55 protein-coding genes and 1 pseudogene (1 of these 56 cut by a window edge) are annotated in these 55,720 nt (G+C 67.0%); 38 read left to right on the forward strand and 18 right to left on the reverse strand.

Annotated features, from left to right (window positions below; all coding sequences use genetic code 11):
* Positions 1–104: 104 nt before the first annotated feature.
* The 7 genes from EJK91_RS09100 (at position 105) to EJK91_RS09130 (ending at position 5,077) form a co-directional block, all read left to right on the forward strand.
* Positions 105–812 (forward strand): hypothetical protein, encoded by a 708-nt coding sequence (locus tag EJK91_RS09100; RefSeq protein ID WP_125078769.1) that lies wholly within the window; start codon positions 105–107, stop codon positions 810–812.
* Positions 809–1,630, forward strand: coding sequence for a hypothetical protein (locus EJK91_RS09105; RefSeq protein WP_206430404.1), 822 nt, complete (start codon positions 809–811; stop codon positions 1,628–1,630). The genes EJK91_RS09100 and EJK91_RS09105 overlap by 4 nt, the downstream gene beginning before the upstream one ends.
* 342 nt (positions 1,631–1,972) lie before the next feature.
* Positions 1,973–2,554 (forward strand): hypothetical protein, encoded by a 582-nt coding sequence (locus EJK91_RS09110; RefSeq protein WP_125078770.1) that lies wholly within the window; start codon positions 1,973–1,975, stop codon positions 2,552–2,554.
* A gap of 90 nt (positions 2,555–2,644) precedes the next feature.
* On the forward strand, positions 2,645–2,920 hold the full coding sequence (locus tag EJK91_RS09115; protein WP_125078771.1) for a hypothetical protein: 276 nt from the start codon (positions 2,645–2,647) through the stop codon (positions 2,918–2,920).
* Entirely contained in the window at positions 2,917–4,434 is a 1,518-nt protein-coding gene (locus tag EJK91_RS09120; RefSeq protein WP_241178663.1) for a terminase large subunit domain-containing protein, read from the forward strand. The genes EJK91_RS09115 and EJK91_RS09120 overlap by 4 nt, the downstream gene beginning before the upstream one ends.
* Positions 4,431–4,787, forward strand: a complete 357-nt coding sequence (locus EJK91_RS09125; RefSeq protein ID WP_125078773.1) for a hypothetical protein — start codon at positions 4,431–4,433, stop codon at positions 4,785–4,787. The genes EJK91_RS09120 and EJK91_RS09125 overlap by 4 nt, the downstream gene beginning before the upstream one ends.
* Entirely contained in the window at positions 4,784–5,077 is a 294-nt protein-coding gene (locus EJK91_RS09130) for a hypothetical protein (RefSeq protein WP_125078774.1), read from the forward strand. The genes EJK91_RS09125 and EJK91_RS09130 overlap by 4 nt, the downstream gene beginning before the upstream one ends.
* 193 nt (positions 5,078–5,270) lie before the next feature.
* Here EJK91_RS09130 and EJK91_RS09135 read toward each other — a convergent pair whose 3' ends face one another.
* Positions 5,271–6,122: an NAD-dependent protein deacetylase gene (locus tag EJK91_RS09135; protein WP_024440765.1), complete on the reverse strand. Its 852-nt coding sequence runs from the start codon at positions 6,120–6,122 to the stop codon at positions 5,271–5,273.
* Between the two features lie 4 nt (positions 6,123–6,126).
* The gene (locus EJK91_RS09140; protein WP_024440764.1) at positions 6,127–6,666 is read right to left on the reverse strand and encodes a cysteine hydrolase family protein; all 540 of its coding nucleotides are present in this window, start codon (positions 6,664–6,666) and stop codon (positions 6,127–6,129) included.
* Between the two features lie 57 nt (positions 6,667–6,723).
* Here EJK91_RS09140 and EJK91_RS09145 point away from each other — a divergent pair, with 57 nt between their 5' ends.
* Genes EJK91_RS09145 through EJK91_RS09155 form a run of 3 tightly spaced genes read left to right on the forward strand, consistent with a single transcriptional unit; the run spans position 6,724 to position 9,954 of the window.
* Complete coding sequence (locus EJK91_RS09145; RefSeq protein WP_125078775.1) at positions 6,724–8,778, forward strand: NAD(+) synthase; 2,055 nt, start codon at positions 6,724–6,726, stop codon at positions 8,776–8,778.
* A 15-nt stretch (positions 8,779–8,793) separates the two neighbouring features.
* Positions 8,794–9,537 carry a class I SAM-dependent methyltransferase gene (locus EJK91_RS09150; protein WP_125078776.1) on the forward strand — a complete coding sequence of 248 codons (744 nt, stop codon included), beginning with the start codon at positions 8,794–8,796 and terminating at the stop codon, positions 9,535–9,537.
* Between the two features lie 21 nt (positions 9,538–9,558).
* Positions 9,559–9,954: a tautomerase family protein gene (locus EJK91_RS09155; RefSeq protein ID WP_125078777.1), complete on the forward strand. Its 396-nt coding sequence runs from the start codon at positions 9,559–9,561 to the stop codon at positions 9,952–9,954.
* An 18-nt stretch (positions 9,955–9,972) separates the two neighbouring features.
* Here the strand turns inward: EJK91_RS09155 and EJK91_RS22150 are convergent, their stop codons facing one another.
* Together EJK91_RS22150 and EJK91_RS09165 are read right to left on the reverse strand one after the other, a co-directional pair.
* On the reverse strand, positions 9,973–10,698 hold the full coding sequence (locus EJK91_RS22150; RefSeq protein WP_125078778.1) for a hypothetical protein: 726 nt from the start codon (positions 10,696–10,698) through the stop codon (positions 9,973–9,975).
* 371 nt (positions 10,699–11,069) lie between these two features.
* Positions 11,070–11,924, reverse strand: coding sequence for a ribokinase (locus EJK91_RS09165; protein WP_125078779.1), 855 nt, complete (start codon positions 11,922–11,924; stop codon positions 11,070–11,072).
* A gap of 30 nt (positions 11,925–11,954) precedes the next feature.
* Between EJK91_RS09165 and EJK91_RS09170 the strand changes: the two genes are divergently transcribed.
* From EJK91_RS09170 to EJK91_RS09190, 5 genes are all read left to right on the forward strand, one after another.
* Positions 11,955–14,183: an adenylate/guanylate cyclase domain-containing protein gene (locus EJK91_RS09170; RefSeq protein WP_125078780.1), complete on the forward strand. Its 2,229-nt coding sequence runs from the start codon at positions 11,955–11,957 to the stop codon at positions 14,181–14,183.
* Positions 14,180–15,559, forward strand: coding sequence for a mechanosensitive ion channel domain-containing protein (locus tag EJK91_RS09175; protein ID WP_125078781.1), 1,380 nt, complete (start codon positions 14,180–14,182; stop codon positions 15,557–15,559). The genes EJK91_RS09170 and EJK91_RS09175 overlap by 4 nt, the downstream gene beginning before the upstream one ends.
* 145 nt (positions 15,560–15,704) lie before the next feature.
* Entirely contained in the window at positions 15,705–16,958 is a 1,254-nt protein-coding gene (locus EJK91_RS09180) for a glutamate-5-semialdehyde dehydrogenase (protein WP_024440758.1), read from the forward strand.
* Positions 16,959–16,983: 25 nt separating this feature from the next.
* Positions 16,984–17,883 (forward strand): AAA family ATPase, encoded by a 900-nt coding sequence (locus EJK91_RS09185; protein WP_024440757.1) that lies wholly within the window; start codon positions 16,984–16,986, stop codon positions 17,881–17,883.
* Complete coding sequence (locus EJK91_RS09190; RefSeq protein WP_125078782.1) at positions 17,880–19,325, forward strand: vWA domain-containing protein; 1,446 nt, start codon at positions 17,880–17,882, stop codon at positions 19,323–19,325. Before EJK91_RS09185 ends, EJK91_RS09190 begins: the two co-directional genes overlap by 4 nt.
* A gap of 88 nt (positions 19,326–19,413) precedes the next feature.
* Here EJK91_RS09190 and EJK91_RS09195 read toward each other — a convergent pair whose 3' ends face one another.
* Complete coding sequence (locus EJK91_RS09195) at positions 19,414–20,466, reverse strand: class I SAM-dependent methyltransferase (protein ID WP_369797564.1); 1,053 nt, start codon at positions 20,464–20,466, stop codon at positions 19,414–19,416.
* 182 nt (positions 20,467–20,648) lie between these two features.
* Here EJK91_RS09195 and nadD point away from each other — a divergent pair, with 182 nt between their 5' ends.
* The 5 genes from nadD to EJK91_RS09220 are packed head-to-tail and all read left to right on the forward strand — an operon-like array spanning position 20,649 to position 23,917.
* Positions 20,649–21,257, forward strand: coding sequence for a nicotinate-nucleotide adenylyltransferase (nadD, locus tag EJK91_RS09200; protein WP_255341875.1), 609 nt, complete (start codon positions 20,649–20,651; stop codon positions 21,255–21,257).
* Complete coding sequence (gene rsfS, locus EJK91_RS09205; protein ID WP_024440753.1) at positions 21,254–21,649, forward strand: ribosome silencing factor; 396 nt, start codon at positions 21,254–21,256, stop codon at positions 21,647–21,649. The genes nadD and rsfS overlap by 4 nt, the downstream gene beginning before the upstream one ends.
* Positions 21,646–22,329 carry a glucosyl-3-phosphoglycerate phosphatase gene (gene gpgP / locus EJK91_RS09210; RefSeq protein ID WP_125078783.1) on the forward strand — a complete coding sequence of 228 codons (684 nt, stop codon included), beginning with the start codon at positions 21,646–21,648 and terminating at the stop codon, positions 22,327–22,329. Before rsfS ends, gpgP begins: the two co-directional genes overlap by 4 nt.
* Positions 22,319–23,068 carry a diglucosylglycerate octanoyltransferase gene (octT, locus tag EJK91_RS09215; RefSeq protein ID WP_125078784.1) on the forward strand — a complete coding sequence of 250 codons (750 nt, stop codon included), beginning with the start codon at positions 22,319–22,321 and terminating at the stop codon, positions 23,066–23,068. The genes gpgP and octT overlap by 11 nt, the downstream gene beginning before the upstream one ends.
* A 6-nt stretch (positions 23,069–23,074) precedes the next feature.
* Positions 23,075–23,917, forward strand: a complete 843-nt coding sequence (locus EJK91_RS09220) for a DegV family protein (protein ID WP_024440750.1) — start codon at positions 23,075–23,077, stop codon at positions 23,915–23,917.
* Positions 23,918–23,937: 20 nt separating this feature from the next.
* Here the strand turns inward: EJK91_RS09220 and EJK91_RS09225 are convergent, their stop codons facing one another.
* Together EJK91_RS09225 and EJK91_RS09230 are read right to left on the reverse strand one after the other, a co-directional pair.
* The gene (locus tag EJK91_RS09225; RefSeq protein WP_125078785.1) at positions 23,938–26,856 is read right to left on the reverse strand and encodes an MMPL/RND family transporter; all 2,919 of its coding nucleotides are present in this window, start codon (positions 26,854–26,856) and stop codon (positions 23,938–23,940) included.
* Positions 26,853–27,296, reverse strand: a complete 444-nt coding sequence (locus EJK91_RS09230; protein ID WP_024440748.1) for an MmpS family transport accessory protein — start codon at positions 27,294–27,296, stop codon at positions 26,853–26,855. Before EJK91_RS09230 ends, EJK91_RS09225 begins: the two co-directional genes overlap by 4 nt.
* 231 nt (positions 27,297–27,527) lie before the next feature.
* Between EJK91_RS09230 and EJK91_RS09235 the strand changes: the two genes are divergently transcribed.
* The gene (locus tag EJK91_RS09235) at positions 27,528–28,115 is read left to right on the forward strand and encodes a PepSY domain-containing protein (protein WP_024440747.1); all 588 of its coding nucleotides are present in this window, start codon (positions 27,528–27,530) and stop codon (positions 28,113–28,115) included.
* Positions 28,116–28,133: 18 nt separating this feature from the next.
* Here EJK91_RS09235 and EJK91_RS09240 read toward each other — a convergent pair whose 3' ends face one another.
* The gene (locus EJK91_RS09240; RefSeq protein ID WP_024440746.1) at positions 28,134–29,192 is read right to left on the reverse strand and encodes an NAD(P)H-dependent amine dehydrogenase family protein; all 1,059 of its coding nucleotides are present in this window, start codon (positions 29,190–29,192) and stop codon (positions 28,134–28,136) included.
* A gap of 72 nt (positions 29,193–29,264) precedes the next feature.
* On the opposite strand from EJK91_RS09240, the gene EJK91_RS09245 reads away from it, so the two are divergent.
* Complete coding sequence (locus tag EJK91_RS09245) at positions 29,265–30,482, forward strand: enhanced intracellular survival protein Eis (protein ID WP_277424719.1); 1,218 nt, start codon at positions 29,265–29,267, stop codon at positions 30,480–30,482.
* A 4-nt stretch (positions 30,483–30,486) separates the two neighbouring features.
* Here EJK91_RS09245 and EJK91_RS09250 read toward each other — a convergent pair whose 3' ends face one another.
* Both EJK91_RS09250 and EJK91_RS09255 read right to left on the reverse strand, forming a co-directional pair.
* Positions 30,487–31,596 carry an acyl-CoA dehydrogenase family protein gene (locus tag EJK91_RS09250; RefSeq protein ID WP_024440744.1) on the reverse strand — a complete coding sequence of 370 codons (1,110 nt, stop codon included), beginning with the start codon at positions 31,594–31,596 and terminating at the stop codon, positions 30,487–30,489.
* Between the two features lie 14 nt (positions 31,597–31,610).
* Complete coding sequence (locus EJK91_RS09255; protein WP_024440743.1) at positions 31,611–32,771, reverse strand: acyl-CoA dehydrogenase family protein; 1,161 nt, start codon at positions 32,769–32,771, stop codon at positions 31,611–31,613.
* A gap of 109 nt (positions 32,772–32,880) precedes the next feature.
* Here EJK91_RS09255 and EJK91_RS09260 point away from each other — a divergent pair, with 109 nt between their 5' ends.
* From EJK91_RS09260 to holA, 4 genes are all read left to right on the forward strand, one after another.
* Positions 32,881–33,417, forward strand: coding sequence for a DUF4352 domain-containing protein (locus tag EJK91_RS09260; protein WP_036457069.1), 537 nt, complete (start codon positions 32,881–32,883; stop codon positions 33,415–33,417).
* A gap of 101 nt (positions 33,418–33,518) precedes the next feature.
* Complete coding sequence (locus EJK91_RS09265) at positions 33,519–34,370, forward strand: ComEA family DNA-binding protein (RefSeq protein WP_024440741.1); 852 nt, start codon at positions 33,519–33,521, stop codon at positions 34,368–34,370.
* A 2-nt stretch (positions 34,371–34,372) separates the two neighbouring features.
* Positions 34,373–35,935 carry a ComEC/Rec2 family competence protein gene (locus tag EJK91_RS09270; protein ID WP_046302084.1) on the forward strand — a complete coding sequence of 521 codons (1,563 nt, stop codon included), beginning with the start codon at positions 34,373–34,375 and terminating at the stop codon, positions 35,933–35,935.
* Between the two features lie 12 nt (positions 35,936–35,947).
* On the forward strand, positions 35,948–36,910 hold the full coding sequence (holA, locus tag EJK91_RS09275; protein WP_024440739.1) for a DNA polymerase III subunit delta: 963 nt from the start codon (positions 35,948–35,950) through the stop codon (positions 36,908–36,910).
* Positions 36,911–36,978: 68 nt separating this feature from the next.
* Here holA and rpsT read toward each other — a convergent pair whose 3' ends face one another.
* Positions 36,979–37,239 carry a 30S ribosomal protein S20 gene (gene rpsT, locus EJK91_RS09280; RefSeq protein WP_024440738.1) on the reverse strand — a complete coding sequence of 87 codons (261 nt, stop codon included), beginning with the start codon at positions 37,237–37,239 and terminating at the stop codon, positions 36,979–36,981.
* 100 nt (positions 37,240–37,339) lie between these two features.
* Entirely contained in the window at positions 37,340–38,197 is an 858-nt protein-coding gene (locus tag EJK91_RS09285) for a ribonuclease Z (protein WP_024440737.1), read from the reverse strand.
* Between the two features lie 126 nt (positions 38,198–38,323).
* Between EJK91_RS09285 and EJK91_RS09290 the strand changes: the two genes are divergently transcribed.
* Entirely contained in the window at positions 38,324–38,752 is a 429-nt protein-coding gene (locus EJK91_RS09290; RefSeq protein ID WP_024440736.1) for a CBS domain-containing protein, read from the forward strand.
* Between the two features lie 12 nt (positions 38,753–38,764).
* On the opposite strand, the gene EJK91_RS09295 is transcribed toward EJK91_RS09290, so the two are convergent.
* A complete protein-coding gene (locus EJK91_RS09295; protein ID WP_125078786.1) occupies positions 38,765–39,391 on the reverse strand; it encodes a type II toxin-antitoxin system PemK/MazF family toxin in 627 nt (208 codons plus the stop codon).
* A gap of 660 nt (positions 39,392–40,051) precedes the next feature.
* Between EJK91_RS09295 and EJK91_RS09300 the strand changes: the two genes are divergently transcribed.
* The gene (locus EJK91_RS09300; protein WP_125078787.1) at positions 40,052–40,267 is read left to right on the forward strand and encodes a hypothetical protein; all 216 of its coding nucleotides are present in this window, start codon (positions 40,052–40,054) and stop codon (positions 40,265–40,267) included.
* A gap of 349 nt (positions 40,268–40,616) precedes the next feature.
* A complete protein-coding gene (locus EJK91_RS09305; protein ID WP_231383968.1) occupies positions 40,617–41,186 on the forward strand; it encodes a hypothetical protein in 570 nt (189 codons plus the stop codon).
* Positions 41,187–41,258: 72 nt separating this feature from the next.
* Here the strand turns inward: EJK91_RS09305 and EJK91_RS09310 are convergent, their stop codons facing one another.
* The gene (locus EJK91_RS09310; RefSeq protein ID WP_444850807.1) at positions 41,259–42,458 is read right to left on the reverse strand and encodes an IS30 family transposase; all 1,200 of its coding nucleotides are present in this window, start codon (positions 42,456–42,458) and stop codon (positions 41,259–41,261) included.
* Between the two features lie 548 nt (positions 42,459–43,006).
* On the opposite strand from EJK91_RS09310, the pseudogene lepA reads away from it, so the two are divergent.
* Together lepA and EJK91_RS09320 are read left to right on the forward strand one after the other, a co-directional pair.
* Positions 43,007–44,960: pseudogene (lepA, locus tag EJK91_RS09315) on the forward strand (translation elongation factor 4).
* Complete coding sequence (locus EJK91_RS09320; RefSeq protein WP_024440731.1) at positions 44,960–45,724, forward strand: sensor domain-containing protein; 765 nt, start codon at positions 44,960–44,962, stop codon at positions 45,722–45,724. The pseudogene lepA and the gene EJK91_RS09320 overlap by 1 nt, the downstream one beginning before the upstream one ends.
* 25 nt (positions 45,725–45,749) lie before the next feature.
* On the opposite strand, the gene EJK91_RS09325 is transcribed toward EJK91_RS09320, so the two are convergent.
* The gene (locus tag EJK91_RS09325; protein ID WP_024440730.1) at positions 45,750–47,801 is read right to left on the reverse strand and encodes a glycoside hydrolase family 15 protein; all 2,052 of its coding nucleotides are present in this window, start codon (positions 47,799–47,801) and stop codon (positions 45,750–45,752) included.
* A gap of 131 nt (positions 47,802–47,932) precedes the next feature.
* Between EJK91_RS09325 and EJK91_RS09330 the strand changes: the two genes are divergently transcribed.
* The 7 genes from EJK91_RS09330 (at position 47,933) to EJK91_RS09355 (ending at position 53,253) form a co-directional block, all read left to right on the forward strand.
* A complete protein-coding gene (locus tag EJK91_RS09330; RefSeq protein WP_369797563.1) occupies positions 47,933–48,130 on the forward strand; it encodes a hypothetical protein in 198 nt (65 codons plus the stop codon).
* Between the two features lie 132 nt (positions 48,131–48,262).
* Complete coding sequence (locus EJK91_RS23115) at positions 48,263–48,361, forward strand: Ms4533A family Cys-rich leader peptide (protein WP_346773465.1); 99 nt, start codon at positions 48,263–48,265, stop codon at positions 48,359–48,361.
* A 174-nt stretch (positions 48,362–48,535) separates the two neighbouring features.
* The gene (locus EJK91_RS09335; protein WP_036457166.1) at positions 48,536–49,519 is read left to right on the forward strand and encodes an extracellular solute-binding protein; all 984 of its coding nucleotides are present in this window, start codon (positions 48,536–48,538) and stop codon (positions 49,517–49,519) included.
* Positions 49,516–50,367, forward strand: a complete 852-nt coding sequence (gene cysT / locus EJK91_RS09340; protein WP_024440727.1) for a sulfate ABC transporter permease subunit CysT — start codon at positions 49,516–49,518, stop codon at positions 50,365–50,367. Before EJK91_RS09335 ends, cysT begins: the two co-directional genes overlap by 4 nt.
* A gap of 1 nt (position 50,368) precedes the next feature.
* Positions 50,369–51,181, forward strand: a complete 813-nt coding sequence (gene cysW / locus EJK91_RS09345; protein WP_024440726.1) for a sulfate ABC transporter permease subunit CysW — start codon at positions 50,369–50,371, stop codon at positions 51,179–51,181.
* Positions 51,178–52,215 (forward strand): sulfate/molybdate ABC transporter ATP-binding protein, encoded by a 1,038-nt coding sequence (locus EJK91_RS09350; RefSeq protein WP_046301782.1) that lies wholly within the window; start codon positions 51,178–51,180, stop codon positions 52,213–52,215. The genes cysW and EJK91_RS09350 overlap by 4 nt, the downstream gene beginning before the upstream one ends.
* A gap of 258 nt (positions 52,216–52,473) precedes the next feature.
* Positions 52,474–53,253 (forward strand): hypothetical protein, encoded by a 780-nt coding sequence (locus tag EJK91_RS09355; protein WP_125078788.1) that lies wholly within the window; start codon positions 52,474–52,476, stop codon positions 53,251–53,253.
* Between the two features lie 12 nt (positions 53,254–53,265).
* On the opposite strand, the gene EJK91_RS09360 is transcribed toward EJK91_RS09355, so the two are convergent.
* The 3 genes in view from EJK91_RS09360 to EJK91_RS09370 are tightly spaced (each overlapping or abutting the next) and all read right to left on the reverse strand, a layout consistent with a single transcriptional unit that may run on beyond the window.
* Entirely contained in the window at positions 53,266–54,006 is a 741-nt protein-coding gene (locus tag EJK91_RS09360; protein ID WP_046301780.1) for a sirohydrochlorin chelatase, read from the reverse strand.
* Entirely contained in the window at positions 53,985–54,728 is a 744-nt protein-coding gene (locus EJK91_RS09365; protein ID WP_125078789.1) for a phosphoadenylyl-sulfate reductase, read from the reverse strand. Before EJK91_RS09365 ends, EJK91_RS09360 begins: the two co-directional genes overlap by 22 nt.
* Positions 54,725–55,720 carry the 3' portion of a nitrite/sulfite reductase gene (locus EJK91_RS09370; RefSeq protein WP_125078790.1) on the reverse strand. 684 nt of this gene lie beyond the right edge of the window, so only the last 996 of its 1,680 coding nucleotides appear in the window; the start codon falls outside the window, past its right edge; it ends in the stop codon at positions 54,725–54,727. The genes EJK91_RS09365 and EJK91_RS09370 overlap by 4 nt, the downstream gene beginning before the upstream one ends.

Genomic DNA, 55,720 nt, shown 5'->3' on the forward strand with positions numbered 1-55,720 from the left:
TTTCTGATCCGCGAGGGCAGCACCCCCGAGCAGGCCGACGAACTGCTCGACCTCATCGACCGGTACGCCGCCGACGCCGCCACCGACGACCAGGCGGTGGCCCGATGATCGCGCAGCGTGCCGTGCGCCGGTTCGGGACGCCCGCCCACCTGGCCAGCCTGCCCGGTGCGCCCATGCGTCCACCGCGGCGGTACTCCCAGACCGAGCTGCGGCAGCGGCGGCGCACCGGACTGACCGTCGGCCACTACGCCGGGGACTGGAGCCTTGCCCGCGAGATCGCCGACGTGGTTCGGCCACTGGCCGAACGGATTGCCGCCGCGCCGAGGCCAGCCCGGTTCCGGTTGCCGGTGGCTTGGCTGGCTGAAGCGACCCACGAGCTGGTCAGCGTCATCGTCGGGTGGATCGCTGAGGCTGACGCCCACGCCAAGACCGAACACCTCAAGGGTGAGCCCGGCAAGCGCAAGTACGCGATGACAACGCTGATCGACCTCGCGCCGCGACCGGCTCTGCCCGAGATCAGCCGCGAGGCCCTGGACACGGGTAGCTGCGCGGCGGTGCTGACGGCGATGGCCGACGACATCGATGGGCCGCTGTCGGCGTTGCTGGGCCGGGCGTACCCGCCCAACGCCAACGAACTGCGCGGCCAGACCAGCCGATCAGAACGGCTGGCACGACTGCTGCGCCAGACGCTCGACCGCGCCGCGCTGGAGCTGGAGCGCCGCCTGGACAGCGCCCAGGACCACCCCGAGCCCACCGCCAGCACCCCGACCGACCCGCGAGCAGTGCTTGCGCAGATGGGAGTAACCCCGTGACCACCGGCCTGCCTGACTTCCCTGTCCAGACCTACGACCACCCGTTGCCGCTGGACTTCGTGGCACCGCCGGTCAATCCCACCGCATTCGGGCTGTACTCCTCCACGGCCTGGACCGGGATCGGCGCGGACCAACCGTCGCGGCACTTGCACGGTGTGGAGGTCCGCGGCAACAGCTACCCCAACGGCCAGAGCGCCGGTGTCTGGAATGCGCCGTGGTGCGGTGACCCCGTACCCGGCCAGCTCAAGGAAGGCCACCGGCCCGACATCCTGGACGCATTTGAGCCGATGGTGTTGTGGGCCGCCGACGAGTGTGATCTGACCGCACCGTCGCGGGCCGAGGTCACCGCCAACGCGGCCCAGATCCTCCGCCTGGAGGAACAGGTCATGGCCGAGCGGGAGTTCGCCGAACGCCTGAAGCTCGATGCCGCCGACCTGGGTACACCCCAGACCGCGGCGAGCTTCAAGCAGGCGGTGGGGTATCTGGAGGCCGCGGCGGCGCTGACCAACACGCTGACGTTCTTCCACGCCGGGGCGCAGTGGGCCAGCCAGGAGTTCGGCCTCGTGCTCAAGTCCGGCACCCGCTGGGTATCACCGCTGGGCCACGTCTGGATTTTCGGCGGCGGTTACGTCGAGGGCCTGGAGAACACGATCATCGCCACCAGCCAGCCCTACGGCTGGCGCGATGAACCGCAGATCAGAACGACGATGGACACCGGCGGCAACCTGTTCGTCGCCATTGCCGAGCGCACCGTCGTCATCGGCTACGAGGCCCTGGTGGCGGCGGTGGAGATCACCGCGCCGGAGCCGCAACCGTGATGACGATGATGACCGAGACCGGTTGCGAGGCCACCTACGGAGGTCCGACCTGCTGGGAGTGCGGTGGGCCGGTGCTCCAGTACGCGGGCAGCGTCCATGGGTGGCGGTGCCGCGGCTGCCTTGCCCGCTACGTCGATGCCGGCCAGGCGCGCTGGGAGGCCAGAGCGGACAGGACCAGGGAACGTGTCAACCGAAATCTATTGTCCGGCAACGATATTCAATCTCCTGTCACTGCGAAGGTCGACGCCGGGAGGACGGGTCCGTAGCTATGTGCCGCCGCCCTCCCGGCGCTGACCCAACAGGGCAGCCCATCGACCAACTAACCCCCGAGAGGAACACCCGATGACCGGAACCAGACAACCTCGGCGGCGGCTCACCCTGGCCGACCTGACCGCCCGCGAGCGTGGGCACTTGGAGCTGTGTGTTCACGAGTCTGCCCATGCCGTCGCCGGAGTAGTGCTCGGCGCGCAACTCCGCAGCGCGGTGGCCTCAGACAGCCGTGTGTGGGGCCGGGAAGGGGCGACCACGTTCGCTGACCGCCCCCACGGACGCGACCCCGAGATCGCGTACGCCGGGCCGTGGGCAGTGGCCCGTTGGCGTGCCGGTCGCCGCCCGACGCAGGCCGAGACGTATGCCGTCCTGTCGCGTGGCGGCTACAAGGACGCCCGGGTGCTGATCGCCTCCGGTGGAACGCATCTGGGCACCGGGATTACGCCCTTGCTAGAGCGGTGCTGGCCCGCAGTCATCCGCACCGCCCAGCAACTCCACCGGGACGGCGAGGTGTTCGAGGCCGACGTTCTGGCGGCGCTGGGGGTCGATGACGGCGGTGGGCGCACCAGCACACAGCTGGCCAACCTGCGCGCCGGTCTGCGCTCGGTGCCACCGCTGGCCCACGACACCGCCAAGCACGCCGCGCCCGCCTGATACAGCCGGTTTCACTGCGCCCCTTGGCCTCGGGGGCGCGGTGTACCGGCCAACGACACCGGCCCAACGAAAACACCGAGGGAGAACACCATGCCCGGCACCACCAGCACCACACCGAACGTCGATCCGTTCTACGACACCTGGATGGGCGACTACTGCCCGGCGTGCTGCCCGCCAGGAGACCAGGCCGACCGTTGCACCCGCCTGGCCGCAATGGCCGAGCCGGACGCCGTGATTTGGAACGGCGGTAAGCGGCTGATCTGCGAATACTGCTGTGCCCGATGCGGCCATCAGTGGCGGCGGTCGGACCTCTGGGACGCCGCGAGCGCCGGTTTCGACTCCAGCGCACGGCGAAGCGTCGCGTGACCACCGCTGCCAACCCGGTAGCCGCGTTGGCCGCCGTCCGCGCCCTCCAGGCCGCACGGGGGCGACAGCGCCCCGATTCACCGGCCGAGCTGGCCCGCCGGTTGATCCCCGGCTATCACGTGACCCCGACCATCCGGCTGATCAGCGACGAGCTGGTGCGCGCCGTACAGACGCCGGACTCGCGGCTCATCCTGTGCTGTCCACCGCGTACCGGCAAGAGCGTGCTGGTCAGCCAGGTGTTCCCGGTCTGGCTGCTGGCGCGCAACCCCGACACCGAGATCATCGTCAAGAGCTACGCCGACGCCCTGGCCGAGGAGCATTCACGGGAGGCGCGGCGGCTGATCGCCGAGCACCGCGACCAGCTGGGCATCGAGCTGGCCGAGGACAAGCAGGCGGTGGGCCGCTGGCGGGTGGCCGGTCACCGTGGTGGCATGTTGGCAGGCGGAATCCTGAGCGCAACAACCGGTTTCGGGGCCGGTGTGCTGTGCGTGGACGATCCCGTCAAGGGCACGGCTGACGCCGACTCGCCCGCCTACCGGCGGCGGCTGCTGGCCGAGTTCCGCTCCAGCCTGATGACCCGGTTAATGCCCGGCGGGTCGGCGGTGATCGTGATGACCAGGTGGAGCGAGTTCGACCTGGCCGGTGAACTGCTGGCCGAACCGGGTAGCCGCTGGCAGCACGTCAACGTCCCTGCCATCAGCGCAGCGGGCGTGCCCGATGCCCTGGGCCGCCCGCCGGGCGTGGCGATGACCTCGGCCATCGGGCGCACCGCCGAGCAGTTCGCCGAGATCAAGCGCGCCGTCGGCGGCCGGGCCTGGGCCGCGCTGTATCTCGGCGTGCCCTCGGAGCCGGAAGGCGGGCTGATCAGGCGGCAATGGCTTGACGACTGGCGGCTACCGGCTGCACCGCGTGGACCCGTCAAGGTGGTCATAGGCGTCGACCCGGCGGACTCCGGCGAGGGCGACGAGACCGGCATCATCGCCGCCAGCCTCAGCGCCGATGGCTCCATTGCACTGATCGCCGACACGTCGGGGCACTTCACCAGCGACCAGTGGGCGCGCCGCGCCGTGGACCTGGCCATGGACACCGGAGCCAGCGAGATCGCGGTCGAGGCGTTCGCCGCCGGGACCACCTACGTCCGGCTTGTCACCGAGGCACTGCGGCGTTCCAAGCTGGACCGGCCCGTCCGCGTCACCGGCTGGCCTCCGAAGGGCTCTGGCCGTGGCAAAGGCGATGCGGTGGCCCGCTCGGCGGAGCTGCTGGCCGCGCTGGAGACCGGCCGGTGCCGGGTCGCTGGCTTCTTGCCCACGCTGGAGGACCAGGCCGTGACGTGGGAGGCAGGCAAGCACCAGCCCGACAGGGTGGCCGCGGCGGTGGTGGCCTTCGATGTCCTTGCCCGCTCCGCCGGGCAGCAGTGCGGATTCGTGACTCCCATCGACGCCATGCGCCGCGCCCGCGAGGGCAAGATGCCACCGCCGCCGAGCTGGATGACGCGCCGGATCGGCGGGCGGTGACCGTGGAGCCATTCATCACCGACGTTGGCGGCGTGCTGTTGGAGAACGTGCACCCGATGGACAACTGCGCCGGTCGTCGGTGCGTGGTGCACAACCCCAGCGACCACCACATGCGGGATTGGCCGCTGGTGTGGCGCAATGACCGAGGCATCTTCGAGCGCCGGTGCCCGCACGGCATCGGGCACCCCGACCCCGATCAATTCGAGTTCTGGGCGCAGGCGCGCAAGCGGTGGCGTCCGGCCCTGAGCGCTGATGTCATTGACGGCCCGTACCCGCCGCAGAACCCGTACGACGGCATCGGGATTCACGGCTGCGATGGCTGCTGCCACCCCCTGCGCGGTGGTGGCCGATGACCGCCGCCGCTACGTGCCACCGCCCCAGCAGGCCAGGCGGTGGGCTGGCCAGGGCGGGCCGGGCCAAGCTGCGCGCGGACCTCACCACGCCCGCCGAGCCGGTCGGCTGCGATTGCGCCCGCTGCTGCCCACCGCCACTGACCGACATCGAGGCCCAGGCTGCCCTGCGCCATGTGTCGAACCAGGACGCTGTCGCCTACGCGCGGGGCGAGCTATCGCTGGTCAGCCAGTACGGCTGCGAGAGCTGCGGTGGATGGGTGCCCGCGTTTCACCAGACGGCGGCGCGCTGACCCCCGCGAAAACCACGCTGACCTGCCCTGACGTTCTAAACGCCTATTAACGACGCTAAAACTAGTCGAAGGCATCCATCGACCAGCCCAATACGGCAGCGAGGAACGAGTTGCGCTGGTCGGCCGTGAGCCGCTGCTTCGTCACCCGAGCATCCTGCCGGATTTTGCCGCGATTGTGTGTCGCTACCGAGGATTACCGCGACGAAATTTCGCAGGGCAGCTCTGCGGCCAGCAGCGCCAGTGCCGGTGAACAACCGCCGTCGATCTTGACGTCGGCCAAGTCATCGCCGCGGGTGGGGCCGCGGTTGATGATCGCGACCGGGACACCGCGCGCGGCGGCATGGCGAACAAACCGGTAGCCGGAGAACACCGTCAGCGACGAACCCGCCACCAGCAATGCCTCGGCGTCCTCGACCATCGAATAAGATTGGGCGACGCGCTCTTTGGGGACGCTTTCGCCGAAGTAGACGATGTCGGGCTTGAGTATCCCGCCGCAGTGCCGGCAGTCGACGAAACGGAATGACGCGGTATCGGTGACGACGGCGTCCGCGTCGGGCGCCACGGCGATACCGCCGAGCTTTCCCGCCCGGTCGATGAACCCGGGGTTGAGCTGCTCGAGCTGCTCGTGCAACGCGCCTCGGCTCAAGGATTGCCCGCAGGTCAAGCAGATCACCGTGGCGTAGCTGCCGTGCAGATCCACCACGCGCCGGCTCCCGGCTTTGGTGTGCAGCAGATCGACGTTCTGGGTGATCACCCCGCTCACCACGCCGGCCTCTTCCAGCGCGGCCACTGCCAAGTGCCCGATGTTGGGTGCGGTGTCGGCCATGTGGCGCCAGCCGATGTGGTTGCGAGCCCAGTACCGCTGACGAAACACCTGGTCGCCGGTGAACTGGGCGATGGTCATCGGGTTGCTCGGCGGGGAGTCCGGGCCGCGATAGTCCGGAATGCCCGAATCGGTGGAGATGCCGGCGCCGGTGAGCACCGCGACCCGCCGGCCCGCAAGCAGCGTCAGCAGGTCGCAGACCGTCGGCTCGGTTCCGCCCATCCGGCTAGCGTAGGCACTTCGCGGCGGTCGACTGCTCGGCAGCCATGTTGCGGCACATCATCTCCAGTGCGGCGGCACCCAGTGCGGCGTCGATGTGGGCGACCGCGTCGACCGGTATCACCACCGGAAGGTGCCGGACATAGGCGTCCAGAGCGGTGTAGAGGATGCATTGCTCGGTGACCTGCCCGGTCAGGATCAACCGCTGGGTGCCGAGCCGGCCCAGCAGATACTCCAGCGGAGTGGAGTAGAAGGCGCTGTGTCGCACCTTGGTCATCAACCGGTCGCCGGCTACCGGGGCGATGGGCCGCACCAGTTCGGGTCTGGAGCCATCCAGCGCCGACGCGGCGATCTGGGCGAATCCAGCGGTGAAGTCGCCGTAGTTGTCGTTGACGTAGATCAGGTCGACATCATCGGCGGCCCGGCTGCGTTCCACCAGGTCGGCCAGCGGTTCGACGATCTGTGCGACGTTGTCGGCCAGTTGTTCGGCGTCGGCATGGCGGTAGGAGTTGAGCATGTCGACGACGATTACCGCGGTATCGGTCATGCCCCTGGTGATACCCGAAAGCTGCACGTTGACACAGTCCGGGCGACAATGGGGGCAATGGAGCATTCTGGGGACTTCTACAACGCCTACCGGCACGGGTTCGCGCGGGTTGCCGCCTGCACGCACCGCACCACGCTCGCCGACCCGGCCGCCAACGCCGAGTCGGTGCTACAGCTGGCGCGCGACTGCCACGACGACGGCGTCGCGCTGGCTGTGTTTCCCGAACTCACCCTGTCGGGATACTCCATCGACGACATCGTGCAGCAGGACAGCCTGCTCAGCGCCGTCGAGGCGGCACTGCTCGACGTGGTCGCGGCCTCGGCGGAGCTACTGCCGGTCCTGGTGGTGGGAGCGCCACTGCGCTACGCGCATCGCGTGTACAACACCGCGGTCGTCATTCACCGCGGGCGCATCCTCGGGGTCGCGCCGAAGTCCTACCTGCCCACCTATCGGGAGTTCTACGAAGGCCGCCAACTGGCGGCCGGCGCCGACGAACGCGGACTCATCCGGCTGGGCGACGCAGAGATCCCGTTCGGGCCGGACCTGCTGTTCGCCGCGACCGACCTGCCCGGGTTCGTGCTGCACGCCGAGGTGTGCGAGGACATGTTCGTGCCGGTGCCGCCCAGCGCCCAGGCTGCCCTGGCCGGCGCGACGGTGCTGGCCAACCTGTCCGGCAGCCCGATCACCGTCGGGCGTGCCGACGACCGCTGCCTGTTGGCCCGGTCGGCCTCGGCGCGCTGCCTGGCCGCCTATGTCTATGCCGCCGCGGGAGAAGGCGAGTCGACCACCGATCTCGCCTGGGACGGCCAGACCATGATCTGGGAGAACGGCACGCTGCTCGGCGAAAGCGAACGGTTCCCCAACGGTCCCCGCCGATCGGTCGCCGACGTCGACCTCGGGCTGCTGCGCTCGGAGCGGCTGCGGATGGGCACCTTTGACGACAACCGCCGCCACCACCGGGATGCGGTGCAGGCGTTCCGGCGGGTGGAGTTCATGCTGGATCCGCCGGCCGGGGACATCGGGCTGCGGCGGGTGGTCGAACGATTCCCGTTCGTGCCGTCGAATCCGCAGCGACTGCAACAGGACTGCTACGAGGCCTACAACATCCAGGTTTCCGGTCTGGAGCAGCGGCTGCGCGCGCTGAACTGTCCCAAGGTGGTCATCGGGGTCTCCGGCGGACTGGATTCGACCCACGCCCTGATTGTCGCCGCCCGGGCGATGGACCGGGAAAACCGGCCGCGCAGCGACATTCTCGCGTTCACCATGCCCGGCTTTGCCACCGGTGAGCGCACCAAGGCCAACGCCGCCGCGCTGAGCAAGGCGCTGGGGGTGACGTTCGCGGAGATCGACATCCGCGAAACCGCGAAGTTGATGCTGTCCGAGCTCGGGCACCCGTTCGCGCGCGGCGAAGCCGTCTACGACGTCACGTTCGAGAACGTGCAGGCGGGCCTGCGCACCGACTACCTGTTCCGAATCGCCAACCAGCACGGCGGCATTGTGCTGGGCACCGGCGACCTGTCCGAGCTGGCGCTGGGCTGGTCCACCTACGGGGTAGGCGATCAGATGTCGCACTACAACGTCAACGGCGGCGTGCCCAAAACCCTGATCCAGCACCTGATCCGGTGGGTGATCAACTCCGGGGAGTTCGACTCCGATGTGTGCGCGGTACTGGCCTCGGTGCTCAATACCGAGATCAGCCCCGAACTGGTGCCGGCGACCGACGGCGAAGAGATTCAGCGCAGCGAGGACAAGGTGGGCCCGTACTCGCTGCAGGACTTCGCGCTGTTTCAGGCGCTGCGGTACGGATTCACCCCGGCCAAGACCGCGTTCTTGGCCTGGCATGCCTGGCATGACGTGGAGTCGGGTTCCTGGCCGCCCGGATATCCGGCGGACAAGCGGCAGGCCTATTCCTTGGCGGATATTCGACACTGGCTCAAAGTGTTTGTGCAGCGGTTCTATTCGTTCAGCCAATTCAAGCGCTCGGCGCTGCCGAACGGGCCCAAGGTGTCCCACGGCGGTTCGCTGTCGCCGCGCGGAGAATGGCGGGCACCCTCGGACATGTCGGCGCGGATCTGGCTCGACGAGATCGAACGGGAGATTCCGCAGGCGTAAGAAGGAGCAGCGAGGATGGCCGACATTCGAAGGTTTCCGTTGTCACCGGCGTTGCAGCGGGCCCTGACCCTGCTCAGCGATCCACCGTCGGACCCGCAGGTGAGCCGCGGCTATCTCGACCTGCTCGACGAGGCAGGGGAGGCGGGTGCGCAGCAGAACACCGGCGCCATCCAGCGGCTGTGGGCCTCGTCGTTCGGGTCGATGTTCTACGACAATGCCCAAGCGGTGGCCCGCCGGCTGCTCGAGGCTTGGCAGCACCCGATCGACTGGCTGGCGATCCCCGCCGGCGGGGTGGCGCTGGATGTCGGCTGCGGGCCGGGAAGCATCACCACCTCGCTGGCCCGGGCAGTCGGCCCCGACGGTCTGGCCCTGGGCGTCGACGTCTCAGCACCGATGCTGGCCCGGGCGGTACGGGTGCAGGCCGGCTCCCAGACCGGCTTCCTGCGTGCCGATGCACAGCACCTGCCGCTGCGCGACCAGACCGTCGATGCGGTCGTGTCGATCGCTGTCCTGCAACTGATCCCCGATCCGGTGGCGGCGCTGGGTGAGATGGCGAGGGTGCTCAAGCCCGGTGGGCGCCTCGCACTGATGGTGCCCACCGCGGGATCGGCCTCGCGACTGTGGCAGGTGCTGCCCAAGGCCGGTGCGCGGGTGTTCGACGACGACGAGATCGCCGATACCCTGGAACACCACGGCCTGACCAGTGTTCGGGTCAAGAACTTCGGCACCATCCAGTGGGTGCGGGCCAAACGGGACTGATCGTCTGGCAGGGTGTGAATCATGCCCACCGTCCTGATCGAGGTCCGCCGCCACTACGAGCCGGCCGAGGAAGTCGCGATCATCGATGCCGTCCATGGCGCGCTGGTGACCGCGTTCCAGATCCCGGCCAAAGACAAGAACGTGCGGCTGATCGTGCACGAGCCGCACCGGTTTGCCGTTCCGGCGCAGCTCACCAACCCCGAGTACCGCACCCTGGTATCCATCGACTGCTTCTCCGGCCGGTCGCTTGAGGCCAAGCGGCTGCTTTACGCCGAGATCGTCGAACGCCTTGCCGCGCTGGGCATTCCCTGCGACCACGTGATGATCACCCTGCACGAGGTGGATCGGGACAACTGGGGGATCCGGGGCGGGAAGGCCGCATCCGACGTCGACCTGGGTTTCAACGTTCGGGTGTGAACAGGGCGAATCGCCTGGTCACAGCCATCCCATCATGATGCTGCGGCTGAATTGGTCCGCAGCGATATCGGATAGCTGCACCTTTGTTGGTTGACTCGCTCCGTCCGCTGCGACGATATAGAGCTCAAAGGACTCCGTATCTTGGTACTTGAACGCAACCCGAGATCCATCCGGAGCTGCTACCGGTTCGTGTACGGGCGAGGTATTCGTGTCCGGTAATAGGCCAATTGGCGGTCCGAACGTAGGGCACCCGTGGTCGTCGGCTCCGGTTACAGCAGATTTGCCGATTTGAACTAGGCTCATCTTTACCGCGACGGCATTCTGACCCAGCCACTGAGGCTGTCCCGAGCACCCGAACAGCATTGTTCCATCATAGTTCAGAGGCGGCGTAATAGTGCCCGTCGGTGCGTCGATCTTCTGTGCGTCCGTTGTCGAGCCGGCAGGCAATCTATACAGTTCACTAGAACCCTGCGGAGTTGGCGTCGAACGGAAGTAGAAGTTTCCGGCGCCGTCGAAACCAACGGATTCGAACGATGGAGCGGTCCCACCGAATGGACCCAACTCCACGCTGGGACTGGCGGCGGTAAAATGGCCATTATTGTTAATCCATCCGGCTCGCGTACTAGTCGGCCCGTCGATCATCATGAATGTCAACTTCGTGAGATCTGGCGAGAAGGCCGAACGATTGATGGGCGGAACCGGCGCGCCCATAATGCTTGGGAGTTTCTCTGGAAACGTCGACACTTTTGTGTAACTCCCTGAGTCTGGATCGATTAGGCCGACAGTCCACCCAGCATTGTCACTTCTAATAATGAGAAGTCCTGTCGTCGGGAGTGCCTGAGGCGCTGGCGTGTTGGAGGGGCTGGCGACCGCGGCAGTCGCATTCGACGCGATCTCGGACTCCGCGACAGTCGGCGTACGCGGGGACGAGCATGCCGACGCTGTGATGACCATGGCTGCCGAAGCGGCGAGGACCAATAGCTGGAACCCATTGTTCTGACTGTTCATGCATCCTCACTTCGTTCCGGTCCACCCGGGTCCGGAGCAGTCGAATATCAACAAAACTGGATCATTATCTAGGAAGGTGGACGAACGTCGCAACGTTTTGATGGTTGTCAGGTGCTCAGTTGCTTCATCGCCTGGCTGATCGACTCAGCGCTCGGGGCGCAGTCCCCGGCACCGACCACCAGTGTCGCCAAAGCCCCTGCCGCACAGGCGTATTGCAGTGCGCCTTCGACGCCGCCAGCCCATTCGGTCGCCAACACGCCGGCAAAGACATCGCCCGCGCCCGCGCTGTCCAGGGCTTGTACCGCCGGAGCCGGAACGGTAAGGATGCCGCCGGGCCCGCGGTAGCGCGCGCCGCGCGACCCCAGCGTGACGACCAGGTGCGGAACCTCGTGGCGGAATCGCGCGGATTCTGATTCGTTCACCACGGCCACGTCAATCTGGTCGATGAGCCCCGCCACGTCCGCCGCGGGTGGGGACACGTTGAGGATCACCGTCGCCCCGTGCGCGTGGGCGAGCCCGGCGGCCGCGGCGGCCACCGGGATCGGGATCTCCAACTGCATCAGCAGCACGTCGCAGTCGGCGATCAGGTCGCGCTGGCTGGAAGTCAGCGCCCACGCACCGTTGGCGCCCGGGTCCACCACGATGGTGTTCTCCCCGGACGGGTCCACCATGATGACCGCCGAGCCACTGGGCCCGGGCGCCGTCATGAGGCCGGCGGTTCCGACGCCGTTGCTCTGCAGGTGCCGGCGCAGCAGTAGCCCGGCGTCATCGTCGCCGACCGCGCCCACGAACTGCACGCGGGCTCCCGCGCGTGCCGCGGCCACCGCCTGGTTGGCGCCCTTCCCGCCGGGGTGGGTGCTGCGCGCCGTGGCCAGCACCGTCTCGCCTGCGGCCGGAAGCGCGGCGACGGCGAAGACGGTGTCGGCGTTCACGCTGCCCACTACGCACACCCGCGTCGCCATGGGTTTCAGCTTCGCATTTGCAACCGTGGAATGTGGTGCATCCCCTACTGTGAAAATCCACCGACAACCGGAGAAGGGAGCCGCCGAGTGGACTCGGCACCGTCGACAGTGACCAAGGCGAGCGATGAACGCCTGTACCGGCGGCTGGCGGCCCGGCTCAGTATCAAGACCAAGCTGATGATCATCCTGCTGCTGACCAGCGTCGCCTCGGTCGCAGTGGTCGGGTTTGTCGAGTTCCAGTATGGCGCAGAGGAATTGCAGCACGCGGCGACCAACAAACTGGTGCAGGCTCGCGAGTTGCAGCGTCGCGCAGTCGCCGGCTTGTTCGCCGATATGTCCAACGCCCTGGTGATCGTCAGCGGGGGAGTGACCGCGGCTTCCGCAGTCAAGGCGTTCAGCGCCGGATTCGACCAACTCGCGAATGCTCCGGTCACGCCCGAGCAGCAGCGGACGATCGTGGGCTACTACCGCGACCACTTCACCACGGCGCTGACCGAACGCACCGGCGAGAAGGCGGACGTCGCCGCGTTCCTGCCCACTTCGAACGCCCAGCGCTACCTGCAGGCGCACTACACCGCAGGCTTCGCCGGAGACTCCAAGAAACTCGACGACGCGGGTGACGGCAGTGCTTGGTCAGCGGCAAATGCCCAGTTCAACGATGTCTTCACCGAGGTTGTTCAGCTCAACGAGTACCGGGATGCGTTGCTGCTGGACACCCAAGGCAACGTGGTCTATTCGGTCAACAAGGGTGTGGACCTGGGCACCAACCTGCTCACCGGCCCCTACCGCGAATCCGGCCTGCGGGACGCCTACCGCAAAGCACTGGCGGCCAACGCGGTCAACTTCGTCTGGATCACCGATTTCCAGCCCTACCAGCCCCAACTGGACGCGCCGACCGCCTGGCTGGTCTCACCGGTGGGCACCAAGGGCGAGGTCGAGGGTGTGTTGGCCTTGGCGCTGCCCAGTGCCAAGATCACCCGGATCATGACCGTCGACCGCGACTGGGATGCGGCCGGGCTGGGCCACACCGCCGAGACCTACCTGGCCGGTCCGGACGACCTGATGCGTTCCGATTCGCGGCTGTTCCTGGAGGATCCCGAGCGCTATCGCCGCGAAGCGGTGGAGGCGGGAACCTCTGAGGCGACGGTGGACCGCGCGGTGCGGTTGGGGACCACCACCTTGGTGCAGCCGGTCGGCGGACCGGGCCTGCAGGCCGCGCAGCGCGGCCAGTCCGGAACGCTCACCACCGGGTACGACTATCTGGGCAAACGCGAACTGACGGCGTACGCGCCGTTGACCGTGCCCAACTCGGACCTGCAGTGGTCGATCCTGGCGACCAGGGAGTACTCCGACGCCTTTTCCGGCGTCACCTCCTTCAGTAGGAGAGTGGTGCTGGCCACCACCGGGGTGATCTTCGCGATCTGTGTGCTGGCGATGTTGCTTGCCCGGCTGTTCCTGCAACCGATCCGGCGGCTGCAGGCCGCCGCCCAACGGATCAGTGCCGGCGACTACAGCGCCGTGGTACCGGCTCGAACGGCTGACGAGATCGGCGATCTGACCAAGGCGTTCAACGACATGAGCTACAGCCTTCGCACCAAGGAGGAGTTGCTCAGCCAGCAGCGCAAGCAGAACGACGAGCTGATGTTGTCGCTGATGCCGGAATCGCTGGTGCGGCGCTATCGCGGGGGCGAGCAGGCTATCTCAGACGTGCACCACAACGTCACTGTCATCTACGCAGAGCTGCAGGGCATCGATCAATTGTCCTCCGAAATCTCCGCGAGCGAATTGGTGACAATCGTCGACGACTTGGTCAGGCAGTTCGACGCGGCAGCCGAAGCCGTTGGCGTGGAACGAATCCGGACGATGTACAACGGCTATCTGGCCGGCTGCGGCTTGACCACACCACGCCTGGACGGAGTGCACCGAATCGTCGAATTCGCCTCCGAGTTGCAACGGATCGTCGAGCGGTTCGCCATCAAATCCGGGTACCGGCTGAGCCTGTGGGCCGGAGTCAACACCGGCGAAGTCATCAGCGGTCTGGTGGGCCGATCCGGTGTCACCTACGACCTCTGGGGCTCGGCGGTCAACCTCGCCTACCAGTTGCGCAGGCACACACCGGAATCTGGCATCTACGTCACCGCGGCGGTGCGCGACATGCTCGACGACGCGGCGGAGTTCGCTCCGGCCGGCACCATGACCGTCGGTGACGCCCAGGAACAGACCTGGAAATTGGCCCCGAGACTGTCCGAGGCGCCGTGAACGTCTTCGGGTCGTGGCTCTACTGGGCGATCGGGGTCGCCATCGGATTCCCCGCGGGCCTGGTCGCGCTGACCGAAGGGCATGGGGTGCTGGCGCGCCGAGGCAGCTACCTGGCCCGGCCGGTGGCATTGGCTCGTAATTACCTATTGCCGCTGGGCGCCTTGCTGGTGCTGCTGGCAAAGGTGGCCGGCGTGCCCGGCGAGGATCCGACTCTGCGCGTCATTTACACCGCGTTCGGCTTCGTGTTGCTGGTGTTGTTGCTGGCGGTGCTCGACGTCACCTTCTTCCAGAGCGCCCCCCAAGGGTCCTGGCGGGGCCGCATTCCGACCATCTTCATCGATGTCGCCCGGTTCCTGCTGATCGGTGTGGGCCTGGCCCTGACGCTGTCCCTCGTGTGGGACGCCAAGATCGGCGGCCTGTTCACCGCGCTGGGTGTGACGTCGGTGGTTATCGGCCTGATGCTGCAGAACTCGGTCGGTCAGATCGTTTCGGGTCTGTTCATGCTCTTCGAGCAGCCGTTCCGGATTGGCGACTGGCTGTCCACCCCGACCGCCCACGGCCGGGTCGTGGAAGTGAACTGGCGCGCGGTACACATCAGCACCGCCGACGGGCTGCAGGTCACGCCCAACTCGGTGCTGGCCGGCACCTCGTTCACCAACATCAGCCGATCCAGCGGTGCGCACCGGGTGTCGATCACCACCTCGTTCGCCGTCGGCGATCCGCCGGACCGGGTGTGCGCGTTGTTGTCGCGCGTTGCCACCGCTCTGCCGATGCGGACCACCGGCGCGGCACCGGAATCGGCGGCGCTGGGTGGCGGCCAGTACCGCACCGCCATCGCGGTCGACACACCCAGCGACGACGGCGCTGCGCAGGCAACCTTCCAGCGGTGGCTCTGGTACGCCTCGCGGCGGGAGGGACTGCACCTTGACGGCGCCACCGACGATTTCTGCACGCCGGAACGGGTGGCCGAGGCGCTGCGGACCGTGGTGGCGCCCGCCCTGCGACTGACCGAGGCAGACCAGCAGGCCCTGGTGCCCTACGCCAGGGTCGTCCGGTATGGCGCCGACGAACCACTGCAGCAAGCCGGTCAGGTACCGACGGCCATGACATTTCTGACCGACGGCAGTGTCCGGATCAGCAGCGAGGATCCGGACCAGCCGGGTGCCACGTTGCGCCATGGGGCGTTTCTCGGGATCACCACACTGACCCGCCAAGCCAGCCCGTTCGACGCTCAGGCATTGGAGGAGGTGACCGCGGTGGTCATCGATCGCGAACACATCGAGGAGCTGGTGATGGCCAAGCCGCTGTTGCTGCAGGAACTGGGCCGGATCATCGATCAGCGGCCTCGCACGGCTGTTGCGCAGCGGCGATCGTGAGGGCGGCGGAGCCGGTCGAAGCGGGTCGCCGTAAGTCAACACAGCGGCGATCGTGAGGGCGGCGGAGCCGGTCGAAGCGGGTCGCCGCACGTCAACACAGCGGGGCCGTTTTACCTGATCGGGCGTTCGCCGATACGCTGGCACGATGAGCGTCCCCGTGCTTCCCGACCTGCGCCAAGAGGTCCATGACGCCGCCCGCCGCGCCAGGGTCGCCTCGCGTTCCCTGACGGCGTTGTCCACGGCGGCCAAGAACAGTGCGCTGAACGCCGCCGCCGACGCGCTGCTGGCCCACGCCGACGACATCCTGGCCGCCAATGACCGCGACGTCGCCGCCGCCCGTGACGCCGGCACTCCCGAGGCCATCCTGGACCGGCTGGCGCTGACCAAGTCTCGGGTCGACGGGATCGCCGCGGGACTGCGTCAGGTCGCCGGCCTGCCCGACCCGGTCGGCGAGGTGCTGCGCGGCTACACCCTGCCCAACGGACTACTGCTGCGTCAGCAGCGCGTCCCGCTGGGCGTGGTGGGCATGGTCTATGAGGGCCGGCCCAACGTGACCGTCGACGCATTCGGGCTGACCCTGAAGTCCGGCAACGCCGCACTGCTGCGCGGCAGTTCGTCGGCGGCCCACTCCAACCAGGCTTTGGTGGACGTGCTGCGTGGCGCTCTGGAGGCCGAGGACCTGCCCGCCGACGCGGTGCAGTTGCTCTCGTCGGTGGATCGCGCCACGGTCACTCATCTGATCCAGGCGCGCGGACTGGTCGACGTGGTGATCCCGCGCGGCGGAGCCGGATTGATCGAAGCCGTGGTGCGTGACGCGTTGGTGCCCACCATCGAGACCGGTGTCGGCAACTGCCACGTCTACATCCATGAGGCCGCCGATCTCGACATCGCCGAACAGGTGCTGTTGAACTCCAAGACCCGTCGGCCCAGTGTCTGCAATGCCGCCGAGACGCTGCTGATCGACAGGGCGATCGCCGCATCCGCATTGCCGCGGCTGGTGGACGCGTTGACCGCCGCCGGAGTCGCGGTGCACGGTGATGCCGAGGATGCCGCCGCCGAGGATCATCTGCGTCGTGAATACCTGGCGATGGACATCGCCCTTTCGGTGGTCGACGGGCTCGAGGACGCCATCGACCACATCAACGAGTACGGCACCGGCCACACCGAGGCCATCGTCACCACCAACATGGCGGCCGCCCAGCGGTTCAGCGAGCAGGTCGACGCGGCCGCGGTCATGGTCAACGCCTCCACGGCCTTCACCGACGGCGAGCAGTTCGGGTTCGGCGCCGAGATCGGCATCTCCACCCAGAAGCTGCATGCCCGGGGCCCCATGGGTCTACCGGAGCTGACGTCGACCAAATGGATCGTGTGGGGTGACGGCCACACCCGTCCCGTCTAAGGCGCCTCGAAGGAGCTACATCCACATGGACAAACCCGCCATCCCCGCCACCCCGGCCCGCCAGGCGCCGCTGTTCGCCGACATCGACGACGTGGCCCGCCGGCTGGCCGAAACCGGGTATCTGGCCGACACCGCCACCACCACCGCGGTGTTCCTGGCCGACCGGCTGGGCAAACCCCTGCTGGTGGAGGGTCCGGCCGGGGTCGGCAAGACCGAGCTGGCCCGCGCGGTGGCCGCGGCCACCGGGTCAGGGCTGGTGCGGTTGCAGTGTTACGAGGGCGTCGACGAGGCCCGGGCGCTCTATGAGTGGAATCACGCCAAGCAGATTCTGCGCATCCAGTCGGGATCCAACGGCGGTGACTGGGACGCCACCAAGATGGATGTGTTCTCCGAGGAGTTCCTGCTGTCGCGGCCGCTGCTGACCGCGATCCGGCGCACCGATCCGACCGTGCTGCTGATCGACGAGACCGACAAGGCCGACATCGAGATCGAGGGTCTGCTGCTGGAGGTGCTGTCCGACTTCGCGGTCACCGTTCCGGAACTGGGCACGATCACCGCGGCGCGCACCCCGTTCACGGTGTTGACCTCCAACGCCACCCGGGAACTGTCCGAAGCGCTCAAGCGCCGCTGCCTGTTCTTGCACATCGACTTCCCCGATCCGGACCTGGAACGCCGGATTCTGCTGTCGCGGGTGCCTGAACTGCCCGAGCATCTGGCCGCCGAGCTGGTGCGCATCATCGCGGTGCTGCGCGGCATGCAGCTCAAGAAGCTGCCGTCGGTGGCCGAGACCATCGACTGGGGCCGCACCATCTTGGCCCTGGGCATGGACACCATCGACGACGCCACCGTCGCTGCCACCCTGGGAGTGGTGCTCAAGCACCAGTCCGATCAGGTGCGGGCATCCGGAGAGCTGCGACTGAACTGATGGTCCGCCGCACCCGCCCGTCGCAACCTCTTGCCCCGCATGGAATTCCGGGGCATCTGGTGGGGTTCGTGGAAGCGCTGCGCGGGCAAGGGATTTCGGTGGGCCCCTCCGAGACCGTTGACGCCGGGCGGGTGTTGACCGCGATCGGGCTCGATGACCGGGAAGTGCTGCGAGAAGGGCTGGCCTGCGCGGTGCTGCGCCGGCCCGATCACCGCGACACCTACGACGCCATGTTCGATCTGTGGTTCCCCGCCGCGCTGGGCGGACGCGCGGTGGTGGTCGACGGGGACGAGGCTGATCCGTCGGATTCCGCGCCGCTGCCGGAGGACGCCGAGGACATGCGGGCCATGCTGCTCGACCTGCTGACCGCGAATCCCGATCTCGCCGACACCGATCCCCGGTTGTCGGCGATGATCGCCGCGATCGTCGGCGCCTACGGGCAATACCGCTCCAGCCGGGGCCCGTCCTACTCCGCCTACCAGGCGCTCAAAGCACTGGCGCTCGACGAGTTGGAGGGCAAACTGCTGGCCGGACTGCTCGCGCCCTACGGCGACGAGCCCAGTCCCACTCAGGAGCAGATCGCCAAGGCGATGGCGGCGCAGCGGATCGCGGCACTGCGCAAGCTCGTTGACGCCGAGACGAAGCGGCGCACCGCCGAGCAGTTGGGGCGCGAACACGTCCAGATGTACGGCATCCCGCAGCTGAGCGAGAACGTCGAGTTCCTGCGTGCCTCCGGCGAACAGTTGCGCCAGATGCGCCGGGTGGTGGCGCCGCTGGCCCGCACCCTGGCGACCCGGCTGGCCGCGCGCCGGCGACGCTCCCGGGCCGGCACCATCGACCTGCGCAAGACGCTGCGCAAGTCGATGTCCACCGGCGGGGTGCCGATCGACGTAGTCCTGCGCAAGCCGCGTCCCGCGCGACCCGAGCTGGTGGTGCTGTGCGATGTCTCCGGCTCGGTCGCCGGCTTCAGCCATTTCACCTTGCTATTGGTTCATGCGCTGCGGCAACAGTTTTCGAGAGTTCGCGTGTTTGCGTTCATCGACACGACCGACGAAGTGACGCACCTGTTCGGGCCGGAGGCCGACCTGGCCGTGGCGATCCAGCGGATTACCCGGGAGTCCGGGGTCTACACCCGCGACGGCCATTCCGACTACGGCAATGCGTTCGTCTCGTTCGCCGAGAACTATCCGAACGTGGTGTCGCCGCGCAGCGCGCTGCTGGTCCTTGGTGACGGTCGCACAAATTACCGAAACCCAGGTGTGGAGGTGCTGTCGCACCTGGTGACCGCCAGCCGCCATGCGCACTGGCTCAACCCCGAGCCGGCGCATCTGTGGGGCAGTGGCGATTCCGCGGTGCCGCGGTACAGCGACGTGATCGCGATGCACGAATGCCGCTCGGCCAAGCAACTGGCCGGAGTCATCGACGCCCTGCTGCCGGTCTAGCCCGCGTCGCGCTTGCGGCGGCACTTGGGCGCCCGGGGGACCTTCTGGACCCGGGAGCTGGCCCAGGTCCAGGGGCCAGCCCGGTCGCTCAGTGCGTCCGCTGGTAGATCAGCCAGCGCAACTCCATCGGGCTTTCCTCCCGCGTGGTGCGGAACGCGTCCTGCCCGCTGATCCATTCGATGTACCAGCTGGTGGGTGGCCAGCCGCCCTCGGGCAGGTGCGTTTTCTCGTAGTCATGCACGGACTCGTCGGAGAGCAGCTGCAGGGGTAGGCCGGCCGACGCGGCCGACATCTCGGCGCGGGTGTACAGACCCGAGTACACCTGCTGGCAGAATTCCCGGGCGGCACTGTCGGGTTCGTAGCCGTCGTGCGCCAGGAAGCTGTTGAACACCAGGCGCCCGCCGGGAGCCAGGCATCGGGCGGCGAGCTCGAACAGGCTGCGTAGCTCCGCGGTGGACCGGAAATCGGTCAACACCTCAGAAAGCACCATCATCTGGTAGTCGTCGCGCAGGTCATCGGCGTCTTCGAAGACGTCGCGCACGATGACGCGCACGTCCAAGGATTCCGCCGCCGCGTCGGTCGTGAGCATCTCGGCGAACTTCGGGGTCATTTCGACGACGTCGACCGGATGACCGCGACGCGCCAGCGCCAGGGCGTTACGCCCGGTGCCCCCGCCGATCTCGAGCACCCGATGGGAGGCCGGATCGTCGGCCTCGCAGGCGAGGTGCCAGACCCGTGCGTCGGGTTCGGTGCCGAACAGCGGTGGCTTCCGCGTGTCCAGCCAGGCGGCGTACGCGTCCGCGACGCTGTTCCACTGGGCACGGACCGTGTAGTCCAGAGTGGGGCCGATCGGGGCGTTGTAGGAGATGACGATGTGCGAGCGCAGTGAGTGCGAGTAGGCCTCAGCCAGTTGGCCCGCCAGGACTTCTCGGAGGCGGGCGAGTTCGTCGTCGCTGAAGGGTTTGCCCAGGCCGGCGAACACGGCAGAGCACATCGTGACGTATTCCTCGAGCATGCTCGGCACCGCCGGCAGCCGGATTTCGCCGCTGGTCTGGGCACGCGTGTAAAAACGCCTGACCATGGCGTTCTTGGCCGCCTGGGCGCGATCTATTGAGCTCACCGGAAAATCTTCCACAGACATCTTCTACACGATTGGCATTGGCTTCGGGGTAGCAACGGGGGGTTGCGTCCTTCGGTGAGCGTACGCCGAAGCGGAAAGCCGTTTGGCGCATCGGCCGCCTGGGCCGGGGCCGAGCGGTGCGACCAGTGCGCTCAGGTCGACGAGGACCCCAAGTAAGCTGGCCTATCGTGCGAAAACGGCGGCTGGGAGTCATGGGTGGGACGTTCGATCCCATCCATCATGGCCACCTGGTCGCCGCCAGTGAGGTCGCCGACCTGTTCGAGCTCGACGAGGTGGTCTTCGTGCCGACGGGCCAGCCGTGGCTCAAGGACCGTCGGGTCACCGCCGCGGAGGACCGTTACCTGATGACGGTGATCGCCACCGCGTCCAACCCGCGGTTCTCGGTGAGCCGCGCCGACATCGATCGCGGCGGTCCGACCTACACCAAAGACACCTTGCGTGACCTGCAGGAACAGAACCCGGACGCCGAGCTCTATTTCATCACCGGTGCGGACGCGCTGGCCACCATTCTGTCCTGGCAGGATTGGCCGGAGATGTTCGAGATGGCGCGGTTTGTGGGGGTGAGCCGGCCCGGTTACGAGCTCAACGGCGATCATCTCGCTGATGCGCTCGGCTCCCTGCCGCCGCACGCTTTGACGCTGGTCGAGGTGCCGGCGCTGGCGATCTCGTCTACCGATTGCCGCCGGCGCGCGGCAGAATCCCGCCCGATCTGGTACCTGGTACCAGACGGGGTGGTCCAGTACGTGTCCAAGCGCCGCCTCTACCAACCGACCCCCGGAGACCAACAATGACCGCGACACCCGAGGCCGTGCGGATGGCCACCGTGGCGGCCGGCGCCGCCTCCAACAAGCTGGCCGATGACGTCGTCGTGATCGATGTCTCAGCGCAACTGGTCATCACCGACTGCTTCGTCATCGCCTCGGCCTCCAACGAGCGCCAGGTCAACGCGATCGTCGACGAGGTCGAGGACAAGATGCGCCTGGCCGGCTATAAGCCGGCGCGCCGCGAGGGCACTCGGGAGGGGCGCTGGACTCTGCTGGACTACGTCGACATCGTGGTGCACATCCAGCACCAGGACGAGCGGGACTTCTACGCGCTGGACCGGCTGTGGAAGGACTGCCCGCTGGTGCCGGTGGACTTAGCGGACTCGGCCGCTGAGCCGACCCCCGAGGACGCGTCGTGAGGGTCCGCAGGCTGATCCTGCTGCGGCACGGCCAGACCGAGTTCAACGCCGGCAGCCGGATGCAGGGTCAGCTGGACACCGTTCTCAGCGACCTAGGTCGGGCGCAGGCGGAGGCGGCGGCAGAGGTGCTGCGCAAACGACACCCGCTGCTGATCGTGTCCTCGGATCTGTGGCGGGCCTACGACACCGCCACCGTGCTGGCCGAGCACAACGGGCTGCAGGTCCGAGTGGACACCAGGTTGCGGGAAACGCATCTGGGTGACTGGCAGGGGCTGACCCATGAAGAGGTCGACGCCGCCGCACCGGGCGCCCGGCTGGCTTGGCGTGACGACGCCCGATGGGCACCCCACGGCGGGGAGAGCCGCATCGATGTGGCCGAGCGCAGCGTTCCGTTGGTGCGCGAGTTGGTGTCAGGGGAGCCGGACTGGGGCAGAGCAGAGCACGCCGATCAGCCGGTGGTGCTGGTCGCCCACGGCGGGCTGATCGCCGCTCTGACAGCGGCGTTGCTGCGGCTGCCGGTGGAGAACTGGCCGGCACTGGGCGGGATGGCCAACGCCAGCTGGACCCAGCTCAGCGGATACTCCGAGGGAACCGATTCAGACCAGGACGACTTCGCCGATGTGCGATGGCGTCTCGACGTCTGGAACGCCTCAGCACAGGTGGCCAGCGATGTCCTCTGAACCGCGGAAGCCCGCGCAAGCCCGTCCCACCCTGCTGGTCTTCGCCGACTCGCTGTCCTATTACGGGCCCACCGGCGGGCTGCCCGCCGATGATCCGCGGATCTGGCCGAATATCGTTGCCAGCCAGCTGGACTGGGATGTCGAACTGATCGGTCGGATCGGCTGGACCAGCCGAGACGTCTGGTGGGCGTCCACCCAGGACCCGCGGGCGTGGGCGGCACTGCCGCGGGCCGGGGCGGTCATCTTCGCCACCAGCGGGATGGACTCACTGCCCTCGGTGTGGCCGACGGCTATGCGTGAATTGATCCGCTATGTGCGGCCGGCCTGGCTGCGGCGTTGGGTCCGCGACGGCTACGGCTGGCTGCAGCCCCGGTTTTCGCCGGTGGCGCGGGCGGCCCTACCGCCGCATCTCACCGTGGAATATCTCGAGATGACCAGGGGTGCAATAGATTTCAACAGGCCAGGCATTCCCATTGTGGCTTCGCTGCCGTCGGTGCACATCGCGGACACCTACGGCCGCGCCCACCAGGGACGGGAACCCACGGTGCGGGCAATCACGGCCTGGTCGCGGGAACATGATGTACCCCTGGTGGACCTGAAGGCCGCGGTGGGCGACGAGGTCATGAGCGGCCGCGCCAATCCGGACGGCATCCATTGGAATTTCGAGGCGCACCGGGCTGTCGCGGACCTGATGCTCAAGGCCCTGGGTGAGGCCGGCGTGCCCGGCCCGTTGGGGTGACCCCCGATGAGCGTCGTCGTCATCACCGACTCGTCGGCCTGCCTGCCTCTCGAGGTGCGTGACCGCTGGGGGATTCGCACGGTACCGCTGCACATCCTGCTCGACGGAGCCGATCTGCGCGACGGCGTCGACGACGTGCCCGCGGACATCTATGCGCGCGAGCGCGTCACCACATCCGGGGCGGGCCCGCAGGAGCTGGCGGAGGTCTACCGCACTGCGCTGGACTACAGCGCGGGCTCCGGGGTGGTGGCGGTGCACATTTCCTCGGCGCTGTCCGGGACGTTCGGCACCGCCGAGCAGGTAGCCGGCCAGATCGGTCCCGCCGTGCGGGTGATCGACTCGAAATCGGCCGCGATGGGCACCGGATTCGCGGTGTTGGCCGCGGCTCGAGCGGCCGCCGGCGGCGCCGACCTGCAAGGCGTCGCGGAAGCGGCGGACGCCGCCGTGCAGCGTGCTCACGCCTACATGGTGGTGCAGCGGCTGGACAACCTGCGGCGCAGCGGCCGGATCGGCAGCGCGGCGGCGTGGCTGGGAACCGCCCTGTCGCTCAAACCGCTGCTGGCGGTCGAGGATGGCAAGCTCGTTCTGGCGCAACGCATCCGCACCGTCAGCAAGGCCGTCGCGTCGATGATCGACCGGGTCTGTGATGTGGTCGGGGATCGCTCAGCGGCACTGGCGGTGCATCACGTCGCCAATCCGCAGGGGGCCCAGGAGGTCGCCGGTGCGCTGGCGGAGCGGTTGCCGGTCTGTGCGCCCGCGGTGATCACCAGCCTGTGCCCGACGTTGGCCCTGCACGTGGGCGCCGGTGCCGTCGCGGTGTGTGTCGATGTCGATCCGGGCGGGGCCTGAGCGCGTCGACCCCGGCCTGCCTACTGCGCGGGCGCCGCGAGTCTGTCTGTGTCGGTGGACTCTTCACGCGGGGTGTGTGCCGCGATCCCGCGAACGTTCTGGTTGGGCCCCCACGGCCGGACCACCTGCGGCCACCAGAACCACTTGCCCAACAACGTGGCGATCGACGGCATGAAGAACGCCCGGACCACGAAGGTATCCAGCAGCAAACCGATTGCCACGGTGGTGCCATACATGCCGATGGCCTTGAGATCACTGAAAAACATGATGCCCATGGTGGCGGCGAACACCATGCCCGCCGAGGTCACCACGCCGCCGCTGCCCGCCATCGCCCGTATGTAGCCGGTCTTGAGCCCCGCGTGTATCTCCTCCTCGAAGCGGGAGACCAGCAGCAGGTTGTAATCCGAGCCGACGGCCAGCAACACGATCACCGCCAGCACCAGTGTCACCCAATAGATGTGCTGGCCGAAAATGTGCTGCCAGATCAACACCGAGATGCCGAAGGACGCGGCGATAGAACTGGATGCGGTGCCGAGAATGACCGCTGCGGCCACCAGGCTTCGGGTGATCATCATCATGATCAAGAAGATCAGCGTGAGCGACGCCACGACCGCGATCATCAGGTCGTACTTGGCGCCGTTCTGCATGTCTTCATAGAGAGCGGCCATCCCGCCGATGTAGACCTTGGCGTCCGCCAACGACGACTGCTTCAGGGCTTCTTGGGCAGCGATCCGCTCCGGCTCGACCCGTTTGATGCCCTCCGCGGTCGCCGGATAGGTCTGGTGCGTGACGAAAAACCGTGCCGACTTGCCGTCCGGTGACATGAACAGCCGGAGACCGGTCTGGAAGTCCTTGTTGTCGAACGCCTCTGCGGGCAGGTAGAAGAAGTCGTCGTTCTTGGAGTCGTCGAAGCTCTGACCCATCATGATCTGGGTGTTGCTCAGGTCCTCCATCTGATCGATGAACGCCGAGAACGTCGAGTGCACCGTCAGCACCAGTCCGCGCATGATCCGCATGGTGTCGACCACGGCCGGCAGCAGTTCGACCGCCTGCGGCAGCAGGCGTGCCGTCTTGGTGATGTCGTCGGACAGGTAGTGCAACTGCTCGGCGAGTTGGTCGATGCCGTCGGTGGCGTCGAAGGTGTTGCGCAGCGCGTTGCACATCGGGATGTCGAAACAGTGCGGCTCCCAGTAGAAGTAGGAGCGCAGCGGGCGAAACTGATCGTCGAACTCCGCGATGTGGTCGCGGATCCGGTCGGAGACGTCCACCGTGTTTCGGGTGACCTCGGCCGTGTCGTCGAACGTGCGGTCGACCTCCTGGAGGTACCCGTACATCTGGATCAGCAACTCGATGTCCTTGTCGAGTTGCTGGGAGATGGTGTCGATGTCCTTGATCCGGTCCTTGAGCGTCTTCATGTTCTGGATCATCAGCTGGTTGGAGACGCTGAGTTGGAACGGTATCGAGCTGTGCTGCAGCGGAATCCCCAGCGGTCGGGTGATGTCCTGGATCATCCCGATCCCGACCACCCGCATGATGTTCTTGGCGACCCGGTCCAGCACCAGCATGTCGGCCGGATTGCGCATGTCGTGGTCGGATTCGACCATGGTGATGTCCGGCGCCATCCGGGCCGCCGAGAAGTGTTTCTCCGCAGCGGCATAGGCCACGTTTACCGGGGTGCCCTGGGGCAGATACTTGCGGTCGTCGTAACCGGGTTTGAACCCCGGCAGGGCGACCAGACCGATCAGGATGATGGCCAGGCTGGCCACCGCGATCGGCCCCGGCCAGCGCACCACCGACACGCCGGCCCGGCGCCAGAACCCGCCCGGCCTGGCTCTTTTGGGGTCAAGCAGGCCAAAGCTGGTGACCACCACCAGCATGGCCGGCCCCAGGGTGAGGGCGGCCGCGACCACCACGAGCATGCCTACCGAGACCGGAATGCCCATGGTGTGGAAGTAGGGCAGCCGGGTGAAATACAGCATCGCCGACGCCCCGGCGATGGTCAGACCCGAACCCAACACCACCGGCGTGACACTGCGCACGGTGGTGTAGTACGCATCGATCCGGTCCTCGCCGGCCAGCCGGGCTTCCCGGTACCGGCCGATGAGAAAGATGCCGTAGTCCGTGCCTGCGGCGATCGCGAGCATCACCATGATGTTGACCGCGAACGTGGTCAGGCCCATGACGTCGTTGTAGCCGAGGACCGCGACGACGCCGCGAGCACAGATCAGCTCGAGCAGGGTCAGAAACAGCTGGGTCAGCATCGCCGACACCGATCGGAAGACGATCAGCAGCATGATCGCGATCGCGCCGATGGTGAACAGGGTGATCTTGACCAGACTGGAGTCGCCGATCTGCCGCAGATCAGCAGTCAGCGCGGCCGGCCCGGCGACGTAGGCCTGAACCCCGGGCGGAGCTGGGGTGTCGTCGATGGCCTGCCGGACCGCGACGACCGAATCATTGGCCTCGGTCATGCCCTGGTTGCCGACCAGGTTGAGCATGATGTAGGCGGCCTTGGCGTCGGAGCTCTGCACGCCTGCCGCGGTCAGTCGGTCCCGCCAGAAGTCCTGGGCGTGTTCGACATGGGCTGTGTCGGCAACCAGCTTCGCGACGATCTCGTCGTAGTAATGGTGAGCGGCATCGCCGAGTTCTTCCTCGCCCACCACCACCATCATCACGGTGCTGTTGGATTTGTATTCCTGAAAGTTCTCACCGACCAGCTTGCTGGCGATCATCGACGGCGCATCGACGGGCGCGAGCGGCGCGGAGTGTTCCTCGGAGATGACTTCCAGCTGGGGCACAAGGACATTCACCAGCACCGTGAGGACGATCCAGATGATGATGATCGGCACCGCGAATATTCGCAGCATGTGCGCGAAGAACGGCCGCTTGACGTGCGGATCCTGCCGGCTGTCCAGCTGATCTTTGATCTTTTTGATCATCCGGACTTCACCAGGCAGAAGGTCTGGGCATTGAGGCCGGTGGCACGACGTTCGTCAAGCAGCCGTTCGTCGATCTTGATACGGCAGCCGATCTCACCGGTGTTGCCCTGCACGATCATGTTGGCCATCACGGCGGGCAGTACGGTGACCACCGTGTAGGTCCACGGCAGGGGCACGCCGGTGAGTTGATGGACGTTGGCCTCGGCGTCCCAGTAGTTGATGTCGGCGGTGGTACCCGGCGGCCCGAAGGCCTCGTAGGCCACGTATTTCGGGTTGAACTGGACGATTTCGATGCCGGCACCGGCGTGGGGATTGAGGTCTTCTGAGGCGAACACCTTGTGCAGTCGGCTGACGATCACACTCGAGATCGCGATGACCACGATGAAGACCAGTGGAATCCAATACCGTTTAAGCATGCCGGCGGCCGAGATTTTCGCCATCTCACCGCCTTCCGCCTGTCGATAATGCGGTTGAACGTCGGCGCTGGACGGTCTGTTCCCCCCGGCTTCGGCGGAAGCATCGATGGTTCCGCGAATCGTGCCCTTCGGCAGCATAACCTTCGCTTGGCTAAGGAACGCAAGATCCGCTGACTCGGCCCGGGCTGGCGCGCGGGCACCGACGTCCGCCTCGAGTTCAGCGCCAACGCTCAGACTTCAGTAGCATGGCCGCTGATGCACGCTCTGGGGAAAGTCGTCCGATTCGGTGCCGTGGTCATCGTGGCAGTGCTGATGCTGTCCGGGTGCAGCGGCAGGGGCGCGTCCGGCGCGTCCTCGCAGGAGGCATCGGCCCCTGAGGCGTCGTGGACTCGCCCCGACGCGCCGCCCGATCCGCAGACCCTGCTTCGCGCCGGTGACCTCGCGATCGCGCAAGTACCCAACAGCGTGTTGATCTTCATCGAGAGTCAGACCAGCGACGCCGGTACCTGGAAGGCCGGGGTGGTCACTCCAGACGGCACCGAACACCAGGTCAAGGTCGACTCTGATGGGGTGTCCGTGCTGGTCGGCCCCGACGCGACTGACGACAGCAACGCCGACAAGGCCAAGCGGCGCGCCAATGTGGCCGGCACCCATCTGGACTACCGCAGCGCCGTGGAGCGCGTACTGCGGGCAGTGCCCAACAGTTCGATCACCGAGCTGAGCCTGCTCGACATGAACGGCACGGTCATCTGGGAAGCCGACGTGTGGGACGACAACCTGGCCGAACGAGACGTCAACGTCGACGCAGCGACGGGGGCGGTCACCGCCAACCGGCAGGTGTAGATTCGGCGCTCCGGCCGCTTAGAGCACGCCGGCGCGGCCCGTGATCGGGGGCAGATCGGCCAGCGTGACGATGCCCGGTTCCGCCGCGACCACCGCCGGCACCGCGTTGGTCACCGGCATCGCCGTGTAGATCGAGCCCAAACCGTTGAAATTCGGCTCGTTCCACTCCTTCGGCGGCAGGCAGTTGATGACGGTGCGCATATTGGGCAGCCCAAACACCTGGATGACGTGGCCGTGCGCCACCGGCTTGGGCGGGATGACCTGGTCGCCCATGATCCAGTTGAAGCCGACGCTGACCACGTTGTGATCGCCGACCCAGCCGCGGTGATAACCGAACACGCTGCCGACGGTGCCCGCCGGGATCTTCATAAAGCCCAGATCGCTGTCGCCGGTCGCGGCAGTGAACTGCACATCGAAGGTGATGCGGTCCAACCGCGCGCCGATCGCATGGGCCATCATCGCCGCCGACTCGGCGAAAACTTCGCTTTCGCGACGGACGCTTTCGGCCAACCCGGGGGTGGCGGGATCCTGCGCGAAGCCCATCGCCGCCATGGTGGCCGCCGACTCGTAGGTCGAGCAGTCCACCGATTCGGTGATCCGGATTTCATCGACCCGCTCGCACGCCCCGGACAGCACCATTCCGACCATGTTGGTCAGCCCCGGGTGCGCGCCGCTGCCGAACATCGTCGAGTTGCCGGCCCGGCAGGCGTCCTCGATGCGTCTGCGGTCTTGCGCGCTCTGTTTGCCCCCGGTGATCCAGGCCGCCGTCGAGCACACGTTCACCCCGGCTTCCAGCAGCCGGACCAGTTCGTCGATGCTCGGCCACAGCGGGTTGTAACAGCACGCATCGGGCTTCAGTGCGATCAGGGCGTCGATGTCGTTGGTGGCGGTGATGCCGGTGGGTTCCGGCCAGCCGGCCAGCTCGGCGGCATCCACCCCGATCTTGTCCTTGCCGTGGGCGTAGACGCCGACCAGCTCCATGTCGGGCCTACCGATGATGGCGTGCAACGAGCGTTGCCCGATGTTTCCGGTGGTCCATTGAATGACGCGAAGCGGGCGGGTGGCAGCGGGCATCATGCTCCTCGGTGACGGGTGTATCCCACATTATTGGGGTGCGGTCCCCGAGCGTTTGTGGCAGCCTCGATCGACGTGACCGGCAAGGTATCGCCACCATTGACCCTGCGGACCGCCACCGATGACGATTGGGCTGCGATGGCAGTGCTGGGCGCTGTCGGCTTCGGTGAGGACTGGGACGCCGAGTCGATGGCCGCCTGGCGGACCCTGACCTCGCCCGACAGTTCCCTGGTAGTTTGCGACGGCGATGCGGTGGTCGGCATGTCGGGCTATTTGGATCTGGAGCTGACCGTGCCCGGCGGGGCGGTGCTGCCGGCGGCGGGGGTCAGCTACGTCGTGGTGGCTCCGACTCACCGCCGCCGCGGCGTGCTGCGAATGATGTATACCGAATTGCACAGGCGCATAGCCGATTCGGGTTATCCGATTGCGGCGTTGACGGCCAGCGAAGGCGGAATCTACGGGCGGTTCGGCTACGGTCCGGCGACGGTGGACCACGAGCTGACCATCGACCGGCGCTTCGCCCAGCTGCATCCCGACGCGCCCGACCCCGGCGGGGTACGGCTGGTCAAAGCGGCCGACAGCCGCGACGAGTTCGCGGTGATCTACCAGCGCTGGCGCCAGCGAGTCCCGGGCGGTTTGGCGCGCCCACTGGTGCTCTGGGATGACCTGCTCGCCGACCGGGAGAACACCCGCGAGGGCGGCACCGAATGGCTCGCGATGCTGCATCCCGACGGCTATGTGCTCTACCGCGTGCACGCCGGTGAGCCAAAGACGGTGCGAGTCGAGGAGTTCCGGGCCGTGACCCCGGAGGCACACGCCGCACTGTGGCGGGCGCTGCTCGGGTTGGACCTGATGGGGAAGGTCGTCGTCGAGACCTACCCCGACGACTCCATGCCTTACCTGCTGACCGATACCCGGCTGGCCACCACCACTGGGCGTTCGGACGGTCTATGGCTGCGGATGATGGACATCCCCGCTGTGCTCATGGCCCGCCGCTACACCGTGGACCTGCCCGAGCTGTCCTTCGTGGTGGCGGTGCGTGACGGTTTCCGCAGCGATGGTGGGCGATTCGCGCTCACGATACGCGAGGGGGTCGCCGAGTGCGCCCCGACCGAGGCGGACGCCGAGGTGGAGCTGGACCTGGATGTGCTGGGCAGCCTGTATTTCGGCGCGCACCGGGCATCGTCGCTTGCCAGAGCCGGCAGGCTACGGTGTCGCGACGATGCCCTGGTGCGTCGTCTGGATGCGGCGTTCGCCCACGACGTCGCCGCCCAAATCGGTTTCGGCTTTTAGGCTGCTACAGCTTCGCCAGGTCGTAGCTGCTCAGGTTGTCGATGAGCACGTGCAGCTGATCCTGCGACGAACCCAGGGTGTGGTCGATCGCGGTGAGCCGGGCCGCGTAGTGCCCGACCGGGTATTCCCAGGTCACCCCGATCCCGCCGTGCAACTGGATGGCCTCCTGAGCGATGTGGCGCCCGGACCGGCCGACCTGCAGCTTGGCGCGCGCCGCGATCACCGGGTCGTAGTTGCCGTCGGCGAGCGACATCGCCGCGTACATGCTCATGCTGCGGGCCAACTCCAGCGACACGTACATGTCGGCGGCACGCTGGGTCAGCGTCTGGAAGGTGTTGAGGGTGACCCCGAACTGCTTGCGTGTCTTGAGGTAGTCGGTGGTCAGCCGCAAGGCCTCTTCCATCGCGCCGACCGCCTCGGCGCACAGTGCCGAGGAGATGCGGATGACGGCGCGCTCGATGGCGGCCGAGGCATCGGTCGCCTCACCCAGCGCAGTGGCCGGGGCATCGGCGAAGTCGAGCTGGGCGCCGCGCTGGCCGTCGAAGGTCCGGTAGGGCTGACGGGCCACGCCGTCGGCGCTTGCCTCGACCAGGAACAGTCCGGTCCCGCCATCGGGCAATGCAGCGCTGACGACGAATGTGTCGGCGCGATCCCCGGTCAGCACCGGGTTCTTACGTCCGCTCAGCTGCCACGAATCACCTTGCGGCACCGCTGTGGTGGTCACCTTGCCTGCGGTTCCCCGCATACCCGGTTCGGTGTGGGCGAACGCCAGAATCCGCTCGCCTTCGGCGACGGTGTCGAGCAGCGCGCGCTGCTCGGCGGTGCCGCGCTCGGCGATCAGCGCGCCCGGCCCGAGTGCCCCGTGTACGACGGGCTCCGGCGCCACCCGCCGGCCGATCTCGGTGAGCACCACCATGATCTCCAGCGGGCCGGATTCCTGCGGGTCGAAACCCAGACCGAGAATCCCGGTGTCCGCCAGTTGCTTCCACACCTCCGGGTTGAATCCGGGATCGGCCTCGATGACCTTGTTACGGGTCTCAGTGTCATAGCCCGACAACATCGAACGGGTGGTGTCGCGCAGCAGAACCTGCTCGTCGCTGAGTTGGAAGTCCATAGCTGTCATACCTCCTAAAGGCCGAGAATGGTCGACGCGATGATGGTGCGCTGTACCTCGTTGCTGCCGCCGTAGATCGAGGTCTTGCGGTAGTTCAGGTACGTCGGTGCCGCATCCTGTGCCCAGGCGGGCGTGGCAATGCCGTCGCCTGCCTCGAAGGGCAGAACATCGGGACCGGCCAGCTCCACGAACAGCTCGGTGGCGGCCTGCTGCAGCTGGCTGCCCCGCAGCTTGAGCACCGATGACGCCGGGTTCGGCTTGCCGTCGGCGGAGTCGCTCGACACTCGCATCTGGGTGAGCTCGAGCGCCAGCAGATCGTTCTCGAGTTCGGCGACCCGGGCGGCGAACAACGGGTCGTCGAGCGCCCCCAACGCCTCGGCGCGCTGCTTGAGTTCGGCGACACGGACCTTGGTGCGGGTCACCCCGGCGATACCGGTCCGCTCGTTGCCCAGCAGGAACTTCGCGTAGGTCCAGCCGTGGTTCTCCTCACCGACCAGCTGATCGGCGGGCACCCGCACGTCGGAGAAGAACACCTCGTTGACCTCGTAGCCGCCGTCGATCAGCTTGATCGGCCGCATGGTCACACCCGGTGTGTCGACCCGGAACAGCAAAAAGGAGATGCCAGCCTGTTTCTTGGGTGCCTGCGGGTCGGTTCGCACCAGGCAGAAGATCCAGTCCGCGTACTGGCCGAGCGTGGTCCAGGTCTTCTGCCCGTTGACGATGTAGCTGTCGCCGTCACGCACCGCTGTGGTGCGCAGGCTTGCCAGGTCGGAGCCGGCTTCTGGCTCGGAGAAGCCTTGGCACCACCAGATGTCCAGGTTGGCGGTGGCGGGCAGGAAGCGTTCCTTGATCTCCTGGGAGCCGAATTCCGCGATGACCGGGCCGACCATCTTGGCGTTGAAGGTCAGCGGTTCGGGCACCGACGCCAGCTGCATCTCGTCGTGCCAGATCTGGTGCTGGGTCAGCGTCCAGTCCTTGCCGCCCCACTCGACCGGCCAGTTCGGTACCGCCAGGCCGTTGGCGTTGAGGATGCGCTGGGTGGTGACGATGTCGTCGGGAAAGTTCGAATGACCCAACCGGCTGCGTTCGCGAATGTCAGCCGGGATCTCGGTGGTGAAGAAGGTCCGCATTTCGTCGCGGAACGCTGCCTCCTCCGCGCTCAGTGCCAGTCTCACGTCGACCTCCCGGTTGGTTGGGTGAACTCACGGTTGGTATGCACCCTAATCGCCACTTCCGCGGCGGTTCGGGGGAGGGCGTAGCGTGCGCTTTTGTAGGCTGGACCGCATGAGACGGTGGCTCGTCGCGCTCTGTGTCCTGGTCTTGTCTCTCGTGTCGTGCTCGGCGGGGACCGCGGAGAAGCCCCAGTCGGACTCATCGCCGGGGGCCCGGCAGACACCGGCCCCGCGACCGCCCGCGCACATCGGCCAAACGCTGGACTTGATGCGCATCGGCGGGCAGAAGATCGCCGTGACGTTGACGGAGGTGATCGCACCGGCGACCGTCCCGAACGGCTGGGGCACGGCGGGCAAGACCTATCTCGCGACCAAGCTGCGGATCGAGAACGCCGGGACGACGACCATCGTCGGCAACAGCAACAGCGACGTCACGGTGGTGGGTTCTGACGACCAGAACTACCACGCCGATTTCGCCACCGTGACCGAGTGCAAGGACTTCGCCTACGGCTGGTTCCTGATCCCCGCCGGCTCGTCGAACACCGGTTGCGTGGTCTTCGCGCTGCCCACCGGGGTTACCGCGGCCAAGGTCCGCTATGCGCCGTCGTCGGGTATCTCCCAAGACGTCGGGGAGTGGCTGAATTCCTAGCGCCACCGCTGGTTGCGCACAGTCTGCGGTTGATCCACAGATCAGTGTGGATCGAGCACTGAGCGAGCCGGAGGGACCGTGCCGGCGCCTACCGTCGGCGCATGGCACCAGAACCACCCGCAGAGCGGCTGCAGCGTCGGCTCGGACTGCTTCCGGAACCCGACTGTGGTGAGCGCACCGCCGACACCGACGACGACCATGACCAGAATTCGTTGCTGCCGCATTGGCTTCCGGACGGCGCGGCCGACGCGGGCTGGCTTGGCAAAGTGCGGGCCGACCCAGGCAAAGCTGCGGCGATCGCCTTGGCGGTGATCGCCGCGGTGGCGGTGCTCATCACGGTGTTTACCGTGCTGCGTGATCAGCCGGCGCCGGTGCTGAGCGCGAAACTGCCTCCGGTGGAGATGGTTTCGACAGCCGGCCCGCGCACCGACGAAGCGGCCGCCGGCGCCGCGGCACCGACCGCCGAGCAGGTCGTGGTCAGCGTGGTCGGTCTGGTGCAGAAGCCGGGCCTGGCGACGTTGTCGCCCGGATCGCGCATCGCCGATGCCCTGACCGCGGCCGGCGGGGCCCTCGACGGTGCGGATACGGTCGGACTGAATCTGGCCCGGCCCTTAGTCGATGGCGAACAGATCGTGGTCGGTCTGGCGCCGCCGGCGGGACTGCCGGTGCTGGGCAGTTCGGTGCGTGCCGGCTCGCCGGGACCGGCAGCACCCCGCACCAGCACGGTCCCCACCGGTCCAGAGCCCCACCAGGAACCGGGCGAGCCGGTCAACCTCAATACCGCGACGGTCGAGCAACTCGACGCCCTGCCCGGGGTGGGGCCGGTGACCGCGGCGGCGATCGTGGCCTGGCGCGACAGTCACGGGAAGTTCACCCGCGTCGATCAGCTCGGCGACGTTGACGGAATCGGCCCGGCGCGCCTGGAGAAGCTGCGTGCCCTGGTTCGTGTCTGAGTGTGACGTCGCCAGCGACCGAACCGGCGCCGACGGCTCGCCTCGACGTTCGGCTGGTGCCGGCGGCGGTGGTGGGCTGGCTGATCACCGCGGCCGGCATCCAGTGGCAGATCGGCGGCGTGCTGGCCGTGCTGTGTGCCCTGCTGGCTGTGGCCGCGGGCGTGCTGGGTCGGTCCGCCGGACGGCGGGGGCACCCGGGCCGGCGGTTGGTGGGTGCGGCGATTGCCGCGGCATCGATGGCGGGTGCGGGCTTCGGATGGGCTGTTGCCTTGCGTACCGCCGCCGTCGAGCACCACCCGATCGCGGCGTTGTTCGGCACCACCGCGGCGGTGACGGTCACCCCGAATGAGAGTCCACTGCCCGCCGGCGCCCGGCGAGTGATGTTCCGGGCCACCTTGCAGCGCCTCGACGACGCCGTCGCTTCGGGCCGGGTGCTGGTATTCGCCTCCGGCGTCGAATTCGGCGAGGTGATGGTCGGCCAGTCGATGACGTTCCGCGCCAAGGTCGCCCGCCCAGCTCGGCGGGATCTGTCGGTGGCGATGCTCACCGCCAGCGGCGCTCCGGTGCGCGGGCAGCCCGGGCCCGTGGCGCGGGCAGCGCATCGGGTTCGGGCCCGGTTCGCGGCCGCCGCCACGCGAGTGCTGCCCGCCGAGCAGGCCCGGATGCTGCCCGCGTTGGTGCTCGGCGACACCACCGCGATCACGGCCGCCACCGGCCGGGACTTTCGGGCCGCGGGGTTGACGCATCTGATGGCGGTCTCCGGGGCCAACGTGACGATCGTGTGCGGTGCGGTGCTGTTTTCAGCGCGGCTGGTCGGGCCGCGGGCCGCCGCGGTACTGGCCGGGGGCGCCTTGGTCGCATTCGTGATCGTCGTGCAGCCCACCGCCAGCGTGTTGCGGGCGGCGGTGATGGGCGCCATTGCGCTGTTGGGCGTGCTGTCAGCTCGCAACCGTCAGGCGGTGCCGAGTCTGGCAGCCAGTGTGCTGGTGCTGCTGGCGTTGGCCCCGCACCTGGCGGTCGACGTCGGTTTCGCGCTGTCGGTGGTGGCCACCGCGGCGCTGGTGCTCCTCGCGCCGGTCTGGACGGCCCGGCTGGAGGCGCATGGCTGGCCTCGACCGCTGGCCGCCGCGGTCTGCGTGGCGTGGGCGGCCAACCTGGTCACCGCGCCGTTGATCGCCGGTATCTCCGGCCGGCTCAGCCTGGTCAGTACAGTGGCCAACCTTGCGGTTGCGGCGCTGGTCGCGCCGATCACCGTGCTCGGCAGCGCGGCCGCGGTGCTGTGCGGGTGGTGGCCGGCAGGCGCCTACCTGTTGATCCGTTTCACCGGACCGGAGTTGTGGTGGGTGTGCCGTGTCGCACGCTGGGCGGGCGGACTCCCCGCCGCCACCGTGCCGGTGCCGCAGGGCGCAGCGGGCGTCGTCGGGGTCGGCGCAGCAGCAGTCCTGGTGGTGATCTGTTGGCGATGGCGGTGGTGCCGCCGGGTGCTGGCCGCATTGGGGCTGTGCCTGCTGGCGTGGTCGGCCGCGCAGGTGTTGACCGGCTGGGCGGGAGTCGGTGCAGCGTGACACGATTGGCGGGTGAGCCAATCGGTTTCGCCACTGCATCTGATCCTTGGGGACGAGGAACTGCTGGTCGAACGGGCCGTTGGCCAGGTGCTTGCCGGGGTGCGGGCGCAGGCCGGCAGCACCGATATCCCGGTTGACCGGTTGCGTGCCGGTGAGGTCGAGGCGGGCGAACTCGCCGAGCTGCTGAGCCCCTCGCTGTTCGCGGACGAACGGGTGGTGGTGCTCGAGGCCGCGGCCGAAGCAGGCAAGGAGGCGGTGGCGCTGATCGCTGCCACGGCCGAGGATGTCCCGCCGGGCACCGTGCTGGTGGTGGTGCATTCGGGTGCGGGTCGGGCCAAGGCGCTGGCCGGGCAGTTGCGGGAACTCGGCGCCGAAGTGCACACCTGTGCGCGCATCACTAAGGCCGCTGAGCGTGCTGACTTTGTGCGTGCCGAGTTCCGCGGGCTCAAGGTCCGGGTCGACGACGCATGCGTGACGGCGCTGCTCGATGCGGTGGGTTCGGACATCCGCGAACTGGCCTCGGCCTGCTCGCAGCTGGTCGCGGACACCGGCGGGCACGTCGACGCCATCGCCGTGCGCCGCTATCACAGCGGCAAAGCCGAGGTGAAAGGGTTCGACGTCGCCGATCGGGCGGTCGTGGGCGACCTCGCCGGTGCCACCGAGGCTCTGCGCTGGGCGATGATCCGTGGCGAACCGCATGTGGTGCTGGCCGACGCGCTGGCCGAAGCGATTCACACCATCGCGCGGGTGCGGGCCAAGTCCGGTGACCCCTACCGGCTGGCCGGTGACTTGGGCATGCCGCCCTGGCGGGTGCAGAAGGCGCAGAAGCAGGCCCGGTTTTGGTCGCCGGGAACGATAGCGGCAGCGGTGCGGCTGGTGGCCGCCCTCAACGCCGACGTCAAGGGCGCCGCTGCCGACGCCGACTACGCCTTGGAGGCCGCGGTACGCGGCGTCGCCGAGTTGGCCGACCGCTGATCCAGGCAACACGAAGGCCCCTGTTCCGGGTGGAATCAGGGGCCTGCGCTTGCGGGCTATCCGCTAGGTCAGAGCTGGTTGAGCGCCTTCGCCAGCGCCGACTTCTTGTTGGCGGCCTGGTTCTTGTGGATGACGCCCTTGCTGGCGGCCTTGTCCAGCTTGCGGCTGGTCGAGACCAGCAGCACGCCGGCCTTGTCCTTGTCGCCGGCGGCGGCGGCCTCGCGGAAGGCACGGATCGCGGTGCGCACCGCCGACTTCACCGACTGGTTGCGCAGCCGGGCTTGCTCGTTGGTCCGGTTGCGCTTCACCTGCGACTTGATGTTGGCCACGGAGTAATTCCTTCGCAAAAGCTTGAGTTGGGTTTGCCTCCCGAGGCGGGAGCAACAGCTGTTCAGGGTACCAGCTGGTTCGGTAACTCCCCAACTCGCCTCAGCTGCGGGCGGTCACCTCGACTCGGTGCAGGTCGTCGCCGAGTTCGATCGGCCCGTCGAACTCCGCGGCGGCCAGCGCCCGCCACTGCTCTTCCTGCCCGGGCGCGATGGCGGGCACATAGTGGGTCAGCACCAGAATGCCCGCCCCGGCCCGTTTGGCGGTCGCGGCAGCCTGGGCCACCGAGGAGTGGTAGTCGCAGATATCGCGGATGCGCTGCTGGGGCAGCAACGCGATCAGGTCGCTGCGGATGACGGTGTGCACCAACGCACCGGCTCCGGCCGCCAGCTCGTCGAGGCTGTCGCAGGGCACGGTGTCGCCGGCCATCACCACCGAGGCGGTCCCGGTGTCGTCGGAGTGCTCGATTCGGAAGCCGATGGTAGGTGTCACCGGCCGGTGGTCGGTGGGCGCCACGGTGATCCGCACCTGGTCGCGGTCCCAGACCAGTCCGGTGGTGTATTCCTGCACGTCGACCGGGGGAGGGGCGGTCAGATCGTCGTGGTGAGCAATGCGGTAGCCGATGTCGTGACCGAAGGCGCGCAGAGTCGCCTCAACGACCTCTGCGGTGCCCGGTGGTCCGATGACTGGCAGCGGCGGAGCGTCGGGCGTGAAGGTGGTGACCCAGCGGGTGATCAGTAGGTCGCCCAGGTCGGCGATGTGGTCACTGTGCAGGTGGGTGAGCAGCAGCGCCGACAGACTGCTGGCCGAGGCCCCAGCCGCGGCCAGACGCTGCAGAACACCGCGTCCGCAGTCGACCAGCAGTTGCTGGCCCCCGGCTCGGATCAGGGTCGACGGGCCGGCGCGGTTCGGGTCGGGGATCGGACTTCCGGTGCCCAGCAGGGTGATCTCGATCGTCATGACGTCACATATGCCACAGATGCCGCCCGCGCGCCACGGGATCGGCCGAGTTTTGCTTTCGGCGCCCCCTGTTCGGCCAAATGGCCTAGCCTGGTGTGAAGCAGATCACTGCGGCGGGAGGCTTCGATGCGGATCGCGGACGTATTACGGAACAAGGGTGCGGCGGTAGTGACCATCCACCCCGATGCCACGGTCATGGAGTTGCTGGCGGGCTTGGCTGAGCACAACATCGGGGCGATGGTGGTGATCGGACATGAGGGCCTGGAGGGGGTGGCCTCCGAGCGTGACGTGGTACGCCAGCTGCACGTCCACGGCGCCAGTCTGTTGGCTCGGCCGGTGTCGGCCATCATGACCCGCCTGGTGGCGACCTGCGCCAAGACCGACACCGCCGACGAGGTCAGCATGTTGATGACCGAGCACCGTGCGCGTCACATACCGGTGCTCGAAAACGGCCGGTTGGCCGGGATCGTCAGCATCGGCGACGTCGTCAAGTCTCGAATGGAAGAGTTGCAAGCCGAGCACGAGCAACTGCGCGACTACATCGCCCAGGGCTAGCCGGTTGCAGCGTCAGCTCCACGCGTAGTCGCTGCGCAGTCGAGCTGCCACCACATCGAACGCCGAACGCTCCAGAATGGCGCCTTCGCGCCGGATCGACTCCTCGGGCACGTCTAGCACCCGGTCAAGCCGCACCCAGCTGACCCGGTGAGCGTCATCCCAGCTGCCCGCGCCGATGCCGACCCAGTTCGGGTCCTCGGCATGCCGTTGCCTGCTGGACAGCATCAGGCCCAGCAGCATGTTGCGGTCGCGGCCGACGACCAACACCGGCCGGTCTTCTCCTTGTAAGGGCCCCTGGCCCGCAATGTCCTCGTAGGCCACCCAGGTCCAGACGATCTCGCCGGGGTCCGCGCGACCGTTGAGGTCGGGGGCGTAGACGAGCCGGCGTGCCCGGTGCGCGGTGGGAACACTGCTGTCGGTCACTGGACGGCCGGCGGCGATCTCCGTAGCCGGCTCCGAGGTCGCGCCGCTGAGGATGTCCAGACCGATCCTGATGCCCTGCTCGATACCGCGCTGGATGCGCTGCTGTACCTGCGGTGCCTGCTCGAGTTGGCGGATGAACCGTGGGGCTTCGTTGAACACCAGGTTCTCTGCGAATCGCTGCACCGACTGCCATGGGGTCTTCCGCGGGGAAGCCATGCTCGCAGCATAGGCGAAACCCGTTTCTGGCACTGGTTTCCGGCCGCCGCGACGCCGTCTCAGCGGCGGCGTTTCCTTGACGCCAACGTAACCAAAAGGCACAGGAATCTGTACGAAAACTGAAGCGCCACTTGTGTTGTCCGCAGAGACCCATCGGCGTACGGTACGGGAATATTGATTAACCGGGGGCTTCTTTTCACCGGGCCGGCGCAGCTACATCCGGGGCGTCAGCCGGACGGAAGATCTCAATCGGGGAGTGGAAGTCGCCGAAAACTGCAGTCTGGGGAGGGTCTTGGCCTTCCTCCGGGGGTGCTTGAGCTGGGGTAAGTCACCGCCCGGAACGGCATGTACGGCAACGCGTTCGCCGGCAGCTGATGCCTTTGGCTGAGTCGGGGGGTGATCGCCCGGGTCTTCTTATGCACCGAGGGGCTATCAGGAGGTATATGGATTTGCGCAACTATCACGCAGCGTCTACATCGCAACCGGAGTAGTGAAACTGACAGAGTCCCTGTGGCTTTCAGTGAGGGGGCCGGGGGGCTCCTGGGGCGGACTACGGCCCAAAGAGACATCGCGAAAGGCATTGAACATGAACATTCGCAAAATCGTCGTCGTCGGTGGCTTCGCCGCCGGCGCGGTGCCTACAGCGTCTTCAACGGTGCGATGGTCCCGTTGGACGACGGCATCAACTCGCTGCTGTACGCGATGATGAACAACGGCGCCGTGCTCGACTGGGACGGCGGCACCGGCGACCTGTTCGGCGGGAGCAGCATGGAGGCCATCGCCAACGGCGCCGACACCGGCTGGGCGGAAGCCATGAGCTATTTCCAGTTCGCCTGGGGCGACCTGCTGGGCTACTTCGGCGTCTTCGACTCCTAGCCGCCGCCCGAAGCCGAACCCCCGGAGGATCGTCTCCGGGGGTTCCGTCGGCTGCGGCAGCGTCGGGCCGGTCGTTCACTTGAAAATTTCCTCATCATCCAACGCTGTGTAATGCGCCGCCCATTTTGTGGCCCATGAAACGCGCCGACGTGCGTAAATCCCGCTCACTGCGGGCCCAGCATGGGGCAAGGGCTCGAGGAAACCAAAGTGAAAGTGAACATTCACTTGCGTTAGTCACAGGTGCTTGTTAGATTTAACCCGGCTTACAGCAACGTTGCTGGGGGGAGCCGCCGGTGGGGACGGGAAAATTAGCCGCCGGCCAGTATGTAGGGGATTTTGGGGGATCAACATGCGTAAATTCGGCGTGATCGGCAGTTTTGTCGCTGGTGCGGCACTCGCGTTGGCGCCGTTGGCGGCCGCCGCCGACGAGGAGACCGACAACCTTCCGGACTTCAGCAACATCCTGTTGGGTCAGGTTCAGTCGATGAACTGGCTCTTCGGAGCCCAGGCCTCGGCGTCGGGTGTCGACAGCGACCTGATCACCCCCGGCGCGCCCACGCTCGCTGACCCGCTGTCGTTCAGCACCATTTCCGCAGACGACTTGGCGGATAACGCGACCTTCGCGGCCATGCTGTTCGGCCCGAATTGGGAAAGCGAAATGTCTTCGGACCCGGGCTCCTACAGCTTGTTCAACGGTGCGCTGACGCAGTTCTACGACGCCAGCAACGTCTTGTTGTTCGCACTGATGACCGGTGGTGACGAGATTCAGCTCGAAGACGCCGGCAACTACCTGTTCGGTTCGGAAAGCGGGATCATCGACGGGCTGGCCGGTGACGGCGTCTTCGCCGACTTCACCAATTTCTTCGAGGCCGGCCTGGCAGATCTGGGCGGGTACTTCGGGTTCGGGCTCGACATGTAAACCGGTGCTAAGCGCAAACCCCCGGGACTGGGTGCCGGTGGCGGTTTCAAGGGGTCGTCGCAACACTGGTGGTTAATTGGCCAGTAGTAGATCACGCAGACGCTCGGCTGGGGTATCCCAGCCGAGCGTTTTGCGTGGGCGGCCGTTGAGTTCTTGGGCGACGTGTTCGAGGTCTTCGGGTCCGTAGACGCTCAGATCGGTGCCTTTGGGGAAGTACTGTCGCAGCAGTCCGTTGGTGTTCTCGTTGCTGCCACGCTGCCAGGGGCTGGCCGGGTCGCAGAAGTACACGGCCATGTCGGTGGCCATGCTGAACTGCTTGTGCCGCGCCATCTCAGCGCCTTGGTCCCAGGTCAGTGATCCGCGCAGGTGATCGGGTAGGTCCTTAATCGCCGCGATCAGGGCATCGCGCACGGAGTCGGCATCGTGCCCGCCTGGTAGGTGCAGCAGCATCGTGTAGCGGGTCGCTCGCTCGACGAGGGTGCCGATCGCGGTCTGGTTCTTCTCACCGGTGATCAGGTCACCTTCCCAATGCCCGGGCACCGCTCGGTCTTCGACCTCAGCGGGGCGGTCGCTGATCATCACCATCGGGTCGGTGAACCGCTGATACCGCTCACCTTCTTTGCGATGCGGTTTACGTCTCGTTCGTCCAGTCCGAAGTGCATGCTGCACTTCTCGTTTCAAGCCACCTCGCGCCTGGAAGTACAGGGCCTGGTAGATCGTCTCGTGGCTCACCCACATACTCTCGTCGTCGGGATGATCCCGGCGCAGGCGGTGCGAGATCTGCTCCGGTGACAGCTTGCGCGACAAGCCTTCCTCAACCGCCTCCCGCAGGACCGTGTTCACCACCAGTTTGGACGCCTTGGGCCGCGCCCGGGCCGCTGCTGCCACACGGTCGGCCTGATACGGCAGATACCGGCCATCAATACTGTGCCTGCGGACTTCCCGCGAGACGGTGGAGACGTTCTTACCGATCCGATCGGCGATCGTCTGCTGTGACTCCTTCCCGAGGAGTCCGTCGGCGATCGCTACCCGGTCCTCGATCGACAGATACCGGCCATCGATTGCCGGCCGCGCGGTGTCATCGCAGGTCACATGAGTCACGGATTGTTTGTAAACGGTCTGGCGGTTGTAGTCCACGACCCGGCCATCGGGGTAGATCCGCATGTTGTGGGTGTGGCGGATCCCCTGGCGCCAGTCCCGCGCGGTCCGCTGGTTCACACCGACCTCACGAGCTGCCCGCGCGGTTGACCAGCCCGCCGCGATCAGCTCCAGGCAACGGCGTTTGGCCTCGGGCTTGCCCCTCGGCAAGATCTTCTCGCTGGTGACCAGATTCTCGGCGACCAATATTCGGCGCGCCACCGAATGCGACACCCCACATGCTTTCGCCGCCTGGTTGATCGAACCCGTCTCGTCGAATACGGCCACGATGACGTCCCGGTCAGCAACCCCACGCTGATCACCGCACTTGCCAGGACCCCGCGCCTGCCCGGCAGGCCGGCCGATCGACCGCAGAATCGCATAACACCGATCACGGGATAGACCGACTGCGACCGCAGCCTCCTTCACCGCAACCCCGGCATCGACCAACCTTGCTAGCTGGTCACCGAACCGCGCACAGTCCTCCGAAAACGACATGGTCGCCGCAACCTCTCATCGAGAGTGTTGCGACGACCATGTGAACCCGCCGGTCTCCGGGGGTTTCGCCTTGCCGGGCCTGGCCTCTTCCGAAGTCCACCTGGAGCCGGGTGGGCCACCTGCTCGGCTCCAGGGTGTGCGGTTCACATGCGACGGCGCCGGCGGGGTGGCCCCGGGCCGGTGCGATTGGGTCCGCACCGGCTCGACTCGATACCCTGGTAACGCCACAACTCGCCTCACCAGGAGATCCCCATCAGCAGTTTCGCCGACCAGACCTTCACCGCGCCGGCGCAGATACGGAACTTCTGCATCATCGCCCACATCGACCATGGCAAATCCACCCTGGCCGACCGGATGCTGCAGCTCACCGGCGTCGTCGACGACCGATCGATGCGTGCCCAGTACCTGGACCGAATGGACATCGAGCGGGAACGCGGCATCACCATCAAGGCGCAGAACGTTCGGCTGCCCTGGACGGTCAAGGACGACCCGGAGACGGGCCCGCGTAACGGAGCTGAAGCCGGCGACTACGTGCTGCACCTGATCGACACCCCCGGTCACGTCGACTTCACCTACGAGGTGTCGCGCGCGCTGGAGGCCTGCGAGGGCGCCATTCTGCTGGTCGACGCCGCCCAGGGCATCGAAGCCCAGACCCTGGCGAACCTGTACCTGGCGCTGGACCGTGAGCTCACGATCATCCCGGTGCTCAACAAGATCGACCTGCCCGCGGCCGACCCGGAGCGTTACGCCGCGGAACTGGCCCACATCATCGGGTGCGAGCCCGAAGACGTGCTGAAAGTCTCCGGTAAGACCGGCGAAGGCGTGGCCGAGTTGCTCGACGAAGTGGTGAAGCAGGTGCCGGCGCCCACCGGCGACGCCGACGCGCCGGCACGGGCGATGATCTTCGACTCCGTCTATGACATCTACCGCGGAGTGGTCACGTATGTCCGGGTCGTCGATGGCAAGATCACCCCTCGCGAGAAGATCGCGATGATGTCCACCGGTGCCACCCACGAGCTGCTCGAGGTCGGCATCGTCTCCCCGGAACCCAAGGCCACCAAGGGCCTTGGCGTGGGCGAGGTGGGTTACTTGATCACCGGTGTGAAGGACGTGCGTCAATCGAAGGTCGGCGACACCGTCACCACTGCCCGGGGCGGGGCCACCGAGGCGCTCACCGGATACCGCGAGCCCAAGCCCATGGTTTATTCCGGGCTCTACCCGGTCGACGGGTCTGACTACCCGAACCTGCGCGAGGCGCTGGACAAACTGCAGCTCAACGATGCTGCCCTGACCTACGAGCCGGAAACCTCGGTGGCATTGGGCTTCGGCTTCCGGTGCGGCTTCCTGGGCCTGCTGCACATGGAGATCACCCGAGAGCGGCTGGAACGCGAGTTCAACCTCGACCTGATCTCAACCTCGCCCAACGTTGTCTACCGGGTGATCGCTGAAGACAACAGCGAGATCGTCGTCACCAACCCGTCGGACTGGCCGGAAGGCAAGATCCGCACCGTCTTTGAGCCGGTCGTCAAGACCACCGTGATCGCCCCGAGCGAGTTCGTCGGCACCATCATGGAACTGTGCCAGTCTCGCCGTGGGGAACTCGGCGGCATGGACTACCTCTCTCCGGAACGTGTCGAACTGCGCTACACGATGCCGTTGGGCGAGATAATCTTCGACTTTTTCGATTCGCTGAAGTCGCGCACGCGGGGCTACGCCAGCCTGGACTACGAAGAGGCCGGCGAGCAGGAGGCCGACTTGGTCAAAGTCGACATCCTGCTGCAGGGCGAGGCGGTGGACGCGTTCAGTGCGATCGTCCACAAAGACTCGGCTTCGGCCTACGGCAACAAGATGACCACCAAGCTCAAGGAACTGATTCCGCGTCAGCAGTTCGAAGTTCCGGTGCAGGCCGCGATCGGCTCGAGAATCATTGCCCGCGAAAACATCCGGGCCATCCGTAAGGACGTGCTGTCCAAGTGCTACGGCGGTGACATCACCCGTAAGCGCAAACTGCTGGAGAAGCAGAAAGAGGGCAAGAAGCGGATGAAGACCATCGGCCGGGTCGACGTGCCGCAGGAGGCGTTCGTCGCGGCGCTGTCGACCGACAGTGGGGGCTCTGCCGGGGATAAGGCCAAGAAGTAGTGGCCGTCCGGGCAGGCGCAGTCGCGGCGGGCGCTGCGGCAGTCGCGCTGTTGGCCGGTGGGTGCACCACGGTGGTTGCCGGAACCGTCCGGCCCGCCCCCGGATTGGCGCCGACGCCCGTGACCGGGATGGCGGTCCGTCAGGTCCTGCTCGACGACTCAGAGCTGTCGAAGCTGACCGGCCGGCCTTTCCGCAGTGATCTCACCCTGCCGCCGCGGTTCGGCGGCCTCGACGATCTGCCCGACGCCTGGGCATCGGCGGAGCCGGGAGACTGCGTCGGTGCAGCGGTGGGCGGCCAGCGCAGCGTTTACAGCGTCGCGACGGTGCGCGACGTGGCCCACGAGTTCTGGGACAGCTCAAGCGACGAGGATTCGCCGCTGACCGGGGTGGCCGAGGCGGTGATCGCGCTGGACAGTTCCGCAGACGCCGACGCGCTCTTCGAGAAGTTCGCTCAGCAGTGGGGCAGCTGTGACGGGGTAGTGGTGACGCGGGACAGCGGGACTGACGACGAGGCCAGCGGTGAGATCACCGACGTCTCCGACCAGGACGCGGTATTGGTGGCCACGGTGCGAACCAGCGTGGATGGCGAGGCGGGACTACGGGTTTCGCGGGCGCTCGCGGCGCGGGTGAACTGTGTCGTCGATGTCGACGTGTTCTGGTTCGTCGACGAGGAGGAACACTCGGGGGCGCCACCTGCGGGGGACAGCACCGCCGCTGACCTGGCCCGCGCGATGTTGGACAAGGTGCGCAACATCAGCGGGTAGAGGCGGGACCGGCGTGACAAGCGCACTACATCGGCGCGTTCGCGGGCTGGAAACCGCCGGTGGAGTCGGCCTCCTCCTCGGCCCGAATCACGTGGACGACCGCGTTGATCAGCGCCAGGTGGGTGAAGGCCTGCGGGAAGTTGCCCAAGTGCCGGCCGGTGCGGGGCTCGATCTCCTCGGCGTAGAGATGCAACGGGCTGGCGAACGACAGCAGCCGCTCACACAGGTGCTTGGCCCGGCTCACCTCGCCGATCTCCACCAGTGCCGATACCAGCCAGAACGAGCAGATGGTGAAGGTGCCCTCGGCGCCGGACAGCCCGTCGTCGGTCTCCTCGGTGCGATAGCGCAGCACCAGGCCGTCTTCGGTGAGTTCTTCGGCGATCGCCATGACGGTGGCGCGCACCCGCGGATCGTCGGCCGGCAGGAAGCGGGTCAGCACCACCAGCAGCAACGATGCGTCCAGTGCGGTGCTGCCGTAAGTCTGGGTCAGCACGCCGCGGGAATCCACTCCGTTGGCCAGCACGTCGGCCTTGATCTCCTCGGCGATCGCCCGCCACTGCTTGGCGTAGGAGACCGCGCCCTGCAGTTCGGCCAGTTTCGACCCGCGGTCCAGCGCCACCCAGCACATCACCTTCGACGAGGTGAAGTGCTGCGGTTCGCCGCGCACCTCCCAGATGCCTCGGTCGGGTTCGCGCCAGTGCTTGATGGCCTCTTCCACCTGACGTTTCAGCACCGGCCACAGGGTTTCTGGGATCTGCTCGCGAGACTTGGCGTGCAGGTAGACCGAGTCCAGCATGGTGCCCCAGATGTCGTGCTGTTGCTGGTTGTAGGCGCCATTGCCGATTCGCACCGGACGGGCGTTGTCGTAGCCGGACAGGTGGTCCAACTCCTGCTCGACCAGTTCATGCTCCCCGCCGACGCCGTACATCACCTGCAACGGGTGTTGTTGTCCGTTGTTCACGCCGGACACGTCGGCGATGAACGAGAAGAAGTCGTCGGCCTCGCGGTCTAGGCCCAGTGTGTACAGGCCCCACAGCGTGAATGCCGAGTCGCGCACCCAGCTGTATCGGTAGTCCCAATTCCGTTCGCCCTGAGGCGTTTCCGGCAGCGATGTGGTGGGCGCAGCCAGCAGTGCCCCGGTCGGCGAGTACGTCAGACCCTTCAGCGTCAGCGCGCTGCGCTGCAGGTACGAGCGCCACGGATGGTCGGGGAAGTTGCCGATGTTGATCCATTGCCGCCAGCATTCGGTGGTGTTCCACATCTTGTCTGCGGCTTCGGCATAGCTTTGCGGCGCGGGGTGTTTCGACCAGCTCAAGGCCACGAAGACGTCATCCCCCTCGGTCAGCCGGGTGCGGGCCCGGGCTTCACGGCCCTCCAGTCCCAGCCGCAGATTCGTTGTCAGTCGCAGGGTCGGATGGGCATCCGGATTCTGCCGGGCCCGCGCGATCGCCTCGCCGTAGGCGTTGGCCGAGTATTCCCAGGTGGCGCTGGTGCGGTGATAGTCGAACGCCGGCTCGCAGCTCATGGTCAGCTCGACGGTGCCACTGACGCAACGCACCGTGCGCAGCAGGATGTGCTCGGCGTCCCAGTCGGTGGGGGTGCGCCGGTGAGTCTGCGATCGTGCGTCGATGTCGTGCCATTTGCCCATCACCAGCGCGTCCCGCACGATCAGCCAGCCGGTGTGGGTCTGCCACGTGGTTTCCATGATCGGACTTCCGGGCAGGTAGCGGCGGGCCGCGGGCACCGACACCCCGTAGGGCCCGAGCCGGAAATGTCCGGCGCTGCGGTCCAACAGCGCACCGAAGACGCTGGGGGAGTCCGGGCGCGGCAGGCACATCCACTCCACCGATCCCGCTGCCGAGATCAGGCAGGTGTTCTCGCAGTCCGACAGAAACGCGTAGTCGGCGATCGGGGGAAACGGATTGCGGACCGAACTCGGTGTCGCCGCATACGGCACTGGGGCGGTCGCCGACAACGGGGGTGGCGTCGGAGCCGCGGTGCTGGTGCCTCCGGTGGACGCGGGGGTCTCCGAGGCGGTCTTGGCGGGTGCATCGCCCGGCGGGGTGTGCAGGTCCATGCCGTCATCATCTCTGGCGGCATGCCGCACGTCTACCCGGATCGGCCGATCGTGGCTCCGGCCGCAGGCTCGCCACGGCCACGGCGGCGACCCGCTTCGCCGCACTTGCGATCGCCGCTAAGGTTATGGGGGTGGTGGGCTTCCTGGGCTGGTGGGACGGTGTTGAGCTGTGGCTGTCGGGCCTCGGTTTCGTGGTACAGACCGCGGTGGTGATGCCGGTGGTGCTGTTGCTGGCCTACGGTCTTGCCTCGGCGCTGGACGCGGTGCTGGGAGAGGGAATTCGGGTGCGGGAACGAGTCCGGCACGGTCGCGACGGTGGGGTCCGCTGATGCCTCGTTCGCAGGTGACGTTGGTGCTGGTCGGGCTGATTGTGCTGGTGATCGTCAGCTGGTTGCTGACCCGCTAGGCCCGCTGCACCGGGCTGGACGCTGCCCGCCCCGGCCTCTGTTATGCTTCCCCGCATGTTCGCAGCGACCGGTGACCGGCAGCGCCAGTTTTTGGCGTTCCCGAAGCTCGCCGTGATCACTTCCGCTGTGGCCGACCTGCACTGTTGTCGCTGATACCGCACCCGTCGGCGTACCGGTGTCGTCTTTGTTGACGCACGTTCTGGAGAATCGAACGCCTTTCGCGATCCGACGGACAAGCATTCTTGCCGACGTCGATACGGATCGCACGAAAGGTCATCAATGCCCAACACCATCGCGCGGAGCATCGCGCTGGCCCTGGCCACCGCCATGGCAGTCACCACACTCGCCGGGTGTGGCGGCGGACCCAGCGATGTCGTCGGAGGTGGCGAGCGCTCCGAAGCGCACACCACCCTGACGCTGGTGGCATACGCGGTTCCAGAACCCGGCTGGAGCAAGGTGATCCCAGCCTTCTACAACACCGAGGAGGGCGCCGACGTTCAGGTCGTCACCTCATATGGCGCATCGGGCGATCAGTCCCGCGGGGTCGCCAGCGGCAAACCCGCTGACATCGTGAACTTCTCGGTGGAACCCGACGTCACCCGATTGGTGAAGGCCGGCAAGGTCGCCGAGGACTGGAACGCCGATGTCACCAGGGGTATCCCGTTCGGTTCGGTGGTGACTTTGGTAGTGCGGCAGGGCAACCCCAAGCACATCAACGACTGGGACGACCTATTGCGGCCCGGGGTCGAGGTGATCAGCCCCAGCCCGCTGAGTTCTGGATCTGCCAAATGGAATCTGCTGGCTCCTTACGCCGTCAAGAGCGAGGGAGGCAAGAACCCGCAGGCCGGCCTGGACTTCATCGAGAAGCTGGTCGGTGACCATTTCAAGCTGCGCCCGGGCTCCGGTCGCGAGGCCACCGACGTGTTCCTGCAGGGCAGTGGCGACGTGCTGATCAGCTATGAGAACGAGGCTATCGCGGTCGAGCGCAAGGGCAAGCCGGTGGAGCACGTCAACCCGTCGCAGACCTTCAAGATCGAAAACCCGTTGGCTGTGGTGACCTCCAGTCGCCACCTTGACACCGTCACCGCGTTCAAGAATTTCCAGTACACGTCGGCGGCGCAGCGGCTGTGGGCCGAAGCCGGGTTCCGTCCGGCCGACCCGAGCATCGCCGAGGAATTCCGAAACGCGTTCCCGGATCCCGACAAGCTGTGGACCATCGCCGATCTCGGCGGGTGGGACGTTGTCGACAACTCGCTCTTCGACAAGTCGAACGGCGCCATCACCAAGATCTACACCCGGGTCACCGGATGAGCGCCGTACCGGTCACCGAGGAGACTCGGCTCGGCGACGGCGGGTCGCACTCCAGGTTCCGGCGTGAAGGGGTGTCGCTGCGCGTCGGTGCCGCCACGGTGTGGCTGTCGCTGATCGTGTTGGCGCCGCTGTCAGCGATCGCCTGGCAGGCCGGCGGCGGTGGATGGCGCGCCTTCGAGTTGGCGGTCACCTCGCACGCGGCGCTGCAGTCGTTCCGGGTGACGCTGACGATCGCGGCCGGCGTCACCGTGCTCAACCTGGTGTTCGGCCTGTTGATCGCGTGGGTTCTGGTGCGCGACGACTTCTTTGGCAAGCGCTTCATCGATGTGATCATCGATCTGCCGTTCGCGTTGCCCACCATCGTCGCGAGCCTGGTGATGCTGGCGCTCTACGGCCCCGCCAGCCCGGTGCACGTGCACCTGCAGCACACCGCCTGGGGCGTCGGCCTGGCGTTGGCGTTCGTCACGCTGCCCTTTGTGGTGCGGTCGGTGCAACCGGTGCTGCTGGAGATCGACCGGGAGGTCGAGGAAGCGGCCGCGTCGCTGGGTGCCTCCGGGCTGACCATCTTCCGCGCCGTGGTGCTGCCGGCGCTGACTCCGGCATTGTTGACGGGGGCGGGACTGGCGTTCTCCCGGGCGATCGGCGAGTTCGGCTCGGTGGTGTTGATCGGTGGCGCGGTGCCCGGTAAGACCGAGGTTTCCTCGCAGTGGATCCGCACCCTGATCGAGAACGACGACCGGACCGGGGCGGCGGCGATCTCGTTGGTGCTGCTCGCGGTTTCCTTCCTGGTGCTGCTCGCGTTGCGGGTGCTGGGATCGCGCGTGAGCAAGCGGCAGGAGAGGTCCTGATATGACGTCGACACGAAAATTCCGCTATCTGTTCCGGTTCCTGGCGGTGGCCTACGTCGGGCTGCTGTTGGTCGTCCCGGTGTCGCTGATCCTGTGGCGCAGCTTCGCGCCCGGGTTCGGGCAGTTCTTCGACTACATCTCCACCCCGGCTGCCATCTCAGCGCTGCAGCTGTCGCTGCTGGTGGTGGCCATCGTGGTGCCGCTGAACGTCATCTTCGGCATTCCGACCGCATTGGTGTTGGCGCGCAATAAATTCCGCGGCAAGGGCGCACTGCAGGCGATTATCGACCTGCCCTTCGCGGTCTCTCCGGTGATCGTCGGCGTGGCGCTGGTCGTGCTGTGGGGATCGGCTGGGCTGTTGGGCTTCGTCGAGAACGACTGGGGCTTCAAGATCATCTTCGGTCTGCCCGGCATCGTGCTGGCCAGCATCTTCGTCACGCTGCCGTTCGTGATCCGGGAAGTCGAACCGGTGCTGCACGAACTGGGCACCGACATGGAAGAGGCGTCGGCCACGCTGGGCTCGAGCTGGTGGCAGACGTTCTGGCGGATCACGCTGCCGTCGATCCGCTGGGGGCTGACGTACGGGATCGTGCTGACGGTGGCGCGCACCCTCGGCGAGTACGGTGCGGTGTTGATCGTGTCGTCGAACCTGCCCGGAAAATCCCAGACGCTGACGTTGCTGGTTTCTGACCGCTACAACCGCGGCGCCGAATACGGCGCCTACGCCTTGTCCACGCTGCTGATGACAGTGTCGGTGTTGGTCTTGATCGTTCAGGTGGTGCTCGACGTTCGGGCCGGAAAGGGAGACAAATGAGCAACGCAATCACGGTGCGTGGGGCGAACAAGCGCTACGGCGACTTCGTCGCGTTGGATAACGTCGACTTCGCGGTCCCGTCGGGTTCGCTGACGGCGCTGCTGGGCCCCAGCGGCTCGGGTAAGTCGACGCTGCTGCGGGCCATCGCCGGCCTGGATCACCCGGACAGCGGAACGGTCACCATCAACGGGGTCGACGTCACCGGTGTGCCGCCGCAGCGGCGCGGGATCGGATTCGTCTTTCAGCACTACGCGGCTTTCAAGCACATGACGGTGCGCGACAACGTGGCGTTCGGGCTCAAGATTCGCAAGCGGCCCAAGGCAGAGATCAAGGAAAAGGTCGACAACCTGCTGGAAGTGGTGGGACTCAGCGGTTTTCAGACCCGCTATCCCAACCAGTTGTCCGGCGGTCAGCGTCAGCGGATGGCCCTGGCGCGTGCCCTCGCGGTGGACCCGCAGGTGTTGCTGCTCGACGAGCCGTTCGGGGCGCTGGACGCCAAGGTCCGGGAAGACCTGCGGGCCTGGCTGCGCCGGCTGCACGACGAGGTGCATGTCACCACGGTGCTGGTCACCCACGATCAGGCCGAGGCGCTGGACGTCGCGGACCGGATCGCCGTGCTGAACCAGGGCCGTATCGAGCAGCTCGGTACCCCGACCGAGGTTTACGACGCTCCGGCGAACGCGTTCGTCATGTCGTTCTTGGGCGCGGTGTCCTCGCTCAACGGAGCGTTGGTCCGTCCGCACGACATCCGGGTCGGCCGCACCCCCGATATGGCGGTGTCCGCGGCCACCGTGGACGGCGCCGACGGGGTCGGGGTTTTGCGTGCCACCGTCGACCGGGTGGTGACTTTGGGCTTCGAAGTACGGGTCGAGCTCACCAACGCCGCCACGGGAGTGCCGTTCACCGCCCAGATCACCCGCGGCGACGCCGAAGCGCTCGCACTGGCCGAGGGGGACACCGTCTACGTGCGGGCCACCCGGGTGCCTCCGTTGAGTGACGTGGCGGCAGTAGGCGCGCCGGCGGTGCCGGCGTAGCGGCGCCAGATGTGTCCGGGCAAGGCCCGCCTTGGTGCGGGCCGTCCGGAATCCGTGAATCCACGAGTGACGCGTCGCTGCCTATTATCTGGATTCTGGTCCCGATTAGTTGACCTGAGACCACCCTTCAGCTAAGTTTTGCTCACGTTCAGTTCAGGTGATTCCCATACTCAGGGGGTGCTGGTGTCTTCTCGCCTTGGCAACCGGCCGCAGCGGCGTCGCGCCGGGCGGGCCGCAACGGCGTCCATGGCGCTGGGGATGACCATGCTGTTCGTCGGCAGCGCGCACGCCGATATTCCCGACTTCGACGACGTGCTGGGGGACACCGCCGTTCCGGTGGCGGACATCAGCACCGACGCGGACTCGCTGTCGACGCCGGATGGGCTGATCTTCGAGCCGCAGCTGGACCTCGATAGCCCCCTGGCTCAGCTCTCTTCGGAGACCGGTCCTGTGGTGGATGCGGACTCCGGTACGTCGACGCTACCGGTGGTGGGAGCGGAGGAGTTCGGTGCGACTCACGAGGTTGCCGGTCCGGCTGCGGCCACGACGGTTCCTCCGGGTCTTCACGAAGAAATCCAGTACTACCAAGCGATGTTGGCGAACTACGCCTCGCAGCGGGTCTACCTCTCCCCAGAGGAACGTGCGTTCTACGACCCGTATTACGAGAACCTCGCAAAGAGCCTGCAAATAATGCAGTGTTGGGAGCTCACCGGCGATATGAATAGTTGTATGGGCGTGCCCGGGGGCGGCGGCTTTCCAGGCGGCATCGGCAATCTTCCGGACATGAATGCGCCCTGGGCAGATCCTCTCCAGCTGCACAATCAAGTGGAGGACACAGTATTTCGCTTCATCAACGACCTTTTCATCGCGCCCCTATATATCGTTGGCAGCTGGATCTACACCGTTGGCACCTGGATCGGCTGGGCCACTGACCCTCTACTGCCGGTAGCGAAGTTCGCGACCGAAGTCGCCCACAACGTCGCGAAGGGGCTTGCCGACATGGTGGTAGGGCTGGCACGCGCTGTCACCGGCACGTAGTCATAGTCCCAATCAGGCAGCCAGCTCGGTGGCCAGCGCGGTCTCCACTCGGTCCAGCACGGTCGCGGCCACCAGGCGGTGCGCGCCGAGCGGCTCGGCTATCGGGATTCCCACCTGTGCGGCGTAGGCGGCGACCCGGTCGGTGATCCTGCCGTTGGCCAAGAACCACGGAGCGATCATCAGCTTGGTGGCACCGCGTGCCCGCAACCGTTCGACGGCTTCCGGCACCGACGGCTGGGGGCCCTCAGTGGCGAAGGCGACTTCCACTCCGGCCCAACGCGTTCCGCGAGACAACGGGGCTGCGATCGTGGCGGTCTGCGCGTTGGCCACCGGACGCGACGAGCCCACCGCGACCACCACCACACCCAGCTCCGGGTCGAATCGCGAAGCCCCGGCGCTCGACAGGCGTTCGCCGAGAACCTGCACCAGGCGGCTGTCCTCGCCCAGCGTCGAAGCGACCCGCACGGCGACGCCGGACTCCGCGATCATCGCCGGAATATCGACGCGGGCGTGGTAGGCGCTGGCCAACAGCAGGGGGGCGACGATGGTGTCACCGCCGGCGTGGCTGGTCTCGCGCAGCACATCGCTCAGGTTGGGGGAGCTGTGTTCGCAGAACGCCACGCGCACGGCGAGTTCGGGCGCCACCCGGCGCAGGTGCCCCGCGATCGCGCGAGTGTTGGCCGCCGCGCGCGGATCCCGGCTGCCGTGTGCGGTCAGCACCAGCGTGGTGGTCACGAGGCGTGAAGCCCGCATTCGGTCTTGGCCAGCCCGGCCCAGCGTCCGCTGCGCGGATCGGCGCCGGCCGCCGGCTTGATCGTGCACGGCGCGCAGCCGATCGATGGGTAACCTTCCTCGATCAGCGGGTTGACCAGCACATTGTTTGCGGCGATGTACGCGTCGAACTCCGCGTCGGACCACGCCGCGATCGGGTTGACCTTCACCAGACCGAACTGCTCGTCGAAGCTGATCAGCGGTGCGTTGGCACGCGTTGGCGCTTCCACCCGACGCAGCCCGGTGACCCACGCCGAGTAGTTGCGCAGGGTGCGAGACAGCGGCTCGACCTTGCGCAACCGGCAGCACAACGCCGGATTGGACCCGAACAGGTCTTTACCGTGGGCCGCATCCTGCTCCGCGACGGTCTGCTCCGGGATGACGTTGACCAACTGGATGTCGTACATCGACTCCACCGCGTCGCGGGTGCCGATGGTCTCGGCGAAGTGGTAGCCGGTGTCGAGGAACAGCACCGGAACCCCCGCGCGGACCTTAGCCGCCAGATCCACCAGCACCGCGTCGGCCATGTTGGAGGCCACCACGTAGTTGCTGGCGGAGGCGGGTCGGCCCGAAGCGTCGAGCCCGTTCACCCCGCCAAAATTCGCATCCGTCCACTCCAGCAGCTCGGTGGCGCTGGCGCCGTCGAGTTCGGCCGCGCCCTTGGCGGCCAGCTCGCGCAACTCCGCTTCGCTGTGGGGTCTCATCGCAGATCGTCTTCTTCGGCACGCACCGCCCACTGCGCGAAACGCTCACCGGCGCTGCGTTGTTTGATGAAGTTGCGCACCACCCGTTCGATGTAGTCGCCGAGTTCGTCGCTGTAGACCTTGTGCTGACGCAGCTTGCGGCCGAACCCGCTGTCGGCGCCCAGGCTGCCGCCGAGGTGCACCTGGAAGCCGGGGACCGAATTGCCGTTGCCGTCGTCGATCATCTGGCCCTTGAACCCGATGTCGGCGACCTGGATGCGGGCGCACGAGTTCGGGCAGCCGTTGATGTTGACCGTGACCGGCACGTCCAGGACGGCGTTGAGGTCGTCGAGGCGTTGCTCGAGTTCGGGGACCAGGCTCTGGGCCCGCACCCGGGTCTCGACGAACGACAGCTTGCAGAACTCCAGTCCTGTGCAGGCCATCAGGTTGCGTCGCCACGGCGACGGATTGGCCGGCAGGCCCAGCGCGTCCAGCTCGGCCACCAGGCCGTCGACCTTGTCGTCGGGAACGTCGAGGATGACCAGCTTCTGGTACGGCGTGAACCGGGCCCGGTCGGAACCGACCTGCTCCATCAATTCCGCCACCTTGAGCAGCGTGGCACCGTTCACCCGGCCCGAGATCGGGGCCACCCCGACCGCGTTGTGGCCGTTGCGGGTCTTCTGCACCCCGACGTGGTCGACGGTCGCGGTGTGCTGCTCGGGTGCCGGCCCGTCGATCAGCGGGCGCTTGAGGTACTCGGTCTCGAGAACTTCGCGGAACTTCTCGACTCCCCAGTCCTTGACCAGGAACTTCAGCCGGGCCTTGGACCGCAGCCGGCGGTAGCCGTAGTCGCGGAACAGGCTCGTGACGGCCTCCCAGACATCGGGCACCTCATCCAGCGGCACCCACGCGCCGAGCCGCTGGGCCAGCATCGGGTTCGTGGACAGGCCACCGCCGACCCACAGGTCCAGGCCGGGGCCGTGCTCGGGGTGGTTGACGCCGATGAAGGAGAT

This window comes from Mycobacterium sp. P7213 (assembly GCF_900604305.1).
Classification (GTDB): domain Bacteria; phylum Actinomycetota; class Actinomycetes; order Mycobacteriales; family Mycobacteriaceae; genus Mycobacterium.

What these genes read in the sequence shown, in the direction of transcription:
- EJK91_RS09100 (WP_125078769.1), top strand. Translation starts at nt 105, where the DNA reads ATGATCGCGCAGCGTGCCGTGCGCCGGTTCGGGACGCCCGCCCACCTG.
- EJK91_RS09110 (WP_125078770.1), top strand. Translation starts at nt 1,973, where the DNA reads ATGACCGGAACCAGACAACCTCGGCGGCGGCTCACCCTGGCCGACCTG.
- EJK91_RS09115 (WP_125078771.1), top strand. Translation starts at nt 2,645, where the DNA reads ATGCCCGGCACCACCAGCACCACACCGAACGTCGATCCGTTCTACGAC.
- EJK91_RS09130 (WP_125078774.1), top strand. Translation starts at nt 4,784, where the DNA reads ATGACCGCCGCCGCTACGTGCCACCGCCCCAGCAGGCCAGGCGGTGGG.
- EJK91_RS09135 (WP_024440765.1), bottom strand. Translation starts at nt 6,122, where the DNA reads ATGGGCGGAACCGAGCCGACGGTCTGCGACCTGCTGACGCTGCTTGCG.
- EJK91_RS09140 (WP_024440764.1), bottom strand. Translation starts at nt 6,666, where the DNA reads ATGACCGATACCGCGGTAATCGTCGTCGACATGCTCAACTCCTACCGC.
- EJK91_RS09145 (WP_125078775.1), top strand. Translation starts at nt 6,724, where the DNA reads ATGGAGCATTCTGGGGACTTCTACAACGCCTACCGGCACGGGTTCGCG.
- EJK91_RS09150 (WP_125078776.1), top strand. Translation starts at nt 8,794, where the DNA reads ATGGCCGACATTCGAAGGTTTCCGTTGTCACCGGCGTTGCAGCGGGCC.
- EJK91_RS09155 (WP_125078777.1), top strand. Translation starts at nt 9,559, where the DNA reads ATGCCCACCGTCCTGATCGAGGTCCGCCGCCACTACGAGCCGGCCGAG.
- EJK91_RS09165 (WP_125078779.1), bottom strand. Translation starts at nt 11,924, where the DNA reads ATGGCGACGCGGGTGTGCGTAGTGGGCAGCGTGAACGCCGACACCGTC.
- EJK91_RS09170 (WP_125078780.1), top strand. Translation starts at nt 11,955, where the DNA reads ATGTGGTGCATCCCCTACTGTGAAAATCCACCGACAACCGGAGAAGGG.
- EJK91_RS09180 (WP_024440758.1), top strand. Translation starts at nt 15,705, where the DNA reads ATGAGCGTCCCCGTGCTTCCCGACCTGCGCCAAGAGGTCCATGACGCC.
- EJK91_RS09185 (WP_024440757.1), top strand. Translation starts at nt 16,984, where the DNA reads ATGGACAAACCCGCCATCCCCGCCACCCCGGCCCGCCAGGCGCCGCTG.
- EJK91_RS09195 (WP_369797564.1), bottom strand. Translation starts at nt 20,466, where the DNA reads ATGTCTGTGGAAGATTTTCCGGTGAGCTCAATAGATCGCGCCCAGGCG.
- rsfS (WP_024440753.1), top strand. Translation starts at nt 21,254, where the DNA reads ATGACCGCGACACCCGAGGCCGTGCGGATGGCCACCGTGGCGGCCGGC.
- octT (WP_125078784.1), top strand. Translation starts at nt 22,319, where the DNA reads ATGTCCTCTGAACCGCGGAAGCCCGCGCAAGCCCGTCCCACCCTGCTG.
- EJK91_RS09220 (WP_024440750.1), top strand. Translation starts at nt 23,075, where the DNA reads ATGAGCGTCGTCGTCATCACCGACTCGTCGGCCTGCCTGCCTCTCGAG.
- EJK91_RS09225 (WP_125078785.1), bottom strand. Translation starts at nt 26,856, where the DNA reads ATGATCAAAAAGATCAAAGATCAGCTGGACAGCCGGCAGGATCCGCAC.
- EJK91_RS09230 (WP_024440748.1), bottom strand. Translation starts at nt 27,296, where the DNA reads ATGGCGAAAATCTCGGCCGCCGGCATGCTTAAACGGTATTGGATTCCA.
- EJK91_RS09235 (WP_024440747.1), top strand. Translation starts at nt 27,528, where the DNA reads ATGCACGCTCTGGGGAAAGTCGTCCGATTCGGTGCCGTGGTCATCGTG.
- EJK91_RS09240 (WP_024440746.1), bottom strand. Translation starts at nt 29,192, where the DNA reads ATGATGCCCGCTGCCACCCGCCCGCTTCGCGTCATTCAATGGACCACC.
- EJK91_RS09250 (WP_024440744.1), bottom strand. Translation starts at nt 31,596, where the DNA reads ATGGACTTCCAACTCAGCGACGAGCAGGTTCTGCTGCGCGACACCACC.
- EJK91_RS09260 (WP_036457069.1), top strand. Translation starts at nt 32,881, where the DNA reads ATGAGACGGTGGCTCGTCGCGCTCTGTGTCCTGGTCTTGTCTCTCGTG.
- EJK91_RS09265 (WP_024440741.1), top strand. Translation starts at nt 33,519, where the DNA reads ATGGCACCAGAACCACCCGCAGAGCGGCTGCAGCGTCGGCTCGGACTG.
- EJK91_RS09285 (WP_024440737.1), bottom strand. Translation starts at nt 38,197, where the DNA reads ATGACGATCGAGATCACCCTGCTGGGCACCGGAAGTCCGATCCCCGAC.
- EJK91_RS09290 (WP_024440736.1), top strand. Translation starts at nt 38,324, where the DNA reads ATGCGGATCGCGGACGTATTACGGAACAAGGGTGCGGCGGTAGTGACC.
- EJK91_RS09295 (WP_125078786.1), bottom strand. Translation starts at nt 39,391, where the DNA reads ATGGCTTCCCCGCGGAAGACCCCATGGCAGTCGGTGCAGCGATTCGCA.
- EJK91_RS09300 (WP_125078787.1), top strand. Translation starts at nt 40,052, where the DNA reads ATGGTCCCGTTGGACGACGGCATCAACTCGCTGCTGTACGCGATGATG.
- EJK91_RS09305 (WP_231383968.1), top strand. Translation starts at nt 40,617, where the DNA reads ATGCGTAAATTCGGCGTGATCGGCAGTTTTGTCGCTGGTGCGGCACTC.
- EJK91_RS09325 (WP_024440730.1), bottom strand. Translation starts at nt 47,801, where the DNA reads ATGGACCTGCACACCCCGCCGGGCGATGCACCCGCCAAGACCGCCTCG.
- EJK91_RS23115 (WP_346773465.1), top strand. Translation starts at nt 48,263, where the DNA reads ATGTTCGCAGCGACCGGTGACCGGCAGCGCCAGTTTTTGGCGTTCCCG.
- EJK91_RS09335 (WP_036457166.1), top strand. Translation starts at nt 48,536, where the DNA reads ATGGCAGTCACCACACTCGCCGGGTGTGGCGGCGGACCCAGCGATGTC.
- cysT (WP_024440727.1), top strand. Translation starts at nt 49,516, where the DNA reads ATGAGCGCCGTACCGGTCACCGAGGAGACTCGGCTCGGCGACGGCGGG.
- cysW (WP_024440726.1), top strand. Translation starts at nt 50,369, where the DNA reads ATGACGTCGACACGAAAATTCCGCTATCTGTTCCGGTTCCTGGCGGTG.
- EJK91_RS09350 (WP_046301782.1), top strand. Translation starts at nt 51,178, where the DNA reads ATGAGCAACGCAATCACGGTGCGTGGGGCGAACAAGCGCTACGGCGAC.
- EJK91_RS09355 (WP_125078788.1), top strand. Translation starts at nt 52,474, where the DNA reads ATGACCATGCTGTTCGTCGGCAGCGCGCACGCCGATATTCCCGACTTC.
- EJK91_RS09360 (WP_046301780.1), bottom strand. Translation starts at nt 54,006, where the DNA reads ATGCGGGCTTCACGCCTCGTGACCACCACGCTGGTGCTGACCGCACAC.
- EJK91_RS09365 (WP_125078789.1), bottom strand. Translation starts at nt 54,728, where the DNA reads ATGAGACCCCACAGCGAAGCGGAGTTGCGCGAGCTGGCCGCCAAGGGC.